Source organism: Delftia sp. (assembly GCF_059499305.1).
The window spans coordinates 167,182-224,132 of sequence record NZ_JCABYI010000036.1 but is presented as its reverse complement, the minus strand read 5'-3'; the positions used below and the strand labels follow the sequence as shown (position 1 = coordinate 224,132).

46 protein-coding genes (2 of these 46 only partly in view) are annotated in these 56,951 nt (G+C 68.1%); 17 read left to right on the top strand and 29 right to left on the bottom strand.

Annotated elements, in window-relative coordinates; genetic code table 11:
- The 3 genes from AC5I49_RS25665 to AC5I49_RS25655 form a co-directional block, all read right to left on the bottom strand.
- On the bottom strand, positions 1-718 hold the 5' portion of the coding sequence (locus AC5I49_RS25665) for an SDR family oxidoreductase (protein WP_495790085.1). It extends 50 nt beyond the left edge of the window; the window shows 718 of its 768 coding nt (coding positions 1-718); it begins with the start codon at positions 716-718; its stop codon lies beyond the left edge, outside the window.
- A complete protein-coding gene (locus AC5I49_RS25660) occupies positions 718-2,445 on the bottom strand; it encodes an acetolactate synthase catalytic subunit (RefSeq protein ID WP_495790084.1) in 1,728 nt (575 codons plus the stop codon). The genes AC5I49_RS25665 and AC5I49_RS25660 overlap by 1 nt, the downstream gene beginning before the upstream one ends.
- 90 nt (positions 2,446-2,535) lie before the next feature.
- Positions 2,536-3,492 (bottom strand): SMP-30/gluconolactonase/LRE family protein, encoded by a 957-nt coding sequence (locus AC5I49_RS25655; protein ID WP_392414275.1) that lies wholly within the window; start codon positions 3,490-3,492, stop codon positions 2,536-2,538.
- Positions 3,493-3,639: 147 nt separating this feature from the next.
- Between AC5I49_RS25655 and AC5I49_RS25650 the strand changes: the two genes are divergently transcribed.
- Positions 3,640-4,353 (top strand): GntR family transcriptional regulator, encoded by a 714-nt coding sequence (locus AC5I49_RS25650; protein WP_495790083.1) that lies wholly within the window; start codon positions 3,640-3,642, stop codon positions 4,351-4,353.
- A 95-nt stretch (positions 4,354-4,448) separates the two neighbouring features.
- Here AC5I49_RS25650 and AC5I49_RS25645 read toward each other — a convergent pair whose 3' ends face one another.
- Both AC5I49_RS25645 and AC5I49_RS25640 read right to left on the bottom strand, forming a co-directional pair.
- Entirely contained in the window at positions 4,449-5,393 is a 945-nt protein-coding gene (locus tag AC5I49_RS25645; RefSeq protein ID WP_016454701.1) for a nucleotidyl transferase AbiEii/AbiGii toxin family protein, read from the bottom strand.
- Complete coding sequence (locus tag AC5I49_RS25640) at positions 5,386-6,012, bottom strand: hypothetical protein (protein WP_227469602.1); 627 nt, start codon at positions 6,010-6,012, stop codon at positions 5,386-5,388. Before AC5I49_RS25640 ends, AC5I49_RS25645 begins: the two co-directional genes overlap by 8 nt.
- A gap of 342 nt (positions 6,013-6,354) precedes the next feature.
- Between AC5I49_RS25640 and mutS the strand changes: the two genes are divergently transcribed.
- Genes mutS through AC5I49_RS25625 form a run of 3 tightly spaced genes read left to right on the top strand, consistent with a single transcriptional unit; the run spans position 6,355 to position 10,959 of the window.
- Entirely contained in the window at positions 6,355-8,943 is a 2,589-nt protein-coding gene (gene mutS, locus AC5I49_RS25635) for a DNA mismatch repair protein MutS (protein WP_126311803.1), read from the top strand.
- Between the two features lie 55 nt (positions 8,944-8,998).
- Positions 8,999-10,075 carry a proteasome-type protease gene (locus AC5I49_RS25630; protein ID WP_016449684.1) on the top strand — a complete coding sequence of 359 codons (1,077 nt, stop codon included), beginning with the start codon at positions 8,999-9,001 and terminating at the stop codon, positions 10,073-10,075.
- Positions 10,072-10,959 (top strand): alpha/beta fold hydrolase, encoded by an 888-nt coding sequence (locus AC5I49_RS25625; RefSeq protein WP_495790082.1) that lies wholly within the window; start codon positions 10,072-10,074, stop codon positions 10,957-10,959. Before AC5I49_RS25630 ends, AC5I49_RS25625 begins: the two co-directional genes overlap by 4 nt.
- A 140-nt stretch (positions 10,960-11,099) precedes the next feature.
- Here the strand turns inward: AC5I49_RS25625 and AC5I49_RS25620 are convergent, their stop codons facing one another.
- The 3 genes from AC5I49_RS25620 to AC5I49_RS25610 form a co-directional block, all read right to left on the bottom strand.
- On the bottom strand, positions 11,100-11,540 hold the full coding sequence (locus tag AC5I49_RS25620; RefSeq protein ID WP_016449686.1) for a MarR family winged helix-turn-helix transcriptional regulator: 441 nt from the start codon (positions 11,538-11,540) through the stop codon (positions 11,100-11,102).
- 128 nt (positions 11,541-11,668) lie between these two features.
- The gene (locus AC5I49_RS25615) at positions 11,669-13,657 is read right to left on the bottom strand and encodes an acetoacetate--CoA ligase (protein WP_495790081.1); all 1,989 of its coding nucleotides are present in this window, start codon (positions 13,655-13,657) and stop codon (positions 11,669-11,671) included.
- A gap of 183 nt (positions 13,658-13,840) precedes the next feature.
- Positions 13,841-14,668, bottom strand: coding sequence for an undecaprenyl-diphosphate phosphatase (locus tag AC5I49_RS25610; RefSeq protein ID WP_016449688.1), 828 nt, complete (start codon positions 14,666-14,668; stop codon positions 13,841-13,843).
- Positions 14,669-14,861: 193 nt separating this feature from the next.
- Between AC5I49_RS25610 and AC5I49_RS25605 the strand changes: the two genes are divergently transcribed.
- Complete coding sequence (locus AC5I49_RS25605) at positions 14,862-15,140, top strand: PsiF family protein (protein ID WP_016454694.1); 279 nt, start codon at positions 14,862-14,864, stop codon at positions 15,138-15,140.
- 349 nt (positions 15,141-15,489) lie between these two features.
- On the opposite strand, the gene AC5I49_RS25600 is transcribed toward AC5I49_RS25605, so the two are convergent.
- Positions 15,490-16,719 carry a PepSY-associated TM helix domain-containing protein gene (locus AC5I49_RS25600; RefSeq protein ID WP_203399813.1) on the bottom strand — a complete coding sequence of 410 codons (1,230 nt, stop codon included), beginning with the start codon at positions 16,717-16,719 and terminating at the stop codon, positions 15,490-15,492.
- A gap of 18 nt (positions 16,720-16,737) precedes the next feature.
- On the bottom strand, positions 16,738-18,903 hold the full coding sequence (locus AC5I49_RS25595) for a TonB-dependent receptor (RefSeq protein ID WP_212646146.1): 2,166 nt from the start codon (positions 18,901-18,903) through the stop codon (positions 16,738-16,740).
- A 336-nt stretch (positions 18,904-19,239) separates the two neighbouring features.
- Here AC5I49_RS25595 and AC5I49_RS25590 point away from each other — a divergent pair, with 336 nt between their 5' ends.
- The 4 genes from AC5I49_RS25590 (at position 19,240) to AC5I49_RS25575 (ending at position 22,101) form a co-directional block, all read left to right on the top strand.
- Complete coding sequence (locus AC5I49_RS25590; RefSeq protein ID WP_047219335.1) at positions 19,240-19,650, top strand: DUF2306 domain-containing protein; 411 nt, start codon at positions 19,240-19,242, stop codon at positions 19,648-19,650.
- Between the two features lie 34 nt (positions 19,651-19,684).
- On the top strand, positions 19,685-20,011 hold the full coding sequence (locus AC5I49_RS25585; RefSeq protein ID WP_016454690.1) for a 2TM domain-containing protein: 327 nt from the start codon (positions 19,685-19,687) through the stop codon (positions 20,009-20,011).
- A 29-nt stretch (positions 20,012-20,040) separates the two neighbouring features.
- Positions 20,041-21,129: a sensor histidine kinase gene (locus tag AC5I49_RS25580; protein ID WP_495790080.1), complete on the top strand. Its 1,089-nt coding sequence runs from the start codon at positions 20,041-20,043 to the stop codon at positions 21,127-21,129.
- A 159-nt stretch (positions 21,130-21,288) separates the two neighbouring features.
- Complete coding sequence (locus AC5I49_RS25575) at positions 21,289-22,101, top strand: LytR/AlgR family response regulator transcription factor (RefSeq protein ID WP_495790079.1); 813 nt, start codon at positions 21,289-21,291, stop codon at positions 22,099-22,101.
- Positions 22,102-22,137: 36 nt separating this feature from the next.
- Here AC5I49_RS25575 and AC5I49_RS25570 read toward each other — a convergent pair whose 3' ends face one another.
- Entirely contained in the window at positions 22,138-22,911 is a 774-nt protein-coding gene (locus tag AC5I49_RS25570) for an ABC transporter ATP-binding protein (RefSeq protein ID WP_495790078.1), read from the bottom strand.
- A 13-nt stretch (positions 22,912-22,924) separates the two neighbouring features.
- On the opposite strand from AC5I49_RS25570, the gene AC5I49_RS25565 reads away from it, so the two are divergent.
- On the top strand, positions 22,925-23,290 hold the full coding sequence (locus AC5I49_RS25565; protein ID WP_495790077.1) for a hypothetical protein: 366 nt from the start codon (positions 22,925-22,927) through the stop codon (positions 23,288-23,290).
- Between the two features lie 3 nt (positions 23,291-23,293).
- Here AC5I49_RS25565 and AC5I49_RS25560 read toward each other — a convergent pair whose 3' ends face one another.
- The 4 genes from AC5I49_RS25560 to AC5I49_RS25545 form a co-directional block, all read right to left on the bottom strand.
- Positions 23,294-24,796, bottom strand: coding sequence for an efflux transporter outer membrane subunit (locus AC5I49_RS25560; RefSeq protein WP_495790091.1), 1,503 nt, complete (start codon positions 24,794-24,796; stop codon positions 23,294-23,296).
- A 23-nt stretch (positions 24,797-24,819) separates the two neighbouring features.
- The gene (locus AC5I49_RS25555; RefSeq protein WP_495790076.1) at positions 24,820-27,981 is read right to left on the bottom strand and encodes a multidrug efflux RND transporter permease subunit; all 3,162 of its coding nucleotides are present in this window, start codon (positions 27,979-27,981) and stop codon (positions 24,820-24,822) included.
- A gap of 345 nt (positions 27,982-28,326) precedes the next feature.
- Complete coding sequence (locus AC5I49_RS25550) at positions 28,327-31,464, bottom strand: MdtB/MuxB family multidrug efflux RND transporter permease subunit (protein WP_070080574.1); 3,138 nt, start codon at positions 31,462-31,464, stop codon at positions 28,327-28,329.
- Between the two features lie 45 nt (positions 31,465-31,509).
- The gene (locus AC5I49_RS25545) at positions 31,510-33,108 is read right to left on the bottom strand and encodes an efflux RND transporter periplasmic adaptor subunit (RefSeq protein ID WP_495790075.1); all 1,599 of its coding nucleotides are present in this window, start codon (positions 33,106-33,108) and stop codon (positions 31,510-31,512) included.
- A 422-nt stretch (positions 33,109-33,530) separates the two neighbouring features.
- Here AC5I49_RS25545 and AC5I49_RS25540 point away from each other — a divergent pair, with 422 nt between their 5' ends.
- Positions 33,531-33,920 carry a nuclear transport factor 2 family protein gene (locus AC5I49_RS25540; protein WP_013803605.1) on the top strand — a complete coding sequence of 130 codons (390 nt, stop codon included), beginning with the start codon at positions 33,531-33,533 and terminating at the stop codon, positions 33,918-33,920.
- A gap of 2 nt (positions 33,921-33,922) precedes the next feature.
- On the opposite strand, the gene AC5I49_RS25535 is transcribed toward AC5I49_RS25540, so the two are convergent.
- The 9 genes from AC5I49_RS25535 to AC5I49_RS25495 form a co-directional block, all read right to left on the bottom strand.
- Positions 33,923-34,261, bottom strand: a complete 339-nt coding sequence (locus AC5I49_RS25535; RefSeq protein ID WP_279493012.1) for an AzlD domain-containing protein — start codon at positions 34,259-34,261, stop codon at positions 33,923-33,925.
- Positions 34,262-34,266: 5 nt separating this feature from the next.
- A complete protein-coding gene (locus AC5I49_RS25530) occupies positions 34,267-34,959 on the bottom strand; it encodes an AzlC family ABC transporter permease (RefSeq protein WP_279493013.1) in 693 nt (230 codons plus the stop codon).
- A gap of 170 nt (positions 34,960-35,129) precedes the next feature.
- The gene (locus tag AC5I49_RS25525) at positions 35,130-36,200 is read right to left on the bottom strand and encodes an XdhC family protein (protein ID WP_495790074.1); all 1,071 of its coding nucleotides are present in this window, start codon (positions 36,198-36,200) and stop codon (positions 35,130-35,132) included.
- Positions 36,201-36,329: 129 nt separating this feature from the next.
- The gene (locus tag AC5I49_RS25520) at positions 36,330-37,061 is read right to left on the bottom strand and encodes an SRPBCC family protein (RefSeq protein ID WP_016448920.1); all 732 of its coding nucleotides are present in this window, start codon (positions 37,059-37,061) and stop codon (positions 36,330-36,332) included.
- A 38-nt stretch (positions 37,062-37,099) separates the two neighbouring features.
- Positions 37,100-38,356: a vWA domain-containing protein gene (locus AC5I49_RS25515; protein WP_495790073.1), complete on the bottom strand. Its 1,257-nt coding sequence runs from the start codon at positions 38,354-38,356 to the stop codon at positions 37,100-37,102.
- Positions 38,353-39,294, bottom strand: coding sequence for an AAA family ATPase (locus AC5I49_RS25510; protein ID WP_043790495.1), 942 nt, complete (start codon positions 39,292-39,294; stop codon positions 38,353-38,355). The genes AC5I49_RS25515 and AC5I49_RS25510 overlap by 4 nt, the downstream gene beginning before the upstream one ends.
- A 157-nt stretch (positions 39,295-39,451) precedes the next feature.
- Positions 39,452-40,243: an FAD binding domain-containing protein gene (locus AC5I49_RS25505; protein WP_017407803.1), complete on the bottom strand. Its 792-nt coding sequence runs from the start codon at positions 40,241-40,243 to the stop codon at positions 39,452-39,454.
- A 10-nt stretch (positions 40,244-40,253) separates the two neighbouring features.
- Positions 40,254-42,644 carry a xanthine dehydrogenase family protein molybdopterin-binding subunit gene (locus tag AC5I49_RS25500; RefSeq protein WP_203399818.1) on the bottom strand — a complete coding sequence of 797 codons (2,391 nt, stop codon included), beginning with the start codon at positions 42,642-42,644 and terminating at the stop codon, positions 40,254-40,256.
- 29 nt (positions 42,645-42,673) lie between these two features.
- On the bottom strand, positions 42,674-43,150 hold the full coding sequence (locus AC5I49_RS25495; protein ID WP_013803615.1) for a (2Fe-2S)-binding protein: 477 nt from the start codon (positions 43,148-43,150) through the stop codon (positions 42,674-42,676).
- A gap of 273 nt (positions 43,151-43,423) precedes the next feature.
- Between AC5I49_RS25495 and AC5I49_RS25490 the strand changes: the two genes are divergently transcribed.
- The 3 genes from AC5I49_RS25490 (at position 43,424) to AC5I49_RS25480 (ending at position 47,249) form a co-directional block, all read left to right on the top strand.
- Positions 43,424-44,614 (top strand): helix-turn-helix domain-containing protein, encoded by a 1,191-nt coding sequence (locus AC5I49_RS25490; protein WP_047217784.1) that lies wholly within the window; start codon positions 43,424-43,426, stop codon positions 44,612-44,614.
- Positions 44,615-44,790: 176 nt separating this feature from the next.
- The gene (locus AC5I49_RS25485) at positions 44,791-45,399 is read left to right on the top strand and encodes a TRAP transporter small permease subunit (protein WP_016448926.1); all 609 of its coding nucleotides are present in this window, start codon (positions 44,791-44,793) and stop codon (positions 45,397-45,399) included.
- Positions 45,400-45,416: 17 nt separating this feature from the next.
- Entirely contained in the window at positions 45,417-47,249 is a 1,833-nt protein-coding gene (locus AC5I49_RS25480) for a TRAP transporter large permease (protein WP_046241392.1), read from the top strand.
- A 146-nt stretch (positions 47,250-47,395) separates the two neighbouring features.
- On the opposite strand, the gene AC5I49_RS25475 is transcribed toward AC5I49_RS25480, so the two are convergent.
- The 5 genes from AC5I49_RS25475 to xseB all read right to left on the bottom strand — a co-directional run bounded on the left by AC5I49_RS25475 (position 47,396) and on the right by xseB (position 53,298).
- Complete coding sequence (locus tag AC5I49_RS25475; protein WP_016448928.1) at positions 47,396-48,475, bottom strand: TRAP transporter substrate-binding protein; 1,080 nt, start codon at positions 48,473-48,475, stop codon at positions 47,396-47,398.
- Positions 48,476-48,671: 196 nt separating this feature from the next.
- A complete protein-coding gene (locus tag AC5I49_RS25470) occupies positions 48,672-49,754 on the bottom strand; it encodes a TRAP transporter substrate-binding protein (protein WP_016452489.1) in 1,083 nt (360 codons plus the stop codon).
- A 264-nt stretch (positions 49,755-50,018) separates the two neighbouring features.
- Positions 50,019-51,899 carry a 1-deoxy-D-xylulose-5-phosphate synthase gene (gene dxs / locus AC5I49_RS25465; RefSeq protein ID WP_017405740.1) on the bottom strand — a complete coding sequence of 627 codons (1,881 nt, stop codon included), beginning with the start codon at positions 51,897-51,899 and terminating at the stop codon, positions 50,019-50,021.
- A gap of 203 nt (positions 51,900-52,102) precedes the next feature.
- Positions 52,103-53,053: a polyprenyl synthetase family protein gene (locus tag AC5I49_RS25460; protein WP_277849581.1), complete on the bottom strand. Its 951-nt coding sequence runs from the start codon at positions 53,051-53,053 to the stop codon at positions 52,103-52,105.
- 8 nt (positions 53,054-53,061) lie between these two features.
- Positions 53,062-53,298, bottom strand: a complete 237-nt coding sequence (gene xseB, locus AC5I49_RS25455; RefSeq protein ID WP_016448932.1) for an exodeoxyribonuclease VII small subunit — start codon at positions 53,296-53,298, stop codon at positions 53,062-53,064.
- Positions 53,299-53,638: 340 nt separating this feature from the next.
- Here xseB and AC5I49_RS25450 point away from each other — a divergent pair, with 340 nt between their 5' ends.
- The 3 genes from AC5I49_RS25450 to AC5I49_RS25440 form a co-directional block, all read left to right on the top strand.
- The gene (locus AC5I49_RS25450; protein ID WP_016448933.1) at positions 53,639-54,778 is read left to right on the top strand and encodes an aromatic ring-hydroxylating oxygenase subunit alpha; all 1,140 of its coding nucleotides are present in this window, start codon (positions 53,639-53,641) and stop codon (positions 54,776-54,778) included.
- A 323-nt stretch (positions 54,779-55,101) separates the two neighbouring features.
- Positions 55,102-56,007, top strand: coding sequence for a DMT family transporter (locus AC5I49_RS25445; RefSeq protein WP_017406382.1), 906 nt, complete (start codon positions 55,102-55,104; stop codon positions 56,005-56,007).
- Positions 56,008-56,100: 93 nt separating this feature from the next.
- A protein-coding gene (locus AC5I49_RS25440) for a sulfurtransferase (RefSeq protein ID WP_017406381.1) crosses the window boundary here: on the top strand, positions 56,101-56,951 show its 5' portion. The gene runs 58 nt beyond the window's last position; the window shows 851 of its 909 coding nt (coding positions 1-851); it begins with the start codon at positions 56,101-56,103; its stop codon lies beyond the right edge, outside the window.

The window sequence follows — 56,951 nt, the reverse complement described above, 5'->3', positions numbered from 1 at the left end:
AGCCTGCGGACTCGCTGCACAGGTAGCGGATGGCAGCACCGACCTCGGCCGCCTCTCCCAGGCGCCGCACCGGGATCTGCTCCGCATAGCGGCGGTTGACTTCGTCGCCGGCCTGCTGCGCCATCGGCGTCAGGATGCGGCCCGGCGCCACGCAGTTGGTGGTGATGCCGTACTGGCCCATCTCCGAGGCGATGGAGCGGCTCAGGCCCAGCACGGCGGACTTGCTCAGCATGTAGGCGGGGCCGGCCACGATGGATTTGCCGCGCCCGGCCAGCGAGGACACGTTGACGATGCGCCCCCAGCCCCGCTGCTTCATGCCCGGCAGCGCCAGCTGGCACAGGCGCAGCATGGACAGCAGGTTGACGTCCAGGATCTGCTGCAGCTCGCCCAGCCCCACTTCGAGGATGCCGTTGGACTGTCCGCTGGCGTTCTTGAGGCTGATGCCGGCGTTGTTGACCAGGATGTCCACGCCGCCGTGGCGCTGCACCATGTCCGCGACCACGCGCTGGCGGGCCGCCTCGTCGCAGACATCGAGCACCACGGCGCTGGCCCGGGCACGCAGTTCCTGCGGAACCAGATCCAGGTCGGGCGCGGCCAGGTCGGCCAGCACCACCTGGCGGCCGTCGCGCAGCAGTTCGATGGCGGTGGCCAGGCCGATGCCGCGTGCGGCGCCGGTCACCAGGGCCGTGCGGAGGGGGAAGTTCTCAGGCGCGCTCATCAGTGGCTCTCCGGCGTGTAGAAGGTGATGGGGGGAAAGGCGTCTTCGGTGCACATGACCTCGATCAGCGTGGCCTCTTCGGCGGCCATGGCGGCGCGCAGCGCGGTGGCGATGGCATCGGCCGATTCCACGCGCACGCCGTGGATGCCGCAGGCCCGTGCGATGGCCGCATGGTCCACGCCGCTGAAGTTCACGGCCGAGGTGTGCTCGCCGAACTTCACATGCTCGGCATGCTTCTGGTAGCCCAGGATGCCGTTGTTGATGAGGACGGTGATGACCTTGATGCCCATGCGCCTGCAGGTCTCCATCTCCGACCACACATGGCCGAAGCCGCCGTCGCCCACCAGGCAGAACACCTGGCCGCCGTCCTGCGCCAGGCGCGCGCCCATGGCCATGGGCATGCCCCAGCCCAGGCCCGCCAGGCCGCGCGGAGTGAGGAAGCGCTGGCCGGCCCGGCGCGCGGTCAGGTAGTTGGTGACCCACAGCGTGGAGTAGCTGGCATCGGCCACCACGGTGTCCTCGGCGGTCAGCAGGGCGTCGAGCTCATGCATGATGCGTTCGGGCCGGATGGGTGCGGCGCTGGACAGGCGCACTTCGGCTGATTCCTGTCGGTGCCTTTCCCTGCCCTTGGCAATGCGTGCGGCCAGTGCAGCGCGCTGGCCGGTACGGGCCGACAGATCCAGCGGCCCGGCGATGTCCAGCATGGCCTGCAGCGCCAGCCGCGCATCGCCCACCAGGCGCATGGCGTCGTAGTTGCGCCCTATCTCCTGGCCGTCGATATCGAGATGGATGAATTGCGCATCGCGCGGGTACAGCGTCCAGCTGTCCGTGCCGTTCTGGTTGGTGCGGTTGCCGATCAGGAACACCACGTCGGCCCCGGACACGAAATCCTTCAGGTAGCGGCCTGAGCCATTGGGCCCCAGGCAGTTGGCGACCACGCCCAGCGACAGCTCATGCGTCTCGGCCACGGCGCCCTTGCCCATGTTGGTGGTGGCCACGGGCAGGCTCAGCGCATCGGCAAACGCGCTCAGTGCCTCGCTGGCGCCCGAGATGTGCACGCCGCCACCGGCAACGATGACCGGCGCGCGGGCCTGGAGCAGCGCGCCTACTGCCTGTTCCAGCAATTGCCGTTCGGGCACGGCGCGGTCCAGCGGAAAGCGGGCCAATGCAGCGGGCCGGGGCACGCTGGAGGGCTGGGCAGGCTCGGTGAGCAGGTCGGCCGGCAGCATCAGCGCCACGGGGCCAGGCCGGCCGCTGCAGGCGGCGATGATGGCCTGCTCCACATAGTCCTCCACGCGCGATGCCTGGTCCACGCGCCGCACCCACTTGGTCACGGGCTTGAACAGGCCCATGTGGTCCAGGTCCTGGAAGGCGTTCCTGTCGGTCTGGTCGCGCGCCACGTCCTGCACGAGCGCGATGATGGGGATGGAGACCTTCAGAGCCTCGGCCAGCGGCGCCACCAGCAACGCTGCGGCCGGACCGTTCTGCGCGGTGATCACGGCCGGCCTGCCGCTCATGCGGGCATGGGCATCGGCCATGTAGCCGCCCGCGTTCTCGGTGCGGTAGGCGATCTGGCGCAGGCCCAGTTCCTCGGCGGCCAGCACGAACATGCTGGGCAGGCTCTGCCCGAAGAACTGCGTGATGCCGTGCCGCTTCAGGACCCGGGCCACCAGGTGGCCTACGGTGTCCTGCTTGTTCAATCCAGGGTTGCTCAGGGGTTTCGACATGGGTTGCGGTTTCCGTTCAACAAAAAAAGGCGTAGCGGCTCCCTCGCCATGGCAATCGCCAGCGATACGGAAAGGGAAGCCAGGGGGAACTTATCTATTCAGGAAATTCAAAGGCAATCCAGGACACGGCCAGTCCAGCGCCACCAGCCGCCCCGTGGAAGACAGGGTGACAAAAGCCGTCTTCAGGTCCTTGCCGCCAAAGCAGATGTTGGTCGTCATGGGGTCGGGCAACTCGACCCGGTGCAGCACCTGCCCGGCCGGCGAGACCACGGTGATGCCGCCCTCGCCCAGCGTGGCAAGGCAGATGTTCCCTTCGGCATCCACGGCCAGGGAGTCGATGTTCTGCATGCCCTGCAGGCGGCAGACCAGCCGCCCGCCATTGGGCGAATCGGGCCAGGGCCGGGCCAGGATGTGCCCGGGCTCGCCGATGTCGAAGGCCCACAGCCGCCCCGTGAAGGTCTCCGCCACATAGAGCGTCTTCTCATCGGGAGAAAGACCGATTCCGTTGGGCGACCACAGCGGGAAGACGGCTTCGCGGATGGCGCTGCCATCGGCCAGCGCGTAGCAGACGCCGCCCCGGTCCACCTCGCGCGGCCGCACCTTGCCGTGGTCGGTGAACCAGAACCCGCCATGCCGGTCGAAGACCAGGTCGTTGGGCCCCTTCAAGGGTCCGCTGCCGCTTTGCGTGTACAGGCATTCGACCTGGCCCGAGGCCAGGTCCACGGCCTCTATGCGCCCGCCTGAATAGTCGTTGGCCTGGCCTATGGGCCGCAGTCCATGCTCCGCACTGCGGTGCCACTGGAAGCCACCGTTGTTGCAGATGAACAGCTTGCCGCCGGGGCCTATGGCGGCACCGTTCGGGCCCGCGCCCAGGTGGACGAGCTGCCGCCTTGTGCCATCGGCCGTCACCCGGGTCAGCCAGCCGTTGGCGATCTCCACCAGCACGACCGATCCATCGCGCATGGCCACCGGGCCTTCGGGAAACTCCAGGCCGTCGGCCAGCTCACGAATCCTTGGTTCTGCTTTTTCCAACGTGTATGTCCGCATGCACCCTCCCTTGGATATGATGCATGGTACTTGATGTATCAAACACCAATTACAGGGTTAGCCCTTGGCACAGCCACACACCGTGGCCATGGGCAAACCGTCCTTCCCCGGGAGGTACCATTGCGCCCAAGCAGTTGCGGAGGCCCGATGTCCAGCGTTTTTTCACAGATCCGAACCAATCAGACCCTTGCCGAAAAAACCTACCTGCAGATCCGTGACGCCATCGTTAGAGGCCAGCTGCAACCCGCGCAGCGCCTCGTCTACCGCAGCCTGGCCGAAGAGTTCGGCATCAGCCCCACGCCCGTGCGTGATGCCATACAGCGCCTGGCCTCCGAAGGCGCCCTGGACCTGGACGACCGCGGCGTGGCCACCGTGCCCGTGCTCAGCGTGGAGCAGTACGTGGAAATCATCGCCCTGCGCATCGAACTGGAAGGCCGCGCCGCCGCAGCCGCCGCCAGCCGCCATCCGGGCCAGGGCTTCATCGACACCCTCACCCGGCTGCACCAGGACCTGGAAAAATCCATCGCCGTGGATGACGACGCCACGCTGATCGCCAATGAGCGCTTCCACTTCTCCATCATCGAAGCCGCGCAGCAGCCCGTGCTGGCCAGCCTCATCGGCCTGCTATGGCTCAAGTGCGGCCCCTCCGTGCGCTACCTCTACCGAGGCACCTACGCCCGCGCGGCCGAGCATCCGCACATCCGCCTGATCCACGCGCTGGAGCAAAGGGACGGCCCCGCTGCCCGGCAGGCCGTGGTGCAGGACCTGCAAAGCGCCTGCCTGCATATCCTCAGGAAGATTGCCAAGGATGATGGGATGGAGTTTCCGCAGGAGTGGGTGGTGGCGGGGGGGCGGGGTTAGAGAACACAGAGGCTTGCCAGTCAGGCAGGCGGGCCATCCCTATGCAAGACCATGAGGACTATTGAGTCCTTTTTCATCAAGGATTCCTGTGCCCATCACAGCACATGGATGTGCTCGCGGATGCGGGCCAGAAGAAGGTCGAAATCCGGCTGTCCTTGGTAGTACAAGGCCCGTGTCTTGCGGTACTCCTGCGCAAAACGGTCGCATTGAGCAGCATCGGCCAGCACAAATGCCGGGTTGAGGGAGATAGCCAGCTCATCTCCGGAACGGAACCGCTCGATCTTGCGTTGCTGATAGGCCGGTGTTCCGATGAAGCCCTGCACTTCCTCCATGCCCAGGAGGCAATACACATCGTAGTAATGCCGCAGGAAGTTGGCAGGAAATGCCCGGCTTGCATCCAGCCTGCGGTACTTGGTGGAGATGGTCTGCAATTTTTCGACGAAAGTGTGCGTCGGTGCATAGCAAGGCACATTCACCGCACGGTTGTCCCGCAGCGGGATATCGCGCCCCATGGCAGCCTCCAAGGCCCACGAAGAGATGGTCACTGCGCGATTGGGTGCCGTGTCATCGAATCCCAATTCCAACAGGATGCCGTCCTTGATCCCCGCAAGCGCCGCCGTTCTTGGCGTGTAGAACAACCGGATCCCGGCGCTGCGCATCTTGTCATCGTCAAACAGGCGATCCCGCTGAACTTCGACCACACCGGGAATGCAGATGGTTTGCGCGAGCGCGTCGTAATAGGCTCGCCGTGATTCGACGTGAGCGGGCTTGTCGTGATTGCGGCCTGTCTTGACGTCCATTCCTTGCGGCGGGTCGATGCGGATATCGATGTCTTCGGAAAAACGATGGATGACACCGAAGCCCTTGGACAGCGATGTGCCGCCCTTCAGCTCGAACCGCAGCCCCTGGGCCTGAAGACCCCAGAGGCAATGCATGATCCAGTAGTCTTTTTCCACCAGCACAGGAGCCAAACCACGCTCGTCGGCCACCAACGCGAGGAGTTGGTCGAAATCCCTGCGCTCGTGAAGAAAATCAGCCACCGCTCCACTCCCTCAAGATTTTTCGCGTAGCCGCGTTGGCATAGCGCTCAATCGCCCGGCGCAGGCGCTCGGCATCAAAGGACGGCATCTTTTTGCGCGCCTGCCCAAGAACCAGTTCCCCATCTTCAGCCAGCTCATCCAGGTTGTTGAGCAAGTCCACGAACAGGAACTCGGGGCTGAGTTTCTTTGGAAAACGGGGCTTTACCCGAAAGTCGAAATCACGATTGCCTAACCGAAAGATGCCGTGCCGCTTGCGGTTGTAGACCCAGGTGCTGTTGTACAGCTGCGTGGTACCGACACCCACCGCATTGAAGGCGGAAGGCGAAAACAACAGGAAATCGCTGTCCCGCAGAAAGCTCTGGACCACTTGATCGTCAGCAGGTGGCAGCGGCCCGAAATCGGACTGCTTGGGTGCGTGATACAGCCCTTGCGCCAACTTCTTCAATCTTCCGCCAGCCACCAGCTCACTCAGATGCCGGTCTACCGCCGTGGAAAGCGGTGCCAGGTCTTCGCGTCGGTACACGCCACCAGGGCGCAGCTCTTCCGCCAGGAGTGCAGCACCTCCCCGCAAGGGTTCAGCAGAAGAACGGCCGACACGCATGATGGCTGGATTTTTCATTGAAGTTTCATGCATCCTATCACCGGCAGGAGATTGAAAGCATTCGCAATTCCACCCGTTGCTCTGCAGTGGCACGGCCACGAACACCATCCCCAAGCCCCGCTCAACACCCCGTGGAATAATGTCCCCCTTCACCGGCATCGCGCCCACCTCTGACTGAGGTGGCCGAAGGCGGCAAGTACCCTACAAGAACATTCGCGCCTTCCTGCGGCCCCGCGCCATCCAGGCAGGCCTTGCCCGGCACCTTCGCGCCGCTGCAACCTGTTGATTCCCAAGCCAATGAGCGACCTCTCGCAAAGCACAAAGCCCTCTCCGGCCCCTGATCTGTCGGCGCACACGCCCATGATGCAGCAGTACCTGGGCATCAAGATCAACTACCCCGACACGCTGGTTTTCTACCGCATGGGGGATTTCTACGAGCTGTTCTTCGGGGATGCGGAGAAGGTGGCGCGGCTGCTGGACATTACGCTGACCACGCGCGGGCAGACGGCGGGGCAGCCGATTCCCATGGCGGGCGTGCCCTTCCATGCGCTGGAGAACTACCTGGGCCGGCTGATCAAGCTGGGCGAGTCGGTGGCGATCTGCGAGCAGGTGGGCGAGGTGGGCGCCGCCAAGGGCCCGGTGGAGCGCAAGGTGGTGCGCGTGGTGACGCCGGGCACGCTGACCGACAGTGAGCTGCTGTCGGACAAGAGCGAGGCGATCTTGCTGTCCCTGCACACGGCCGGGCGCCAGCGCTGCGGCCTGGCCTGGATGGCGGTGACGCAGGGGCGCATCCATCTGGCCGAGTGTTCCCACGACGAGCTGGGCGCCTGGATTTCGCGCATTGCGCCCAGCGAGCTGATCTACAGCGCGGGCGTGACCGAGCGTTTCGAGCAAAGCCTGTTCGCGCTGCGCCATGGCGGCTCCATTGCCTGCCCGTTGTCGCCGCGCCCCGACTGGCAGTTCGACGGCGGCCTGGGCGAGCGCAAGCTGCTGGAGCTGCTGGGCGCCGCCAGCCTCAAGGCCTGGGAGGCCGAGGACCTGCCGCTGGCCCATGGCGCCAGCGCCGCCCTGTTGTCGTATGCGGAGCACACGCAGGGCCGCAGCCTGTCGCACATCCACGCTCTGCAGGTGCAGCGCGACGATGAGCTGATTGCGCTGCCGCTGGCCACGCGCCGCAACCTGGAGCTGGTCAAGACGCTGCGCGGCGAGGATTCGCCCACATTGTTCTCCCTGCTGGACACCTGCATGACGGGCATGGGCAGCCGCCTGCTCAAGGCCTGGCTGCTGGAGCCGCGCCGCGACCGCACGCAGGCCATGGCGCGGCTGGAGGCCACGCGGGCGCTGCAGGGCGCCAGCGCAGGCGGCATGGCCGCGCCCTGGCAGCAGTTGCGCGAGCAGCTCAAGGGCGTGAGCGATGTGGAGCGCATCACGGCGCGCACCGCACTGCGCCAGGTGCGCCCGCGCGAGCTGGTGGGACTGGGCCGCACACTGCACAAGGCGGCCGTGCTGGCCCAGACCGGGGAGACACCCTCGGCCCACCTGACCCAGCTGTTTGCCGACCTGCAGCCGCCCGAGGGCTGCGCCGAGCTGCTGGTGCGCGCCATCATGGAAGAGCCGGCCGCCCTGGTGCGCGACGGCGGCGTGTTTGCCACGGGCTACGACGCCGAGCTGGACGAGCTGCGCGCCATCCAGAACAACTGCGATGACTTCCTGCTGGAGCTGGAGGCCAAGGAAAAGCTGCTGACCGGCATTCCCAACCTGCGCGTGCAGTTCAACAAGGTGCACGGCTTCTATATAGAGATCACCAACAGCTACAAGGACGCGGTGCCCGAGCGCTACCGCCGCCGCCAGACGCTGAAGAACGCCGAGCGCTACATCACGCCCGAGCTCAAGGCCTTCGAGGACAAGGCCCTGTCGGCGCAGGAGCGCGCGCTGCAGCGCGAGAAATTCCTCTACGAGCAGCTGCTGGACCAGCTGCAGCCCCATGTGCCGGCGCTCACGCGCGTGGCCGGCGCCATTGCCGCCATCGACGTGCTGTGCACGCTGGCCGAGCGCTCGCTGACGCTGAACTGGTGCGCGCCCGAGTTCGTGAACCATCCCTGCATCGAGATCGAGGCCGGCCGCCACCCCGTGGTGGAGGCCCGCATGGCCGAGACCTCCAGCGGCAGCTTCATCGCCAACCACACGCGCATGAACGCCAACACGCGCATGCAGATCATCACCGGCCCCAACATGGGCGGCAAATCGACCTATATGCGCCAGGTGGCGCTGATCGTGCTGCTGGCCAGCATGGGCTCGCATGTGCCGGCGTCCAGCTGCCGGCTGGGGCCCATCGACGCCATCCACACGCGCATCGGCGCGGCCGACGACCTGGCCAATGCCCAGTCCACCTTCATGATGGAGATGACCGAGGCCGCGCAGATCCTTCACTCGGCCACGCCGCACAGCCTGGTGCTGATGGACGAGATCGGCCGGGGCACCAGCACTTTCGACGGCCTGGCGCTGGCCAGCGGCATCGCCACCCAGCTGCACGACAGGACGCGCGCCTTCACGCTGTTTGCCACGCACTACTTCGAGCTGACCGAGCTGCCGGCCAAGGCACGCGCGGCCGTGAACATGCATGTGAGCGCCGCCGAATCGGGCCAGGACATCGTCTTCCTGCACGAGATCCAGCCCGGACCGGCCAGCCGCAGCTACGGTATCCAGGTGGCCAAGCTGGCGGGCATGCCGGCCGGCGTGCTGCACCACGCGCGCCATGCGCTGGAGGCACTGGAGGCCCACGCCGACGAGGGCCGCCTGCAGGTGGACCTGTTCGATGCGCCCGACATGCCCGAGCCCGAAAGCCGCCACGACCCGCTGGCCCAGGCGCTGGCCGCCATCAATCCCGACGCACTGAGCCCGCGCGAGGCGCTGGAGGCCCTCTACCAGCTCAAGAAGATCGCCGCCTGAACGCGGTCAATCGCCTCGCACTAAACTTGCCATTTCCGCAGATTCGGACGCTTCCATGACTTATTGCGTTGCCATCAAGCTCAACGCCGGCCTGGTTTTCCTGGCCGACTCGCGCACCAATGCCGGCCTGGACCAGATCAGCTCGTTCCGCAAGCTCATGGTCTACGAGAACCCCGGCGACCGTTTCATGGTGCTGCTGTCGGCCGGCAACCTGTCCATCACCCAATCGGTGCGCGAGCTGCTGGAGAGCCAGCAGCTGCGCGACGAGGCCACGGGCGACATGCTGACCATCTGGAACGTGCGCAGCATGTTCGACGCGGCCCGCGTGCTGGGCGCGGCCGTGCGCCATGTGTACGAGCGCGACGGCGTGGCGCTGTCCCGGTCGGGCGTGGATTTCAATATCTCGCTGGTGCTGGGCGGCCAGATCCAGGGCGAGACCATGCGGCTGTTCCAGGTCTACTCGGCAGGCAACTTCATCGAGGCCACGAGCGAGACGCCCTACTTCCAGATCGGCGAGTCCAAGTACGGCAAGCCCGTGCTGGACCGCGTGATCACGCCGCGCACGCCGCTGGACGAGGCCGCCAAGTGCGCCCTGGTGTCCATGGACAGCACGCTCAAGTCCAACCTGTCGGTGGGCCTGCCGCTGGACCTGATCGTGTACGAGAAGGACCGCTTCGCCTCCGACAAGATCGTCAGCATCGACGAGAGCAATCCGTATTTCCGCATGCTGCACGACAGCTGGGGCGAGCGCCTGCGCCATGTCTTCGACAGCATCGAGGACCCGGCCTGGGATGGCGGCGCCTCCGAGGTGCCCATCCGCGTGCACAGCCGCCAGGCCCAGCCGCTGACAAAGGTCAACGCGCCGGCAGGCGCCCTGCGCTCGTCGGCGCGCAGCATGGGCCGGCTGCCGCCTGCGGCGCTGCGCCAGCCCTATCACAGCGGCACGGGCGCGGGCCTGGGCACCTCCACGGCAGACGGTCTTGCGACCTCCCCCATGACGCCCATGACACCCATGACGCCCCAGCAGCCGGGCCCGGCATCGCCCGTGCGGCCCGATGCAGGCCAGCCCTCGGGCCACCAGCAAGGCGTGCCCGATGGCGCCGCACAGGCCGGCCAGGAGCCTCGGCCGTGAACGCGACCCGGTCCGCACAGCGGGCCGAGAGCGATGCGGCGGTTGCCGGCACGGGTACGGGCGCGGGCACTGCATCGGCGCCGCTGCCCGTGGTGTTCTCGCATGCCAACAGTTTTCCGCTGCCCACCTACCGGCTGCTGCTCTCGCTGCTGGCCGAGCGCGGCATCGCGGCGCAGGGCGTGGAGCGCTTCGGCCATGACCCGCGCTTTCCCGTCACCAACAACTGGCCGCACCTGGTCGAGCAACTGGCCGAGTTCACGCGCGCCGAGGTCGAGCGCGTGGGCGGTCCGGTCTTCCTGGTCGGGCATTCGCTGGGCGGTTTCCTGAGCGTGATGACGGCCGCGCGCCATCCCGAGCTGGCGCGCGGCGTGCTGCTGATCGACTCGCCATTGCTCAGCGGCTGGCGTGCCAACGCCGTGGGGGTGGCCAAGCGCACGCAGCTGGTGGGCTCGGTCTCGCCAGGCAAGATCAGCGCGCGCCGCCGCAATGCCTGGGACAGCGATGACGAGGCGCTGGCCTATTTCCGCGCCAAGAAGGTGTTTGCGCAATGGCATCCGCAGGTGCTCCAGGACTATGTGCAGGGCGGCCTGGCCGACCTGGACGGCCGGCGCACGCTGCACTTCACGCGCGAGGTGGAGACCGCCATCTACAACACCTTGCCGCACAACCTGGCCTCGCTGCTGCACCACCATCCGCTGCGCTGCCCGGCGGCCTTCATCGGCGGGCGTGCCTCGGTGGAGATGCGCCAGGTGGGCATGGACCTGACGCGCCGCATCACGCGCGGGCGCGTGATGATGCTGGACGGCAGCCACCTGTTCCCCATGGAGCGGCCCCACGCCACGGCCGCCGCCATCGAGGCCGCGCTGCTGAACATGCAAACCTGAGCGGCGTCCGGCTCAGGCCGAGATCCGGATGGCAACCCTGGACCATGGGATGGAGCGTGAACCCCTTGGCGCCTTCCTCAAGGATCGGGCCCCATCGGCGTTCACGGCAGCGGGCGAGGGTCTTGGCGATGGCGGGCCGGCTACCCGGCGCAATCGATCATCTTGTGAAGCAGGCGCAGCAGCTGCTGCTTGTCCTCAGCGCTCAGCATGCGGCTGGCCTCTTGCTCCAGAATTTCCACCTGCGCCGCCGCCTTTTCGTGCAGGCGTTCGCCCTCGGCCGTCAGATACAGCAGCGACAGGCGCCTGTCCGCAGGATCGGCCTCGCGCCTGAGCAGGCCGCGCACCTGCAGTCTTTCCATCAGCGCCGCCATGTTGGGCTGGGAAATCATCACGGTCTCGGCGATCTGGCGCTGGGACGCGCCGGGATTGGCCGAGATCAGCGACAGCACGGCAAACTCCGACGGCTTGAGATCCAGCGCCAGCATGTGCTTCGCATAGTGAGGCCTTACGGTGGCATGGGCCAGGCGCGTGCAGTGGCCCAACTGCTGCATCAGAAAATTCTGCTGGAGTGCTGACTTCATGGGCGATGGGGTGGCTCGGTCCAAGGTGGGGCCAGGCGCATCGAACGGGGCCTGGCGGACCTTTCGATAGAGACGGTCATGGGTTTGTCTCCTGCGTCATGGATGCAATCGGCCAGGGTCGCCGCACCTCAGGCCAGCGGGACCCGTGCCCGGTATTGCACGAAGAAATCGATGCTGCCCGGATTGGCCATGGCGTCGGGGCTGGCCACCTTGGCGGGCTCTGCACCCAGCAGCAGCTTGCGCACGGGCAGTTCCATCTTCTTGCCCGTGAGAGTGCGCGGAATCTCGGCGACCTGGATGACCGCATCGGGCACGTGGCGCGCAGAGGCCTGGGCCCTGATGGCATCCTTGATCCGGGCTACCAGCGCATCCGTCAGCACCAGGCCCGGGGCCAGCACCACGAACAAGGGCATGAAAGAGGGGCGCCCCAGGAACTCCAGGTCCACGACGAGGCTGTCCAAGACCTCGTCAACTTCCTCGACGACACGGTAGATCTCGGCCGTTCCCATGCGGATGCCGAAACGGTTGATCGTGGTGTCCGAGCGGCCGTAGATCACTGCCGACCCATGCTCGCTGAACGAGATCCAGTCGCCATGGCGCCAGTAGCCGGGAAAGACGTCGAAGTAGCTTTCACGGTAGCGCAGGCCATCGGCGTCGTTCCAGAAATACAAGGGCATGGAAGGCATGGGTTCGGTGATCACCAGTTCGCCCACCTCGCCGGTCATGCTGCGCCCTTGCTCGTCAAAGGCGTGCGCGGCGACGCCCAGCTCACGGCACTGGATCTCGCCCGCACGCACGGGCAGCAGGGGCGCGCAGGCCACGAAGCCCGAGGCGATATCCGTTCCACCGCTGACCGAGGCCAGCCACAGATCGCGCTTGATGTTCTCGTAGACCCAGCCGTAGGCCTCCAGCGGCAGCGCCGACCCCGTGGAATTGATGGCGCGCAGTTTCTCGAAGCGGCGGCCCCGGGCCGGCACCACGCCATCCTTCATGGTCTTGGCCAGAAAGGCCGCGCCGCAACCGAACAGCGTGACCTGCTGGCGATCGATGAAGTCCCACAATGCGCCATCGTCGGGCGAGGTCGGGTTGCCATCGGACAGCACCACGGTGGCGCCAGCCAGCAGGCTGCCCACCATGAGGTTCCAGACGATCCAGCCCGTGCTGCCCAGGAACATGAAGCGGTCGCCGGGCCGCACGTCGTGCTGCAGCCCATGGGTCTTGAGGTGGGTGAGCACGATGCCGCCATGGCTGTGCACCATGGCTTTGGGCAGTCCCGTGGTGCCCGAGGAATAGACCACCCACAGCGGGTGCGAGAACGGCAAGCGCTCGAAGACCGGCTCTGCGGGCCTGGCCAGAGCGTCGGCCCAGGCCATGACATCGCGCCAGGGCAGCTCGCATGCGGGGTCCCCGGGCCTGAACAGGGGGCCGGGCACATGGATCACATGGCCTATCTCGGGCAATCCCCGCAGCACCTCGCCGAGTACGGCGCGGCGATCGAAACACCGTCCCCCGTAGACATAGCTATCGGTGGCGAAAATCAGCTTGGGGCCGATCTGCTGGAAGCGGTCCAGCACCACGGAAACACCCATCTCGGGCGCGCAGCTGGACCAGATGGCGCCTATGCTGGCGCAGGCCAGGAAGGCCACGACCGCCTGGGGCACATTGGGCAGGTAGGCCACGACGCGATCGCCGCGGCCCAGGCCGAGTTCGCGCATCCGGGCCGCGAGCGCCGCCACGTCACGCTCCAGCTGCCGCCATGACAGCTCCACCGGCTCGGCGCCTTCGCAGCGCGCGATGATGGCCGGGTGCTCGGCGCTGGCGCTGCGGAACACATGCTCGGCATAGTTCAGGTGCGTGTCGGGAAACCACTGCGCGCCCGGCATGCCGCGCTCACCGAGCACGCGCGTCGGGTCACCGTCGGCCATGACCTGGAAGTAGTCCCAGATCGAGCGCCAGAAGCCATCGAGATCCGTGACCGACCACTGCCACAGCGCCTGGTAGCCATCGAAGCGCCTATCCCTTGCCGCAGCCAGCCAATCCATGTAGCGCGCCAGGCCGCTTTGCGCGACCTGCTGCGGGCTGGGACGCCACATCAACTGCCCTTGTTCGATGGCCATGGCAACCCTCGGAAAAAGTTATAAAAAAAACATATTTTTTATAACCATAGAACATCATCATTCTCAGAAGTACAGGGGTTTTCAGGGGGCAACCACGCGCTCGTCATGCGGTTGCTCCCCCGGGTACATGACGCAAAAAAGCCACCCGAAGGTGGCTTGTCCCCATCGATGGCCCGGCCCTGGTCAGCCGCCGCTCCAGTTGACCAGGCCCGTGAAGGCCGTGACCAGCACGATGATGCCGAAGGCGATGCGGTACCAGGCAAACGGCACGAAGCTGTTGGTGGAGATGTAGCGCAGCAGCCAGCGCACGCACAGCCAGGCGCTGATGAAGGAGAACACCAGGCCCACGGCGAACATGGGGATGTCGTCCACCGACAGCAGGGCGCGCTCCTTGTAGAGGCTGTAGACGCCGGCGCCGATCAGCGTGGGAATGGCCAGGAAGAACGAAAAGTCGGTCGCCGCCTTGCGCGACAGGCCCATGAGCATGCCGCCGATGATGGTGGCGCCGCTGCGGCTGGTGCCGGGGATCATGGCCAGGCACTGCACCAGGCCGACCTTGAGGGCATCGAGCGGCGTCATCTCGTCCACGGTCTGCACGCGCATGGCCGAGGCGGGCCGGCGCTCGGCCCACAGGATGACGAAGCCGCCCAGGATGAAGGTGGTGGCCACCACGGTGGGCGTGAACAGGTGCGCCTTGATGAACTTGCCGAAGATCAGTGCCAGCACCACGGCCGGCAGGAAGCCGATGATGACGTTCAGCGTGAGCCGCTGCGCCTGGCCGCTGGTGGGCAGGTCGACCACGGTGGAGCGGATCTTCTGCCAGTACACCAGCACCACGGCGAAGATGGCACCGGTCTGGATGGCGATGTCGAAGACCTTGGCCTTGGCATCGTCGAAGCCCAGCAGCGAACCGGCCAGGATGAGGTGGCCGGTGGAGGAGATGGGAAGGAACTCCGTCAGCCCTTCCACGATGCCCATGATGGCGGCCTTGACCAGCAAAAGAATGTCCACGGCAAGCGTCCTGTCGCAATGCAAAAGTGCGCCATTATCTGCGCTGGCCATGGCCTGCCGATGGACGCCTGCCGGCCCGCCGGCGGCAATCGCAAACTTTTACAACGGCCGGCGCGCGACGTTGCTGTGCGCCCGGCGCTGTGCTGCAATGTGGGGGCGCTGGATTTCGGCGCGCCTTCAAAACCATTCCATCATGAAAAAAATCGTTGTTCTGGCAGTTGTCTCCCTGGCCTGCAGCATCGGCATGGCCGCCGGAGACAAGGCCCCTACGGCCCAGCAAAAGCTGATGGGCACCTGCAACACCGAAGCCGCCGGCAAGAAGGGCGACGAGCGCAAGGAGTTCATGAAGTCCTGCCTGTCCGACGGCAAGAAGCGCCAGCAGGAACGCATGAAGACCTGCAATGCCGACGCCACCGGCAAGAAGGGCGACGAGCGCAAGGCGTTCATGAGTGAATGCTTGAAGAAGGACTGAAGCTCCCCCTGAGCGGCTGACGCCGCTTCCCCCTCTCTACCCGCTTCGCGGGGGAGGGGGACGACGCCCTCGCCGCGAGGCGGCTCTTGCTCGGCGTCTCTGGTGTCGGGCCGCGCCAGATTTGGAGGCTGCGCCCTATTTCTGCAGCAAGCCTTCATTGAAGCCACCGTTTTCGGTGGCTTTGCTGTTTGGGCGGATAGTTTTCTGATTCGGCTATCAATGGAGCCGTGTACTACCGACAGCCGTTCAAACTCGCAGGGCTCAAGCGCGGGCAGCCGAGCAAGGGCTGCCCCGCAGTGAGGGCTGCGTCCCCCTCCGCGAAGCGGGAAGGGGGAAGCGGCGCAGCCGCTCAGGGGGTCATCTTCCTGGCCCTTCGCTTGCGCCACCAGATGATGACGCCGGTGATCGACAGGACGGCGACGAGCACGCCGACGAAGGACATGAGCACGCGGCCGGGGGTGCCGAGGATGCGGCCGCTGTGCAGGGGCAGCTGCAGCTGGACGAAGACGTCGGCAGCCGTGCCGTGCCAGGGGCGGTAGGTGCCCAGGACTTCGCCGTTGTCCGAGCTGACATAGATGTTGGACAGGCCCATGCCCATGGCGCCGGTTTCGTCGTGCGGGTCGAAGAAGGAGATGTTGTAGAACGGGAAGTCGCCGCCCCACCAGATGCCGCCTGCGGGCTGGGCGAAGCCCAGGCGCTTGGCCTCGCTCTGGGCGATGGCGATGGCCTGAGCGAACGAGACCTTGGGCACGAGGAGCGTGCCCTGGGGCGCAGGCTTGAGGGTTTCGTAGGGGCCGGGCGTGGTGGTGGAGACGGTGCTCATCACCGGGTAGAAGACTTCGCGGTACAGGTTCAGCGAGAACGAGGTGAAGGCCACGATGACGATGACGGCCCAGACCCACAGGCCGCCCGCACGGTGCAGGTCAAAGTTGAGCTTGTAGGCGCCGCCGCCCCAGCGCACGCGCCATGAGGGCAGCCAGCGCCGCCACCACGATCCCATGGCCGCCGTCAGGCGCGGGGCGCTTTTCCTGAGCTTGACGGGAAAGGTCAGCAGCAGCGCGACAAAGCTGTCGGCCACCCACAGCAGGGCCAGGCTGCCCATGAACCAGTAGCCCCAGCGGTCCGTGCCCCAAAAGCGCGGGGCCAGCAGGCTTTCGTGCAGGTGGCGCAGCCAGGGCATGAGGTTGCGCTGGCTGAGCGCGAAGCTGCGCCCGTTGCGCTGGCCCGTGATGTGGCCGCTGACCGGGTCGACGAAGACCGTGTCATATCCCAGCGCAGGCGCCTGGCCCGTGGCCGGGTCGGGCCGGGGGCGCACCATGAACATGGCGGCTTCGCCCTCGACCAGGCCCAGGGTCATGTAGCTGATCTCGGCGCGCGGCTCGCTGGCCTGCACCACGGCGGCCAGCTCCAGCGGGGTCTTCAGCGGGCCGCGTGCCGGGGTCTCCAGCATGTCGGCGTTGAGCCATTCGTCGATTTCATGGTCCCAGGACAGCACGGCCCCCGTGAGGCCGGCCATGGTGAGGAAGCCGGCCAGCAGCAGGCCGATCCAGCGGTGCACCACCGTCCACAACGCGCGCATGCTTCAGATCGCTCCGGCTCAGAAGTCCACCGATGCGCTCAGCGAGAAGGTGCGCGGCATGGACTGCACCAGGTAGTTGGCGCCCGGGTAGCCGCCCACGGACGACCAGTAGCCCTTGTCGAACAGGTTGTCGATGCGCGCGCGCAGGGTCAGCAGGCGGTTGTTGCCGATGTCCATGAGATAACGCGCGCCGATGTCGGTGCGCGTCCACGAGGCCACTTTCAGCGTGTTGGCGCCGTTGGCGTACTGGCTGGAGGTGTGCATCACGCGCGCATTGAGGGCCAGGCCCGAGACGCCGGGCACATCCCAGTCCACGCCCAGGTTGAGCAGGCGCTTGGGCACGCCGATGGCGTAGTTGCCGATGGTGGCGGCATCGGCGGCCTCGCGGATCTTGGCCTCGCTGAAGGTCACGCCGCCCAGCACGCGCAGGCCCTTGACGGGTTCGCCGAAGACCGTGGCCTCCAGGCCGCTGTTGCGCTGCTTGCCGTACTGGCCGAAGACCTGGTTGGCCACATAGGCCGAAGGCATGTCCGTGGTGTACAGCGCCACCGTGGCGCCCAGTTGCCGGCCCTGCCACTTGAAGCCGATTTCCTTCTGGCGCGACTTGTAGGGCGCGAACACCTGGCCACCGTTGGACACCGGCAGGTCGTTGGCCGTCTGCGGCGCCACGGCGCCCTTGGTCAGGCCTTCGATGTAGTTGGCGTAGACCGAGGTGTTCTCGCTGGTCTTGAACACCAGGCCCAGCATGGGCGTGGTGGCCGACTTCTTGTAGTTGTCGGTCTGCGCGCCCGTGTTGTAGTCGTAGCTGCTTTGCTCGATGCTCTGGCGGCGCACGCCCACGGTCAGGCGCAGGCGCTCGTCCAGCATCGTCAGCGTGTCGCCGATGGCAAAGCTGTTGAGCCGGGTTTCACCCACGCGCGTGGGATCGGCCAGGTTGCCGCCGAACAGCGTCATCGCCGGGCGCGCGCTGCTCCAGGGGTTGTAGATGTTGTTGACCACGCCAAAGCCCATGCCCCAGGCATTGCGCTCGGTGGCCGAGTAGGTGCTGGCCGTGGCCACCAGCTCATGGCCCACGCTGCCCGTGGCCAGGCGCGTGCGGATGCCGACCTCGCCCGTGCCCACGCTGTCCTTGCGCTTGTTGTCGAAGCGCGTGCCCGTGGTGTCGCCGGCCGCATTGCTCACGGTCACGCCGCTCAGGGAGTTGTCCTCCTTGCCGCGGCGCAGGCCGCCCGCAGCCCAGGCCGTGGTGGTGTCGTTGATGTCCCATTCGGCGCGCAGCGTGGCGAACAGGTCGCGCTCGGTGGAGTACGACCAGTTCTGGCCGTAGTTGGTCTTGTTGTCGGGCACGGCCGGGATGAAGTTGCCGGGCGTCACGCTGGGGCGGCCGCCGTTGTAGCTGTTGCGCTGGTAGCCCACGTCGCCCGACAGGCGCACGTTGCGGCTGCGCCAGTCCAGGCCCAGGCCCAGGGCGGTGAGCGAGCGGTCTTCGCCATCCACGCCCGTGCCGCCGTCGCGGCGCACGGCGTTCAGGCGGATGCCGGTGCTCCGGTCAGGGCCGAAGCGGCGCGAGATGTCGGTGGAGACAAAGGCCTGGCCGCCCGTCTGTATGCCGGCGCCCACGCGCGTCAGTGCATCGTTGCCGGCGCGCTTGGGCAGCAGGCTGATGGTGCCGCCAATGCCGCTGCCGCCGGGTGCTGCGCCATTGAGGAAGGCATTGGCGCCGCGCAGCACCTCCACACGCTCGAAGAACTCCGAGGCGATGTACTGGCGCGGCAGCAGGCCGTACAGGCCGTTGTAGGCGATGTCGTCCGAATAGACCGGGAAGCCGCGCAGCACATACAGCTCCTGGAAGTTGCCGAAGCCGCGCGCCTGGCGCACGCCCGGGTCGTTGAGCAGCACGTCGCCCACGCTCTTGGACTGGGTGTCCTCGATCAGTTGCTGGGTGTAGCTGGTGGTGGAGAACGAGGAGTTCTTCCAGTCCAGCGTGCCCAGCACGCCGTTGCGCGCCCCCGTGGCCACCTGGCCGCCTGCGAAGGGCTTGGACAGGCCCTGGGCCGATGCGTCGGCGCTGGCCTCCACCGTCACGGCCTCCAGCACGGTATCACCGCCCCGGGTCTGGGCAATCAGCGCCTGATGGCTGCACAGGCAAAGAACGGCCAGGGATATGGGGCGAATGGAAGGCATGAGGATGGGATTGAGAATGATTTGCAGAACCCGTTAGCTTACCAACCACCTGGGCACGCAACTATGAGTTTTCTCAATCTGTTGCATCGAAGCAATCCTGGGGGTGATTGGTTTCAAAGGCCCTGATCGATAGTCCGTGCGCACTCACCCCGGCCTCCACCCTGCGGACTGCATCCTCCAGATGCCGTGGACGTGCCTGCCGTTCGCGGCGCCAGGATGCAGCTGGCACCCTGCCCTCGTCCGTCCGTCGCATGGCGCTGGCCCCGGCGGCGCCCGGCAGCGACAGTCCTGTCCCATACAGGCCCGCCAACCCGGGCCGCACGCCAGGACACCGCCATGCAAATGACACCGCTGATCGCCATCCACATGAGCGCCGCCCTCGCCGCCACGGCCACGGGCGCCATCGCCCTGCTGGCACGCCGCCAGGCCGCCGCCCATCCCCGCCTGCACCGCGCGGCCGGCCATGCCTTCGTCACGCTCATGGTCTGCGCGGCGGTGTCCGCCTGCTTCATCCGCGACTACCGCCTGCCCAACTGGGGCGGCTACACGCCCGTCCACCTGCTGGTGCCGCTGACCTTTGCCGGCCTGGGCCGGTCGTTCTGGCACCTGTACCACGGCAACATCGCCGGCCACCGCAAGATCATGCGCAGCGTCTACATCGGCGCCTGCGTCGTGGCGGGCCTGTTCACCCTGCTGCCCGGCCGCTACCTGGGCGACCTGCTGTGGCAGCAGCTGGGCCTGGCCTGAAGCCGCTTTCCTTCCCCCTGACGGAGAACTCCCCATGCGCACCCTTGATCCCCTTGATCCCCTCGATCCCTCTGCCCGCCACGACGACGATGCCCTGGAGCGCATGGCGCGCCGCCGCGCAGGCGCCAAGCTGGGCTGGATGATCCACGCCAGCGTCTATGTGCTGGTCAACCTCGGGCTGGCGGCGCTGTCGCTGTCCCAGGGCAGGCACTGGGCCATCTTCCCGGCCCTGGGCTGGGGCCTGGGACTGGCCATCCACGGGGCCGTGGTCTGGCTGGCACTGCCGGGCAACGGCTGGCACGGGCGCATGGTGGAGCGCGAGCGGCAGGCGCTGCAGTCACGCCAGGGCCGCGCCCGCTGAAACACGCCATGGGACTACCATTGCCCTCCATGCCCGACCTCGTATCCAACGCCACACGCCAGCCGGCCGCCCCTGGCCACATCGTGGAACGGACCACGCTGCTGCGCCACGGCATCGCGACGACCTCGGCCTGCGCCCTGATTGCCGCCGCATTCAGCCTGAGCAACCACGGCCGCTGGGACGTGAACCTCATCTACTCGCTGTCGATCGGCCTGACCAGCTGGCTCACCATCGAACTGGGCCGCTGGCGCCTGACGCGGGGCCAGGACATTCCCTGGCCCGGCGGCTGGCGCGGCGCCGCGCTGGTGGTGGCCGGCATCGTGACGGGGTTCGTGATCGGGTCGCTGATCGGCACGGCCTACAGGCAGTGGGCCGATCCCGACGCCAGCACGGCCCTGATGCACCGGCTGTGGATACCGCTGGCCGTCACCATCGTCGCCAGCACGGTGATGTCGCTGGCCTTCTTCCTGCTGGGCTACTCGCGCCACCTGCAGATGCAGGCCGAGCAGGCCCGCCGCCAGGCGGCCGAGGCGCGACTGACCCTGCTGCAGGCCCAGCTGGAGCCGCACATGCTGTTCAACACCCTGGCCAACCTGCGCGTGCTGGTGGCCAGCGACCCGCAGCGCGCCCAGGCCATGCTGGACCATCTGATCGCCTACCTGCGCGCCACGCTGGGCGGCTCGCGCAGCACCGAGCATGCGCTGGCCGAGGAATTCGCGCGCCTGCGCGACTATCTGGCGTTGATGTCCATCCGCATGGGCCCGCGCCTGCAGTACACGCTGGACCTGCCCGAGGACCTGGCCCAGGTGCCCGTGCCGCCGTTGCTGCTGCAGCCCCTGGTGGAAAACTGCATACGCCACGGACTGGAGCCCAAGCTGGAAGGCGGGCATATCGCCGTGCGTGCGCGCCGCATGGACGGCGGCCCGTTGGAGCTGACCGTGGCCGACAACGGCATGGGCCTGGACACCGGTGCGCCCGCCCTGCCCGGCAGCCGCTTCGGCACGGCCCAGCTGCGCGAGCGCCTGGCCAGCCGCTATGGCGACGCCGCGCACTTCGAACTGGCCGCCCTGCCCGAAGGCGGCACTCTGGCCAGAATCACCCTCAAATGCACCCCCTGAGTCGCTTCGCGCCTTCCCCCGTGTGCACGGCGCCCTCTCTCGCTTCGCGGGAGGGGAACGACACCCTCGGTGCGGGGCGGCCCTTCCTCGGTGCCCCTGAGTTGGGCCGCGCCAGTTTCATACGCTGTCGGCCATGCGCAAGTGAAATAGAAGACTGAAATGACCCACTCCCCCCGCGCCCTGATCGCCGAAGACGAACCCCTGCTGGCCGAGGACCTGCGCCAGGCCCTGGCCCGCGCCTGGCCCGAGCTGCAGATTGCCGCCATGGTGGGCGACGGCCTGAGTGCCGCCCGGCAGGCGCTGGCGCTGCAGCCCGATGTGCTGTTCTTCGACATCCGCATGCCGGGCCAGAGCGGCCTGGAGGCCGCTGCCGAACTGGCCGACGCCTGGCCCGAGGCGCAGCCGTTTCCCATCCTGGTCTTCGTGACCGCCTATGACCAGTACGCCATGGACGCCTTCGAGGCCCAGGCCGTGGACTACCTGCTCAAGCCCGTGCAGCCCGAGCGGCTGGCGCGCAGCGTGCAGCGCCTGCGCGAGCTGCTGGCCCAGCGCACGGCGGCCCCGGCCGGCGCTGCGCTGGCGCAGGCGCTGGAGCAATTGCGGCACCTGGCCGGTGCCACGGCCCCCGCCGCCACCGCTACCGAGCCGCCGCTGCAGATGATCCAGGCCGGCGTGGGCACGCAGATCCAGATGGTGCCCGTGCACGACGTCGTCTACTTCGAGGCCGCCGACAAGTACGTGCGCGTGCTCACGGCCTCGCATGAGTACCTGGTGCGCACGCCGCTCAAGGAACTGCTGCCCCGGCTGGACGCCGAGGATTTCTGGCAGGTGCACCGTGGCACCGTGGTGCGCGCAGCCGCCATTGCCAGCGCCCAGCGCGACGAGGCCGGCCGGCTGTGGCTGCAGCTGCGCGAGCGAGCGGAGAAACTGGCCGTCAGCCGCCTCTACGCGCAGCGGTTCAAGGCGATGTAGGCGGCGATGTAGGTGGCGATGTAGACGCCGGCTCCGTCAGCGCAGCGGCGGCTGATCGGGCAGGTCCAGCACGTCGTCCCAGGCCACGCCCTGCATCTCGTCCCAGTGCGCGACGATCACGCAGCGCGGCCCGTGCCCGGCCACGGGCGCAGATTGCTGGCCGGCCCGGTTCAGCCCCGCCAGCGTGCGCTGCACATGGTCCATCGATCCCCGGTCCAGCGCGGCCAGCGGCTCGTCGATCAGCAGCAGCGGCACGCCGCTGGACCAGCCCGCCGCCATCCACAGCTTGCGCAGGCTGCCCGTGGACAGGGCCAGCAGGGGCTTGTGCAGATGGGGCTCCAGGCCCAGGCCGTCGGCATGGGCCTGCCATGCCGCCTCGCTCCAGGCCGGGTGCAACCGCCGCTGGTCTTGCACCCATTCCTGCGCGGGCCGGGCGCGCTCGGCATTGGACAGCTCGGCGCGCGGGTCGCGCCAGAACAATGCAGGGCGCTGCGACGGGTCCGGCTGCTGCGGATATACCAGGCGCCCGCCCTGCAAGGGCAAATGGCCGGCCAGCGCCTGCAGCAGGCTGGTCTTGCCGCAGCCCTCGCCGCCGCGCACCAGGCACAGGCCCACGGGCCAGTCGTGCGAGGCGCCATCCCACAGCAGAAGACCCGGCTGCCCGAAGCGCAGGGCCTGCGCGCTCACCATCGGCGGCGCCATCGATTGCTGTGCGGTGTCCATCTGAATGTCTTTCCGGTTCTGCGATGCGGGCGATTGTGCACGCGGCACAATGCCGGGCTTTCCCTTTTCCAACCACGCACTACGCATGCGGACCGCCACCATGACCCTCGACTACCTGGATTTCGACTACAGCGAAGACGACGAAGGCACGGGCTGCTGGGACGCCATGGCCAGCGTGCCCGCCGCGCGCGTGCCGGCCCTGGCGGCCGAGGTGGAGCAATTGCTGGCCTGGGCGCACCGCCGCTTCAAGGGCCGGCGCGGCCCCATCGAGGAAGGCGGCGACTGGGACTACGAGCTGCAGGCCCAGGACGACGGCGGCCAGCCGTTGGCCTGGCGCTTTGACGCAGCCACGGCGCGCCTGCAATCCGTGGCGGCCGGAGATGGCCGCACCACGGTGAACCTGTCGATCAGCGGCTGCGCGGCCTTCGGCGAAGCATTGCGCCAAGCCTTCGAGCTGCAGGACTGAACATCAGCGCGCGACAGCCTGCGGCCCCTGCACGGAGGCCGGCCCCAGCGGCTCCCAGCGCCCGGCCACGTTCTTGAGCAAGGTGTTGACGGCGGCCAGCCGCCGGTTGCGCACATCGATCAGGCTGCGCCGCGCCGACAGCACCGTGGTCTGGGCGCTGAGCACATTCAGATAGGCCACCGTACCCGCGCGGTACTGGTTGTTGACGACATCCAGCGCCTTCTGCGCGGCGGCCACGGCCTCGATCTGCACCTGCTGCTCGCGCGCCAGGGCGGATGCGGTGACCAGGTTGTCCTCCACCTCCTGCAACGCCGTCAGCACGGTCTGGCGGTAGGTGGCGGCGGCCAGGTCCAGCGAGGCACGCGCCGACTCCACGGCCGCCGTGCGCGCGCCGCCGTCGAACAGCGCCAGCGCCAGCGACGGGCCCAGCGACCAGAACAGGTTGGGCGCACTCACCAGGTTGGACAGCGATGCACCCCGGTAGCCGGCCGTGGCCGACAGCGTGAGCGCCGGGAAGAAGGCCGCGCGCGCCACGCCCACCTGGGCATTGGCGGCGGCCACGCGGCGTTCGGCCGCCGCAATGTCGGGGCGCTGCTCCAGCAGTTGGGACGAGAGCATGGCCGGCACCTCGGGCGGCGGCGGCAGCTCGGCGCCGGCCTCCAGGCTGAAGGCGGCCGGCGGCAGGCCCAGCAGCGCGGCCAGGGCGTGCTCCAGCTGGGCGCGGCTGGTCTGTGCCTCGATGAGCTGGGCCTGGGTGCTTTTGTACTGCGCCTCGGCCTGGGCCACGTCGGCCGACGAGGCCACGCCCGCGCGGTAGCGGTTGTTGGTGAGCTTCAGGCTTTGCTCGTAGCCCTGCAGTGTTTCCTGCAGCAGCCGCACGCTGGCATCGGCCGCGCGCAGCGAGAAATAGGTCTGCGTGATCGATGCCTGGGCCGACAGGCGCGCGGCGGCCAGGTCGTCGCTGCTGGCCTGGGCGCTGGCCTGGCTGGCGCTGACCGTGCCCGACACGCGGCCCCACAGGTCCAGTTCCCAGCTGGCGTTCAGGCCCAGCGAGTAGTTGGTCGAGATGTTGCCGCTACTGCCGGTGTTGCCGGTGTTGCCGCCCGTGCCTGATGCACCGGAGGCCCCGCCGCTGCGCGAGCGCGTGGCGCCGGCCGTGCTGCCCAGCGTGGGGAACAGCCCGGCCTGGCTGCTGGCCACGGCCGCCTGCGCGGCACGCAGGCGCGCGGCGGCCTGGGCAATGCTCTGGTTGCCGGTGGCGGCCTGCTGCTGCAGGCGGTTGAGCTGCTCGTCGCCGAACAGCTCCCACCAGTTGTCGGGCAGCACTTGCGCGCGCGACGGATCTGCGGGCCGCCAGATGCCGGCCTCGGCCGCCTCGGGCGTGGCTTCCTTGAACTGGGCCGGCACCTCGAGTGCGGGGCGCTGGTAGGCGCTCTGCGTGGAGCAGCCGGCCAGCAGCGCGGCGGCCAGCCAGATCGCCGGGGAGTGAAGTGTCTTGAACTGCATCAGCTTGGGCTTTCGGATTCGGTTCACTGGGGTGATGCGGCTGGCACAGGGGTGCCGCGGTCCTTGCCCTGCACGCGGCCACGCAGGCCCATGACACGCTGGCGCAGCCTGTCCAGCAGCACATAGACCACGGGCGTGGTGTAGAGCGTGAGCAGCTGGCTCAGCATCAGGCCGCCCACGATGGCAATGCCCAGCGGCTGGCGCAGCTCGGCGCCATCGCCCCGGCCCAGGGCCAGCGGCAGCGCGCCGCAGATGGCCGCCAGGCTGGTCATGAGGATGGGGCGCAGCCGCAGCTCGCAGGCGCGGTAGATGGCCTGGGCGGCCGTGGCGTGGCCGGCGCGCTGCCGCTCCAGCGCGAAGTCGATCATCATGATGGCGTTCTTTTTGACGATGCCGATCAGCAATATCACCCCGATCAGCGCGATCAGCGAGAACTCCGTCTTGAACAGCATCAGCGCCATCAGCGCGCCCACGCCCGCCGAGGGCAGCGTGGACAGGATGGTCAGCGGATGCACCAGGCTCTCATAGAGCACGCCCAGCACCAGGTAGATGGTGATGATGGCCGCCAGGATCAGCAGCGGCTGCCCCGACAGCGCCTGCTGGAAGGCCCCGGCCGTGCCGCTGAAGCTGCCGCGCACCGACACGGGCACGCCCAGCTCGGCCACGGCCGCGCGGATGGCGTCGCTGGCATCCGACAGCGCCACGCCCTCGGCCAGGCTGAAGCTGATGGTGCTGGCCGGCGTGCCCCGGTCGTGGTTCACGGACAGCGGCGTGTTGGTGGTGGTGATGCGCGCAAACGAGGTCAGCGGCACCTGCTCGCCCTGGTTGTTCACGAAGAAGAAGCCGCGCAGCGTCTCGGGGCTTTGCAGGTAGCGGGGCGCGGCCTCCATCACCACGCGGTACTGGTTGAGCGGGTTGTAGATCACGCCCACCTGGCGCTGGCCGAAGGCGTTGTTGAGCGTGCCGTCGATCTGCGACACCGTCAGCCCCAGGCGCGTGGCCGCGTCGCGGTCGATCACCAGCGAGGTCTGCAGGCCGAAGTCGGAGACATCGCTGTTCACGTCCGTGAGCTGGGGCAGTTGCGACAGCACCTGGCGGATGCGCGGCTCCCAGGTGCGCAGGTCCTGGATGTCGTCGGCCTGCAGCGTGTAGTCATACGAGCCCGAGCTTTGCCGCCCGCCGATGCGGATATCGCTTTGCGTGACCATGAACAGCCGCGCGCCGGGCTCGTTCTTGAGCTTGTCGCGCAGGCGGTTGATCACCTCGTCGGACGATACCTTGCGCTCGGCCAGCGGCTTGAGCGACATGAACATGTTGGCCGCATTGCGCTGGCCACCGCCCGTGAAGCCTGTCACGTACTCCACGGCCGGGTCTTCCTGCACGATGGACAGGAAGCGCTTGAGCCGCTGCTCCATGGCCTGGTAGGAGGTGGACTGGTCGGCGCGGATGAAGCCCATCACGCGGCCCGTGTCCTGGCTGGGCATGAAGCCCTTGTCGATGGCCATGTACAGGTGCACGTTCAGCGCCACCACGCCGGCCAGCACCAGCAGCACCAGCGGCTGGTGGCGCAGGCACCAGGCCAGGCTTGCGCGATAGCCGGACATGGCACGCCGCTCGACCCGGCCCACCCAGGCGCCGAAGCGGTCCCAGGCGCGCTGCAGGCCGTTGCGCGGCCGGCCCGGCTGAGCGACACGCTGCGGGCGCAGCAGCGCCGCGCACATCATGGGCGTGGTGGTCAGTGACACCACCATCGAGATCAGAATGGCCGCCGACATCACCACCGCGAACTCGCGGAAGAACCGCCCCACGATGCCGCCCATGAACAGAATGGGCACGAACACCGCGATCAGCGACAGGCTCATGGACACCACGGTGAACCCGATCTCGCGCGCCCCGTCCAGCGCCGCGCGCAGCGCGGTCTTGCCGCGCTCCATGTGGCGCATCACGTTCTCCAGCACCACGATGGCATCGTCCACCACAAAGCCCGTGGCCACGGTCAGCGCCATCAGCGACAGGTTGTCCAGCGTATAGCCGGCCAGGTACATCACGCCGAACGTGCCCGCCAGCGACACCGGCACGGCCACGGCCGGAATCAGCGTGGCCCGGCCATTGCGCAGGAACAGGAACACCACCAGGATCACCAGCGCCACGGCGATCAGCAGCGCCCGCTCCACCTCCACCACCGAGGCACGCAGCGTGGGCGTGCGGTCGGACACGATGGTCAGATCGATGGCCTCGGGGATGGACGCCTTGAGCTGCGGCAGCAAAGAGCGCACGCGTGCCACGGCCTCCAGGATATTGGCATCGGGCTGCTTGAAGATCTGCAGCAGGATGGCGGGCTTGCCATTGGCCACGCCGTAGTTGCGCACGTCCTGCACCGAATCCGTGACATCGGCCACGTCCTGCAGCCGGATCGCATTGCCATTGCTCCAGCGCAGCACCAGCGGCGCATAGTCGGCCGCCACGCGCGCCTGGTCATTGGCGGTCACCTGCCAGTAATGGTCCTCGCGCTCCACCGCGCCCAGCGGCCGGTTGGCATTCGTGGCCGAAATGGCGGTACGCACCTGGTCCAGCGACACGCCATTGGCCGCCAGCTTCACCGGGTCCAGCTCCACGCGCACGGCAGGCAGCGCCCCGCCGCTGATGGACGCCTGGCCCACGCCCTCCACCTGCGAGAGCTTCTGCGCCAGCACGGTGGACGCCGCGTCATACATCTGCCCGCGCGTCAGCGCGCTGGACGTGAGTGCCAGGATCATGATCGGCGCATCGGCCGGATTCACCTTGCGATACGTAGGATTGCCCGGCATGCCCGAAGGCAGCAGCGTGCGCGCTGCATTGATGGCGGCCTGCACATCGCGCGCCGCGCTGTCCACCGTGCGCGACAGATCGAACTGCAGCGTGATGCGTGTACTGCCCAGGCTGGAGCTGGACGTGATCTCATTGACCCCCGCAATCGCCCCCAGCGCCCGCTCCAGCGGCGTCGCCACCGTCGCCGCCATCGTGTCGGGGCTTGCACCCGGCAGGCTGGCCGACACCGAAATCGTCGGATAGTCCACCTGCGGCAGCGGCGCCACCGGCAGCAGGAAATACGACACCGCCCCCGCCAGCGCCAGGCCGAGGGTCATCAGCATGGTGGCAATGGGCCGGAAGATGAACGGCGCCGAGAGATTGGAAAGCTGGCTCATGACCAAGCCCCAAAAACCCCAGGCCGAGCGAAGCGATGGCCCGAGCAAACTCCCCTTGTGCCCGCGCCTGCGTCGTGGTGCTTGCGGGGTTGCAGTCCTGCCGAAGGACAGGACTGCTTCGTCATCTGGCTCGCCGTGATTGTCTGAACGCAGCGCGCCAGCGCGAAGTGAGTTTCACGGCGAACCCCGCAAGCGCCACGACGCAGGTGGCCCCGCAGCGAAGCGAAGGGGTCGCGGGCAGTGGGGCGCGCTTCTTTGCCTACTTTCTTGTCGCGCGACAAGAAAGTAGGTCGGCCGCCGGGCCGAACCCCGGCCAGCGGCGCCAGCCAAAAGCGCAGATCAAGCTCAAGCATGGGCCTGCTCCGAAGAAGCACCCCGACGATCCCGCCACCTCTGCGCCCACCCTTCAAAAGTCAGATAAATCACAGGCGTAGTGAACAGAGTCAACAACTGACTCACCAGCAAGCCCCCCACCAACGTCACCCCCAACGGATGCCGCAACTCACTGCCCACCCCCGTCCCCAGCATCAACGGCAAGGCCCCCAGCAAAGCAGCCAAGGTCGTCATCAGGATAGGCCGGAACCGCAGCAGGCAGGCCTGGTAGATGGCCTCGCGCGGCGTGTGCCCCTCCTCGCGCTGCGCCTCCAGCGCGAAGTCGATCATCATGATCGCGTTCTTCTTGACGATGCCGATCAGCAGCACGATGCCGATGATGGCGATGATGTCCAGGTCCAGCCCCGCCAGCAGCAGGGCCAGCAGCGCGCCCACGCCGGCCGAGGGCAGCGTGGACAGGATGGTCACCGGGTGGATGGTGCTCTCATAGAGCACGCCCAGCACGATGTACATGGTGATCACCGCCGCCAGCACCAGCAGCAGCGTGTTGGACAGCGAGGCCTGGAAGGCCAGGGCCGCGCCCTGGAAGGCAGCGTCCACCGACAGCGGCATATGGCCCTCCGTGCGCAGCTGGGCCATCAGGTCCTGCACGGCCTTGACGGCATGGCCCAGCGACACGCCGGGCGCAGTGTTGAACGAGATGGTGGCGGCGGGCAGCTGGCCCACATGGTTCACGGCCAGGGCCATGGGCCGCTCGCTGACCGTGGCCACCGAGGACAGCGGCACGGGCGCGCCCGCGCTGGAGGCCACGTAGATGGACTGCAGCGCCTCGGGCCCGACCTTGAACTGCGGCGCCACCTCCAGCACCACGCGGTACTGGTTGGACTGCGTGAAGATGGTGGAGATCAGCCGCTGGCCGAAGGCGTTGTACAGCGCCGTGTCGATGGCCGAGACCGTCACGCCCAGCCGGCTGGCCTGGGCCCGGTCGATCTGCACGAAGGCCTGCAGGCCCTGGTCCTGCAGGTCGCTGCCCACGTCCACCAGCTCGGGCAGGTCGTGCATGCGCTCGACCAGGGCCTGGGTGCTCTTGGCCAGCTGCGCCATGTCGGGCGAGGACATCAGCAGCTGGTACTGGGTGCGCGCCACGCGGTCCTCGATGGTCAGGTCCTGCACGGGCTGGGCGTACAGGCGAATGCCCGGGATCTGCAGCGCATCGTCGGACAGGCGGCGCAGCACGGCGGGCACGCCATCGCGCTGGCCATGGGGCTTGAGGTCGATCAGCAGCCGGCCCGTGTTCAGCGTGGTGTTGCTGCCATCGACGCCGATGAAGGACGAGATGCTCTGCACGGCCGGGTCCTTGAGCAGCAGCTCGGCCAGGGCCTGCTGGCGCTCGGCCATGGCGGCAAAGGAGATGGACTGGTCGGCCTCGGTCGTGGCCTGGATGGTGCCCGTGTCCTGGTCCGGGAAGAAGCCCTTGGGCACGGCAAAGTACAGCAGCACGGTCACGGCCAGCGTGGCCAGGAAGACGATCCATGTCAGGCCCCGGCGGTCCAGCACCCAGGTGAGGATGCGGCCGTAGCCGGCGATGGTGCGGTCGAAGAAACGGCCCGTGGCGTGGTACAGGCGGCCATGCTTTTCCTCCTCGGCCCCTTCGGGCTGGTGGCGCAGCAGCCGCGCGCACAGCATGGGCGTGAGCGTCAGCGAGACCACGGCCGAGATCAGGATGGCCACCGCCATGGTGATGGCGAACTCGTGGAACAGCCGCCCCACCACGTCGCCCATGAACAGCAGCGGGATCAGCACGGCGATCAGCGAAATCGTCAGCGAGATGATGGTGAAGCCGATCTGCCTGGCGCCCTTGAGCGCGGCCTGCATGGGCGGCTCGCCCTTTTCCACGAAGCGCGCGATGTTCTCGATCATCACGATGGCATCGTCCACCACGAAGCCGGTGGAGATCGTCAGCGCCATCAGCGTGAGGTTGTTGATGGAAAAACCGGCCAGGTACATCACGCCGAAGGTGCCGATCAGCGACAGCGGCACGGCAAAGCTCGGTATCAGCGTGGCCGAGGCGCTGCGCAGGAAGACGAAGATCACCGCCACCACCAGGGCGATGGCCAGCATCAGCTCCAGCTGCATGTCGTTGACCGAGGCGCGGATGGTCACCGTGCGGTCGGTCAGCACCTGCACGTCCAGCGAGGCCGGCAGTGTCTCCTTGAGCTGGGGCAGCAGCGCCTTGATGCGATCCACCGTCTCGATCACGTTGGCGCCGGGCTGGCGCCGGATGTTGAGGATCACGCCCGCGCGCGAGCCACCCTCGGGCGTGCCGGCCCAGGCGGCCAGGCGCGTGTTCTCGGCATCGTCCACGGTCTGGGCGATGTCGGACAGGCGCACGGGCAGGCCGTTCTTGAAGGCGATGATGAGGTTGCGGTACTCGGCCGCCGACTGCAGCTGGTCGTTGGCATCGATGGTGGAGGCGCGCGCCGGCCCGTCGAAGCCGCCCTTGGCCTGCTTGACGTTGGCGGCGGCGATGGCGGTGCGCACATCGTCCAGCGTCATGCCCAGGCCGGCCAGCGCCGTCGGGTTGGCCTGGATGCGCACGGCAGGCCGGCGCCCGCCCGCAATCGCCACCAGCCCCACGCCGTTGACCTGCGAGAGCTTGGGCGCCAGGCGGTTTTCCACCAGGTCATTGACGCGGATTACCGGCAGCGAGGGCGAGGTGATGGCCAGCGTGAGGATGGGCGCATCCGCCGGATTGACCTTGCTGTACAGCGGGGGCATGGGCAGGTCGCTGGGCAGCAGGTTGGCACCCGCGTTGATGGCGGCCTGCACCTGCTGCTCGGCCACGTCCATGGCCATGTCCAGCGCAAAGCGCAGCGTGATCACCGAGGCGCCGCCCGAACTGGTGGACGACATCTGCGACAACCCCGGCATCTGGCCGAGCTGGCGCTCCAGCGGCGCGGTGACGTTGGACGTCATCACGTCGGGGCTGGCGCCCGGGTACAGCGTGGTGACCTGGATGGTGGGGTAGTCCACCTCGGGCAGGGCCGAAATCGGCAGCAGCCGGTAGGCCAGCAGGCCGGCGATCAGCACCGCCACCATCAGCAGCGAGGTGGCGACGGGTCGCAGGATGAAGATGCGGGAAAGATTCATGGGGCCGCCTGGAAGGGCTTGCGGTCTTCAGGTGCCGGGCGCTGCTCAGCGCCCGGCAGGAGCGGGAGCCGCTGGAGCCGCCGGAGCGGCAGGCGCCGGGCCGGGCGATGGCTGGGGCGAGCCCGGTGACGGCGCAGGTGCCTGGGATGCAGGCGCGGAACCTTCGGCGGCCGGTGCGCCGCTGCCGGCGCCATTGCTGCCGCCACTGTTGCCACCGCCATTGCCTCCATTGCGCTGCCCACCGCGCTCGGCGCGCAGCTTCTGCAGGTAGGCCTTGCGCTCATCGGGGTTCATGGTCGCCAGCTTGGCGCGCACATCGGGCGGCAGATTGCGCATGCCGCGCGGCTGGCTGGAGGCGTCCTGCACGGCCTGGTCCACCTTCTGCACCTTGTCGGGCTCGATCACCGTGACCTTGGCGCCTTCGCGCAGGCGGTCAATGCCATCGACCACCACCTGCTCGCCAGGCTTGAGTTCGCCCTTCACGCTCACCCGGTCGCCATCGGTCACGCCCACGGTGATGCGCCGCTGCGTCACCGTGCCATCCTCCTGGACCAGATAGACGTAGTTGTTCTGCACGGCCGTGGTCGGCACGGTCAGCGCCTGCTCCAGCCGGTCCACTTCCAGCCTGACGTTGACGAACTGGTTGGCGAACAGCCGGCCCTCGGCATTGTCGAAGGCGGCCTTGGCCTTGATGGTGCCGGTGGCGATGTCGATGCTGTTGTCCACCGCATTCAGCCGGCCGCGCCCCAGCTGCTGCTTGAGGTCCCGGTCCCACAGCTCCACGGGCAGCTCGCGGCCCTCGGCCAGGCGCCGTGCCAGCGTGCCCACATGCGCCTCGGGCACGGAGAACACCGCATCGATGGGCTTGACCTGCGTGATGGTGACGATGCCGTTGGCATCCGAAGGGTTGACCACATTGCCCCGGTCGGCCTGGCGCAGGCCCAGCCGGCCCGCAATGGGCGCCGTGATGCGCGTGTAGCTCAGTTGCAGCCTGGCCGCATCGGCCTGGGCCTGGTCGGCGGCCACCGTGCCCTGGTACTGGCGCACCAGCGCAGCCTGGGTATCGACCTGCTGGCCGGCAATGGAATCCTGGGCCTGCAGCTCCTTGTAGCGCTGCAGGTCCAGCTGGGCGTTCTTGAGCAGCGCCTGGTCGCGCTGCAGCGTGCCCTGGATCTGGTTGAAGCTGGCCTGGAAGCTGCGCGGATCGATCTCGGCCAGCAGCTGGCCGGCCTTGACCTCGTCGCCTTCCTTGAAATGCAGGCGCAGCAACTCGCCCGACACCTTGGCGCGCACCACGGCCGTGGCGCGCGGGTTCATGGTGCCGATGGCGCTGATCAGCACGCGCATGTCGCGCCGCTCCACCACGCCCACGGACACCGGCTGCGCCTGGGCACCCATGGCGCCAGGTCCACCCGGGCCGCCGGGGCCGCGCCGGCCGCCTCCCGCACGCCCGCCACCCGGGCCGGGCGCACCGGCCGAGGCCTGCTCGCCCTGCGCCGGCGCCCGCTTGTTCCACCACCACAGCCCGCCCCCCGCGACCAGGGCCAATGCCACCACGCCCCACATCAGGGCAGGCCGTATCCGGCCACATTGGCGTACGCCGTGGGCATCTGCAACAAGGGGGCTGCTGGACAGGCGTTTCATGGTCACTGCGGGAAATCGTGGGAGGAAGCCGTGGGCCCGGCCCCGGAACGGGGCACGGCGGCGGATGCGGCTATGGTAGCCAGTCCCATGCTCTCCAAAACGAGGCAGATCGCCGTTTTACGCAGGCATTACCCCCGCTTTACCCCGGCTTTACCCGCCCTGGCCAGAGCGTTTTCGGAAACAGGTCGGCCACCCGTCGGCAGGGCCTCAGACAGGGCACGGCGCTCACAACACTGTTGACCCAGGCACGGCCAATGCAGGGCGCATCAGCACGAAAGTCCATTGAAAACAAGGCATTGCACTCCAACCCGGCGCAGGTCGCGCCTGGCACCCCGTTGGACTGCACCCCGCGCTTGTGGCTACGATGCGCGGCCGCCGGCCTGCAGGCGCAGGCCGCCATCCATCCGTCCCAGGAGAACACCATGACGACTGCCAACCCACGCCTGACCGACCACCCCGAAGAAGCCGCCGTGCGCGTGCCGCTGGAGCTGTACATGCGCGGCCATGCCGAGGACAACAGCGCCCACATGCGCGCCGCCTTCATGCCCACCGCCCGCATCGAAAGCGTGCGCGAAGGCCCGCTGACCTCCTGGGACATCGACACCTACTGCGCCCGCTTCAAGGGCCAGCCCGCCGCCGACGAGGCCACGCGCCGCCGCAGCATCGACGCCATCGACATCGGCGGCACGGCGGCCAGCGCCAAGATCACCCTGGTGCACGGCGCCATCACCTTCATCGACTACTTCGTGCTGCTCAAGACGGAAGCGGGCTGGAAGATTGCCAACAAGGCCTTCCATGCCCAGCCGCACTGACATCACCAGGGCTTGACATGGGCCAGCAGGCCGTAGGTCAGCGCACCAGCCAAGGTCGGCATGGCAATGCCTCCACGCACCAGGCGTGCGAGGCAGATGGCCAGCAAAGCCACGGAGATCACGGCCACCCGCCCCCAGCGGACATCGCTGACCAACAGCCCCCAGGTTGACACCACGAACAGGGCAGCGATGGCGGCGGGCCCGACACCCGCCAGCCACCTCTGCACCTGCGGGGACGCCCGTGAAGAGTGCCCTCTGCGGCGTGCCTGCCACAACGGCAACCAGCGCAGGCCAAAGGTGCCGGCACCGCACAACAGCAAGATCCAGAATGTGTACGACATGGTGATCAGCCCCTATCGGCCGTGGCCGCATGCGCCAGCGCACCGCACAGGATCGCCAGCGCCAGGGCGTGGTAGCCCGGGATGAAGCACACCAGCACCGCAGCGACCACGGCGGCCGTGAGCACCGCACGCCACCAGCGCAGCACACCCGCCTCCAGCAGCAGCGCAAAGAACAATGCGGGCAGAACAAAGGCCAGCGCCTCGCGGACGGCTGCCGGCCACCGATCCACCTCGCCCACCAGCGTCACCCCCATCACCGTGCCGCCCACCCAGGCAGCGTAGGCGCCAAGTTGCAGGCCCAGAAACCAGTGCTCGCGCTCGGCCTCTGGCACGCCCTGCATCTTGCTCATGGCGGTGGCAAACACCTCGTCGGTCAGGCCAAAGGCCAACCAGGGCGTGGCCAGGCGCTGCCGCGGCCCCAGCACCACCTGCAGGGCCGGGCCATACAGCACATGCCGCGCATTCATCAACAGCACCGTGGGCAAAGCGGTCCACAGCCCGGCTCCCGAAGCCAGCAACGAAATCAGCAGGAACTGGCTGGCTCCGGCATAGACCAGCACGGAAGCCATCACGGCAATGGATGGAGCAAGACCCGCCTGAACGGCCGCCACGCCAAAGGAAAAAGCAATCGGCAGATAGCCTGTTGCCACGGAGAGGCTGGCGGTCAGGCCGGCAGCCAGCGGACGAGCGCCGCTCACGCCGCGCCTCCGAACCATTTCCCCACAGGATTGCCGACAATCATGCCGGGCAAGCCGGCCTCATTTCCAGCCAAACACATGATCGCCTCCCTCTATGAAAGAAGATCGATCAATATAGCGTCTCAACTCCCGTCACTGCAGCCCCATGCCACCCGCCTGCGGCGCCCCGTCTACCCCACCCCGCACACCAGGGGCGTGATGCCCTCGGGCCCGTCATCCTCCAGCGGCTGCGGGGGCTGGGCGGCGGCGAGCTTGCCTTCTTCCACGGTCATGCCGCGCGGCAGGGCCACGCCGTTCTTGGCGGCCAGGACCTCGGCCATGATGCTGACGGCGATTTCGGGGGGCGTCTTGCTGCCTATGTACAGGCCGATGGGGCCGCGCAGGCGCGCGAGCTGTGCGTCGCCCAGGCCGAAGTGCTCGCTCAGGCGCTGCAGGCGCAGCGCGGTGTTGCGGCGCGAGCCGATGGCGCCGACGTAGAAGGCCGGGGATTCCAGGGCTTCCATGAGGGCCAGGTCGTCGAGCTTGGGGTCGTGCGTGAGGCCGATGATGCAGGTGCGCGCATCGGCGCGCATGGTGCGCACGAGGTCATCGGGCATCTCGCGCGACAGCTGCACGCCGGCCACGCTCCAGTGGCGGCTGTATTCCTCGCGCGGGTCGCAGACGGTGACCGCAAAACCGTTGAACAGCGCCATGGTGGCCAGGTATTCGGACAGCTGGCCTGCGCCGATGAGCAGCATGCGGTACTCGGGGCCGAAGCTGTTGGCGACCTGCTGCCCGTCATGCACCAGCGGCTCGGGCGCGTCGCTGACCTGCTGGACGACCTGGCCGGTGGCCTTGTCCGCGGTGCGCCGCACCATGCGGCCTTCGTCCAGCCATTGCACAAGTTGCTGCAGCGCAGCAGCGTCGGGATTGAATTCGAGCAGCAGCTCCAGCGTGCCGCCGCAGGGCAGGCCGAAGCGGTGGGCCTCGTCGGCGCTGACGCCGTAGCGCAGCAGCCGGGGCGCGCCGTCGCGCAGGGCGTCGGCGTCCGAGGCGTGGCTGTAGCGGGCGATCAGGTCATCCTCGATGCAGCCGCCGGACACGGAGCCGACCACGGCGCCCGAGGCCCCCAGCGCCATGATGGAGCCGATGGGCCGGGGCGACGAGCCCCAGGTACGCACTACCGTGGCCAGCAGCGCGCGCTCGCCCTGAGCGCGCCATTGCGCGAGGTGGCGCAGAACATGAACATCCAGGTTTTCCATTGCAAATCTCCACGCCGGCACCTGGCTTGCCTGTGCAGCTGGGCGCCTGGCGCTTTTCGGCGGCTATTGTGCTGCGCCAGCGCGCATCGTTCAGGGTAGGTGGAAAAAGCCGTGGGTCGGCGCAAGGACTCAGTACCGCGAAAGCAGCCAGCCGGCGCCCAGGACGACGACGATGGCCAGCCCCCAGCACCACAGCGGGATGGCGCGGCGCGAGCGTTCCTCGGCCTCGGTGGCCGGTGCGGCATCCAGCGGCGTGGCCACGCCGGCTGCGGCGTCGTGCTCCCAGGCCTGGGCGTCCACGGTGGGCTCGATGTGGCCGGTTTCATCGGCCAGGCCGGCAGGCAGGTGGGACAGGTCGGCGGTGTCGCCTGCATCGGCAGGCGCTGCCGGCGCGCGCGGGTGGCGCTGCTGCATCAGCGTATCGAATCGTGCGAAGAAGTCGTCGGCCATGTTGCGCGCGGCGCCGTCGATCAGCCGCTGGCCCAACTGGGCGATCTTGCCGCCGACCTGGGCCTGCACGCTGTAGCTGAGCAGGCAGCGCGGCTGGCCTGCGGCGTCAGCGGGCTCGGGAGTGAGGGTGACGTCGGCCTCGCCCTTGCCGAAGCCGGCCACGCCGCCCTGGCCTTCAAAGGCGATGCGGTAGCGCTCGGGCGGCGTGATGTCGGACAGGGTGACCTTGCCGCTGAACTTGGCCGATACCGGCCCCACCTTGACCGCCATGCCCACGGCGTACTGGTCATCGCCCTGGGGTTCGAAGCGGTCGCAGCCGGCCAGGCAGGCCTTGAGCGTTTCGGGATCGTTGAGCGCCTCCCAGGCCTGCTGCTGGCTGACGGCGAGGGAACGGCTGGCTTGCATTTCCATGGCAATTCCTTTCTGCGATGGGGGTGGCCGCAAGCGGCTCAGCGGCCTGGCGCCGCCAGCAGCCGCGCCAGGTGACCGGCCAGTTGCTGCAGCGATTCCAGGTTGTGTACCGCAAGCATGGCATGGGCATGACGATGCAGCACGGCCGCCCCCTGGGCCAGTGGGGCATACCCGTCAAAGCGCAGCAGCGGGTTGAGCCACAGCAGCCGCGCGCTGTGGCGGCGCAGCCAGGCCAGTTCGCGGTCCAGCTCGGCGGCATCGCCGGTGTCCAGGCCGTCGCTGATGATGAGCACCAGGGTGCGCCGGCCCACCAGGCCTGAAACCTGGTGGCGCGCATGCAGGCGGCGCAGTTCGCCCAGGCTGCTGCCCAGGCGCGTGCCGCCGCCAAAGTCGGCAATGGCGGCGTTGGCGCGCTCGAGCATGGCGTCTGTATCGGCCTGGGCAAAGGCCGGGCCCAGGTCGCGCAGCTCGGTACCGAAGCTGAAGACCTGGCGGCACAGGCCCGCATGGCGCTGCGTGCTGGTGGCCGCGTGCAGGAAGGCCAGCAACAGCCGCGCATAGCGCTCCATGGAGCCCGAGACATCGACCAGAGCCAGCCAGGGCAGCGGCAGGCGCCGCCGTTCGCGCCGCAGCAGCTGCAGCATTTCGCCGCCGTGGCGCGATGCCGCACGCAGGCTGGCAGCCCAGTCGGGCACCGCGCCGCGCTGGCCGGTGCGCGTGCGGCGGCTGCGGTAGCGGGGCAAGGGAAGGGCAATGTCCCTGGCCAGGCGCTGCACCAGCAGGTATTCGCTGGCGCTGAGCTGGTTGAAGTCGGCATGGCGCAGGCGGTGGCGCTCGCTGGCCGTCATGGCAGCGTCCAGCTTCAGCTCTTCATCGACGGCGGCCCTGCCCTCGCTTGCCTGGCGAGGCGACAGCGCTTCCTGTACGCGCGGGCGGTGGCGCGGCGCGGACGGCCGGGGCGCCTGCGGCAGCAACTGGGCCAGCAGTTGCCGGGCCACATCGGGATTGCGGAAGTAGGCGTCGAACAGTTCGCGGAACACGGCGCGGTCCTGGGCGTTGCTCACCAGGACCGCCTCCAGCGCTGCGGCCATGTCCTCGCGCGCCAGGCCGACCAAAGACAGGGCCTGCTGGGCCAGCGCCATGCGCCCGCCATCCACGGGCACGCCCGCGCGGCGCAGCGCACGCGCAAAGCCGACCAGGTTGCCAGCCAGCTTGCCGCTGCGCGCATCGCCCAGCCAGCTGGTGCGCCCGCCCCCATCGGCGGCACCGGCCGCACCGGCTGCCCCAGCCGTCACGGCGCGGGCTCCGGCGCCAGCAGTTGCTGCAGCCGCTCGGGCGTGAGCGCGGCCACGTCCTCGCGCTGCTTGAAGAGGATGCCGGCCGTGTCGTGCACGACTTCGGGATCGACCACCAGGGTGTCCAGCGCCACCAGGGCCTTGGCCCATTCCACGCTTTCGGCAATGCCGGGCACGCGCTGGAAGGCGTCGGAAAAGGGCTGGCTGCGCAGCCGCCCCACGAAGCTCGCCACCTGGGCCGTCAGGGCCTGCCCGGCCCCGGGCACCAGGGCGCGCACGATGGCCAGCTCGCGCTCGCGCCCGGGATAGTCCAGCCAGTGGTAGAGGCAGCGGCGCTTGACGGCGTCGTGCAGGTCGCGCGTGCGGTTGCTGGTGAGCACGGTCACGGGCGGCACGCGTGCCGCCACCGTGCCCAGCTCGGGGATGCTGACCTGGTACTCGCCCAGGTATTCGAGCAGGAAGGCCTCGAAGGGCTCGTCGGCGCGGTCGATCTCGTCGATCAGCAGCACGGCGCCGGGCTCGGGCTGCTGCAGGGCCTGCAGCAGCGGGCGGCTTACCAGGTAGCGCTCCTGGTAGACCTCCTGCTCGGCGCGCTGCAGTCGGTCCTGCTGCGGTGCGGCCGCGGGCTGCGCCGAGGCCAGCTCGGCCGCGCGCAGGTGCAGCAGCTGGGCCGCGTAGTTCCATTCATACAGCGCCTCGCGCTGCTCCATGCCGTCATAGCACTGCAGCCGGATCAGGCGGCGCTCCAGCACGCGTGCCAGCGCCTGGGCCAGCGCGGTCTTGCCCACGCCGGGCTCGCCCTCCAGCAGCAGCGGCCGCTGCAGCCGCAGGGCCAGGAAGACGGCCGTGGCCAGGCGCCGGTCGGCGAAATAGCCTTCGGCCTGCAGCGCGGCGACCAGGGCGTCTATGGAGGCAATGGCTTGCTCGGGAACCTTCATTCAGTCCTTATCCAATCGTCATGGAACTGCGCTTCGTCTGCGCTGCGCAAAACTGGCGCAATCCAACTCAGGGACACCGAGGAAGGGCCGCCCCGCACCGAGGGTGTCGTCCCCCTTCAAGGGGGAAGGCGCGAAGCGACTCAGGGGGTCACCATAGTCACCCCAGCATCTGCGATACCGCACGCTGCGTCTGCACGCTGATCAACTGCGCCCGGTAGCGCGCGCTGGCATGCAGGTCGCTGTTGAGGTCGGCATGGTCGATCAGCACCTGGGCGGCCGCGTCGGGCGTGAAGCTCTGGTTGAGCGCGGCCTCCAGCCCCGCATGGCGGAACACGCTGAGCCCGGCGCCCGTGATGGCCACGCGCACGCCGCTGTCGGTCTGGGCGACGAAGACGCCCACCAGGGCGAAGCGCGAGGCGGGCTGCTTGAACTTGAGGTAGGCGGCCTTCCTCGGGACCGGAAAGCGCACGGCCGTGATCAGCTCGCCGCTGCCCAGCGCCGTGGTGTACATGCCCTGGAAGAAGTCGTCGGCCGCGATCTCGCGCCGGTCGGTGACGACGGTGGCACCCAGGCCCAGCACGGCGCTGGGGTAGCAGGCAGCGGGGTCGTTGTTGGCCAGCGAGCCGCCGATGGTGCCGCGCGCACGCACCTGGCGGTCGCCGATGCCGCCGGCCAGCTCGGCCAGGGCCGGGATGGCGGCCTGGACCTGCGGGTTGGCGGCCACGTCGGCGTGGCGTGTCATGGCGCGGATTTCCACGGTCTGGCCGTTGACGGCGATGCCGGCCAGGCCCTGGACGCGGTTCAGGTCCACGATCTGTTCGGGCCGCGCCAGGCGCAAGCGCATCGATGGCAGCAGGCTTTGCCCGCCGGCCAGGTACTGGCCGCCCTGGGCGGCCAGGGCAGCGGCGTCGGCCGTGGTGCCAGGGGCTTCATAGGTGAATGCGTACATGGCGCTCTCCTCAGGAGGTGGCTGCGGCGTCGATGGCCGACCAGACACGGTGCGGGCTGGCCGGCATGTCCAGGTCCCTGACACCCAGGGGATGCAGTGCGTCAAGCACGGCATTGATGACGGCGGGCGGCGAGCCTATGGCCCCCGCCTCGCCGCAGCCCTTGGTGCCCAGCGGGTTGTGCGTGCAGGGCGTGCAGACGGTGCCGAGCTTGAATTCGGGGAAATCGTCGGCGCGCGGCATGGCGTAGTCCATGAAGCTGCCGGTGAGCAGCTGGCCGGTCTCGCGGTCGTAGACGCAGTTTTCCAGCAGCGCCTGGCCTATGCCCTGGGCCACGCCGCCGTGCACCTGGCCCTCGACGATCATGGGATTGATGATGGTGCCGAAGTCGTCAACGGCGCTGAAGCGGTCCACGCGCACCACGCCCGTGGCCGGGTCCACCTCGACCTCGCAGATGTACGTGCCTGCGGGGAAGGTGAAGTTGGTGGGGTCGTAGAAGGCGGTTTCGTTGAGGCCGGGCTCCAGCTTGTCCAGCGGGTAGTTGTGCGGCACATAGGCGGTGAGCGCGATCTGGGCGAAGGGGACTTTCTTGTCGGTGCCACGCACCGTGAACTCGCCGCCTGCGAAGTCGATGTCGGCGTCGCTGGCCTCCATCAGGTGGGCCGCGATCTTCTTGGCCTTGGCCTCGATCTTGTCCAGCGCCTTCATGATGGCCGCGCCGCCCACGCTGATGGAGCGTGATCCGTAAGTGCCCATGCCGAACGGCACACGGCCCGTGTCGCCGTGGACGATGTCCACGTTCTCCACGGGTATCCCCAGGCGCGCGGCCACCACCTGGGCGAAGGTGGTCTCGTGCCCCTGGCCGTGGCTGTGCGAGCCCGTGAACACGGTGACGCTGCCCGTGGGGTGCACGCGCACCTCGCCGCATTCGAACAGGCCGGCCCGCGCGCCCAGGGCGCCCGCGATGTTGCTGGGCGCCAGGCCGCAGGCCTCGATGTAGCTGCTGTAGCCCAGGCCGCGCCTGAGGCCCCGCGCCTCGCTGTCGGCACGGCGCGCGGCAAAGCCCGCCACGTCGGCCAGGGCCTCGGCCTTGTCCATGCAGGCGCCGTAGTCGCCCACGTCGTACTGCAGGGCCACGGGCGTCTGGTAGGGGAAGCTGGTGACGAAGTTGCGCCGCCGTATCTCGGCCTGGGACAGGTTCAGCTGCCAGGCGCAGCGGCTGACCAGGCGCTCCAGCAGATAGGTGGCCTCGGGCCGGCCCGCGCCCCGGTAGGCATCGACGGGCGCGGTGTGGGTGAACCAGGCATCGACTTCCACATAGACCTGGGGCGTGGCGTACTGGCCGGCCAGCAAGGTGGCATAGAGGATGGTGGGCACGGCGCTGGCGAAGGTGCTCAGGTAGGCGCCCAGGTTGGCATCCGTGTGCACGCGCATGGCCAGGAACTTGCCGCTGGCGTCCATGGCCATCTCGGCATGGCTGACGTGGTCGCGGCCATGGGCGTCGGTGAGGAAGGACTCGCTGCGGTCGGCCGTCCACTTGATGTTGCGGTTGAGCTTTCGCGCACCCCAGGTCAGGCAGACATCCTCGGCATACAGGAAGATCTTGGAGCCGAAGCCGCCGCCCACGTCGGGCGCGATCACGCGCACCTTGTGCTCGGGCAGGCCCATGACGAAGGCCGTCATCAGCAGCCGCTCGACGTGCGGGTTCTGGTTGGCCACGTACAGCGTGTACTCGTCATTGGCGCGGCTGTAGCTGCCGATGGCCGCGCGCGGCTCCATGGCGTTGGGAACCAGGCGGTTGTTGACCAGGTCCAGCTGGGCGATGTGGGCGGCACCGGCGAACACGGCATCCACGGCGGCCTTGTCGCCGATGGCCCATTTGTAGCAGTGGTTGTCGGGGGCGATGTCGTGCACCACCGCGCCGGGCACGCTGCCGGCCGCCGCGTCGGCCACCAGCACCACGGCGGGCAGCGGGTCGTAGTCCACCTCCACCAGCTCGGCCGCGTCGCGCGCCTGCTCCAGCGTCTCGGCCACGACCATGGCGACTTGGTCGCCCACGTAGCGCACGGTGTCCAGCGCCAGGATGGGATGCGGCGGCTCCTTCATGGGCTCGCCGTTGGTGCTGGTGATCAGCCAGCCGCAGGGCAGGCCGTTGATCTTGTCGGCCGCCACGTCGGCGCCCGTGAGCACGCCGATGACGCCGGGCGCGGCCCTGGCCGCGTCGGTGGACACGGAGCGCACACGCGCATGCGCGTGCGGCGAGCGCACGAACACCGCATGGGCCTGGGCGGCCAGCGCGATGTCGTCGGTGTACTGGCCCGCGCCCGTGAGGAAGCGGTAGTCCTCCTTGCGCTTGACGGGCTCGCCGATGTGGGGGAGCTTGGAAAAGTCGGATGCACCCATGGCTGTCTCCTTGTGGTGACCTGCGGCGCTCAGGCCGCAGGCCCTGCCATGGCCTGGCTGCCCTTTTTCACGGCGGCCACGATGTTCTGGTAGCCCGTGCAGCGGCACAGGTTGCCCTCCAGCGCCTCGCGGATCTCGCGATCGCCCGCGCACGGCTGGCGCTGGCACAGGTCCACGGCGCTCATGACCATGCCCGGCGTGCAAAAGCCGCATTGCAGGCCGTGGCACTCCTTGAAGGCCGCCTGCATGGGGTGCAGGCCGCCGTCGATATCCGCCAGCCCTTCGATGGTGCGCACCTCGCAGCCCTCGGCCTGCACGGCCAGCATGGCGCAGGACTTGACGGCGTGGCCGTCGACGATGACGGTGCAGGCCCCGCACTGGCTGGTGTCGCAGCCCACATGCGTGCCGGTCAGGCGCAGGTGCTCGCGCAGCGCATGCACGAGCAAGGTGTTGGGTGGAACGTCGATGCGCTGCGCGCGCCCGTTGACGGTGAGCTGGACATTCATCGTGCTGTCTCCTGCCTGTGTTCGGCGGTGATCTGGAACGTGGGGGAACGCCGGAAACCTCGCCTGCCATGGTCGCCCTGCCCGCAGGCGCCCGTTCTAGGGTTGACCCGCAAGCCCGGGCCGGGCGGCGCGGATATTCTCAAAATGACACAGTCGTCACCGCAGCCGCAGCCGCAGCCCGCACCGCTTGCGCCTGCGCCCCCGGCTTCGACCGTGCCCGCCTGCCAGCCCGTTCGCAATCCCTTGCCAGCCAGCCACAGGAGTCCCCGCCCCATGTTCGCCCTGAGCCCCGACGCCGCGCAGCCCTGCCCCGCCGATCCGCGCCACGCGCAGATCGCCCGGGCCCGCAGCCTGGCCTTCGGCGAGCAGGCGCTGGCCGGCATGCCGCCTGCCACTCTGCCCGCCACCCCTGCCGGCATCGCGCCCTGGCTGTGGCGCTCCTGGCAGCGCTGCCTGGCGGCAGGCCGCCGCCCGGGCGAGCGCGTGGTCTACGAAGCGCTGGGGCCGCATGCGCTGCGCCAGGCACGTGACGGCCACGAGGCGCTGCTGCAGGCGGCGCACCCCGTGATGACCCAGCTGGTGGGCGCCGTGGGCGCCATGCGCTACTTCAGCCTGCTGACCGATGCGCACGGCACCGTGCTGGACGTGCAGGGGCCGCTGGACCGCAGCGACATCCGCGTGCAGGCCATCGCCCGTGTGGGCGTGGACCTGTCCGAGCAGGGCGTGGGCACCACCGCCATCGGTGCGGCCCTGGCCGAGCACGGCCCCGTCTGGCTGCACCGGGCCGAGCATTTCTTCGAGGCCAACCGCCACTACAGCTGCGCGGGCGCACCGCTGTACGCCCCGGACGGCCGCTGCCTGGGCATGCTGGACATCACGGGCGTGGACGTGCCCGAGCGGCCCGAGCTGATGCACCTGGCGCTGCGCTGCGCCCGCGCCATCGAGGACCGGCTGCTGCGCGCCCTGCCCCACGCGCTGCTGCTGCACCTGAACTGGCCCGGCGGGCCTCTGGGTCAGGAGGGCGAAGGCCTGCTGGCCGTGGACGCCGAAGGGCATGTGGCGGGCAGCAATACCCTGGCGCGCCAGCTGGTGCCCCAGCCGCTGGCGCAGCCGGGCCAGCCGCTGCACTGCAGCGAACTGCTGGCCATGCCCTGGACGGCGCTGGTGGAGCATGCGCGCCAGCGCCCCAACGAACCGCTGCGCCTGCCGCTGTGGTCGGGCCTGCGGCTGCAGGCACTGGTGCAGCCCGGGCCCCAGCTGCGCCAGCTGCTGCCTGCGCTGGGCACGGCGGCACTCGCTGCCGCCGCCCAGGCCAGCCCGCTGCGCGCCAGCGAGGGCGTGCTGATCGAGCAGGCCCTGCAGGATGCCCAGGGCAATGTGACCCGGGCCGCCCGCGCGCTGGGCATCAGCCGGGCCACGATGTACCGAAAACTGGGAGCCCGCAGGCCCCGCGCGACAACCTGAACGGGACGTTTCCTCGGGTTCACACGGATTTCTTTTAGGGGGAGCAGGCCGCCTGCGGCGTTCGGGTCTCCGTAGAATCGACGGCTTTGGTCCATGCGCCGACAAGAGCGCTGCGCGCCGGCCTACAGGCCGGCGTACGGCGACGGACCCAATACAGCCTACTTTTTGGAGACACCATGCAGGCTTTGCTCAAATTCTCAAGAGGGGTCGACTGGCTCAACAGCCTGGTCGGGCGATGCCTTATCTGGCTGATCCTGGCCTCGACGGTCATCAGCGGCATCAATGCCATCGTGCGCAAGGTGTTGCACACCAGCTCGAACGCCTACCTCGAAGTGCAGTGGTACCTGTTCGCCGCCTCCTTCCTGCTGGCCGCCGGATATACGCTGCTGCAGGGCGAGCACGTGAAGGTGGATGTGATCGCCAGCCGCCTGTCCAAGCGCACGCAGATCTGGATCGACATCTTCGGCTTCGTCTTTTTCCTGACCCCCATGGCGCTGGCCATCCTGTGGTTCGGCACGCCGTTCGTGATCCAGGCCATCCAGACCGGCGAGATGTCGGGCAATGCAGGCGGCCTGGTGCGCTGGCCCGTCTACCTGATGATTCCCCTGGGCTTCGGGCTGCTGCTGCTGCAGGGCATGTCGGAGCTGATCAAGCGCATCGCCTTCCTGAAGGGCCTGATCGACGATCCCACGGCCAAGAAGGGCGAGAAGACCGCAGAGCAAGACCTGGCCGAAGCCCTGCGCGGGCTGGCAGGAGCCAAGGACAAAAGCGGGCAAGGCGCCTGATCGGGGAAACAGACATCATGGAATTCGTGATCCACAACCTGGCCCCGATCATGTTCGCGGGGCTGATACTTTTCCTGCTCGTGGGTTTTCCCGTGGCATTCAGCCTGGGCGCCTGCGGACTGTTCTTCGCCTTTGTCGGCATCGAACTGGGCGTGCTGCCCGAAGCCCTGCTGCAGGCCCTTCCGCTGCGCATCTTCGGCATCATGCAGAACGAGACGATGCTGGCCATACCGTTCTTCACCCTCATGGGGTTGATACTGGAGCGAAGCGGCATGGCCGAGGACCTGCTGGAGACCGTGGGCCAGCTCTTCGGCCCCGTGCGCGGCGGCGTGGCCTTTGCGGTGATCTTCGTGGGCGCGCTGCTGGCGGCGACCACGGGCGTGGTCGCGGCATCGGTGATCTCCATGGGCCTGATCTCCCTGCCCATCATGATGCGCTACGGCTATGACCGCCGGGTGGCCTCGGGCGTGATCGCGGCCTCGGGCACGCTGGCGCAGATCATTCCGCCGTCCCTGGTGCTGATCGTGCTGGCCGACCAGCTGGGCCGCAGCGTGGGAGACATGTACAAGGGCGCCTTCCTGCCGGGCCTGATGCTGACGGGCTTCTATGCGCTGTTCATCGTCGTGCTGGCCATCTTCAAGCCCGCCATGGTGCCCGCCCTGCCGCCCGAGGCGCGCACGCTGCGCGAGCCCAATGGCAACTCCGGCCTGCCCTCCACCCTGGTGCTGACCGTGCTGTGCGTGGCCGCCTCGATGGTGGTCGCCCAGTACATGCCCCAGCTGCACACCTGGTGGTCCGGCGATGTGGTGGAGAAGGTCGCTCTGGACGAGACCATCGTGGTGTCCATGTGCTTCGGCGTGGCGCTGGCCTTCATCGCCGCCATGTTCAACAAGCTCACGGGCCTGCACCTGCTCAGCCGCATGGCCGAGCGCGTGACCTTCGTGCTGATCCCGCCGCTGCTGCTGATCTTCCTGGTGCTGGGCACCATCTTCCTGGGCGTGGCAACCCCCACCGAAGGCGGCGCCATGGGCGCGCTGGGCGCGGCCGTCATGGCCTTCGTGCGCGGCCGCCTGAGCATGGACCTGCTCAAGCAGGCGCTGATGTCCACCACCAAGCTGTCGTGCTTCGTGATGTTCATCCTGATCGGCGCGACCATGTTCGGCCTGACCTTCCAGGGCGTGGACGGCCCCAAGTGGGTGGAGGAGCTGCTGGTGTCCCTGCCCGGCGGCGAGATCGGCTTCCTGATCGTGGTCAACATCATGATCTTCGTGCTGGCCTTCTTCCTGGACTTCTTCGAGCTGTCCTTCATCGTCGTGCCGCTGCTGGCCCCCGTGGCCGACAAGCTGGGCATCGACCTGGTCTGGTTCGGCGTGCTGCTGGCCGTGAACATGCAGACCTCGTTCATGCACCCGCCCTTCGGCTTCGCGCTGTTCTTCCTGCGCAGCGTGGCCCCGGCCAAGGCCTACGTGGACAAGGTCACCAAGAAGATGACCGAGCCCGTGACCACCATGCAGATCTATGCGGGCGCCATCCCCTTCCTGCTGATCCAGCTGGTCATGGTGGCCCTGATCATCATCTTCCCCGGCATCGTCTCCAGCGGGCTGGACAAGAAGGTGGAGTACGACCTGGACAAGGTGCGCCAGGAGATGGAGGCATCCATGCCCGAGGCCATCGACTTCAACGACCCCATGTTCAACGGCGACGGCGCGAACCAGCCCCCCGCACCCGAGGGCCCCCCTGGCGAGCCCTCGGCCCCGGCGGGCGGTGAGGACGATGCGCTCAAGGCGCTGCAGGACCAGCTGCAGCGCGAGCAGCCGGCCACGCCGGGCGAGAGCAAGTCCGGCAGCTGATCGCAGGCTCCCTCAAGGACAGCAAAGGCCCCGCAACCGCGGGGCCTTTTTTCGTTCGGACCCCGGCGTGCGCCGGTCCCCTGCGCGCATGAAAAAAGCCGGGCAGTGCCCGGCTTTCGCGCATGACGCCCGAGGGCGCCGCGACTTCACAGCTTCTGCGCCGACATGAAGGCGTCGTAGCGCGCCTCGGCGAAGCGGAACCACAGCACCTCGTCGCGCTGGAAGTTGCGGTAGTCGCTGTAGATCTTCTTCCATGCAGGGTTTTTCTCGGCCAGCTCCGCGTAGACCGCCATGGTGGTCTTGTAGGAGGCATCGAGCACGGTCTGCGGGAAGGCCAGCACCTTGGCCTTGCTGGCCACCAGTTGCTTGAGCGCGCCTGGATTGCGCGCGTCGTAGCGGGCCTGGGTGACCACATGGGCCTCGTGCGAGGCGGCCTGCACCATGGCGCGCTGCTCGGGCGTCAGCGCGGCCAGCGCCTTCTGGTTCACGTAGAACTCGAGGTTCAGGCTGCCTTCCCACCAGCCGGGGTAGTAGTAGAACGGCGCGACCTTGTTGAAGCCCAGCTTGAGGTCGTCATAGGGGCCGATCCATTCGGCCGCATCGATGGTGCCCTTTTCCAGCGCCTGGTAGATTTCGCCACCCGGGATGTTCTGGGGCACGCCGCCCATGCGCTCGATGATCCGGCCCGCGAAGCCGCCGATGCGGAACTTCAGGCCCTTGATGTCCTCGGTCGTCTTGACCTCCTTGCGGAACCAGCCCCCCATCTGGGCGCCGGTGTTGCCGCCCAGGAAGTTGACGATGCCGTATTCGGCATAGAACTCGCGCATCAGCTTGCCGCCGTTGCCGTCCACGTTCCAGGCCGTGAGTTGACGCGAGTTCATGCCGAACGGAATGGCGCCGCCGATGGCAAAGGCCTCGTTCTTGCCGAAGAAGTAGTAGGGCGCCGTGTGCGCGATCTCCACCGTGCCGTTTTGCACGCCATCGACCACGCCGAAGGCGGGCATCAGCTCGCCGGCCGCATGCACCGACACCTCGAACTTGCCGCCCGACATTTCCTTGATCGCCTTGGAAAACACCTCGGCAGAGCCGTAGATGGTGTCCAGCGAACGCGGAAAGCTGGACGCCAGGCGCCAGCGCACCGCCGCCTGCGCATGAACGGCTGGCGCCGCTGCGGCAGTCAATACGCCGGCCAGACCGGCGTGCTTGAGTGCTTTTCTTCTGTCCATCTCTGTCTCCTCCTGATTCGCTCTGCTTGAGAGCATTCAAAAAAGGCCGGACTGCTCTTGGCAGCTCGGCCCACATACATCATCGGAACAAAAAAGCCCGCCGTCCCCGCTGCATTTCGCAGAGGGGACGCGGGCTTGGCCTGCAGGCGTGGAAGGCATGGACCGTCCTTGTGCGTGCTGCTGGCTGCAGACCTGCTTACAGCTTGGCCGTGGTCATGTAGCTGTTGTAGCGGAACTCCGAGAAGCGCTCCCACAGCAGCTGGTCGCGCTGGAAGGTGCGCAGGCTCTGGTTGATCTTCTTGAACATGGGCGACTTGGCGTCATGCTCGGCCATGATCTCCATGACGGCCTTGTAGCCGGCATCCATGAAGTCCTTGGGGAAGGCCTTGAGCTGGGTCTTGTCGGCCACCAGCTTCTTGAGCGCCACGGGGTTGTTGGCGTCGTATTTGGCCGTCATGTCGCGCGCTGCCACGTTGCAGGCCGCATCGACCATGGCCTTGTACTCGGGCGACAGGGCCGCATACGCCTTGGTGTTGATGAAGAACTCCAGCTCGGCGCCGCCTTCCCACCAGCCGGGGTAGTAGTAGTAGGGAGCGACCTTGTTGAAGCCCAGCTTCTGGTCGTCGTACGGACCCACGAACTCCACGGCATCCAGCGTGCCCTTTTCAAGCGCCTGGTAGACCTCGCCCACGGGCATGTTCTGCGCGACCACGCCGAGCTTGAGCATGGCGTCGCCGAACAGGCCGCCGCCCAGGCGCATCTTCAGGCCCTTGAGATCGGCCACCGACTTGATCTCCTTGCGGAACCAGCCGCCCATCTGGGTGCCCGTGTTGCCTGCGCTCTGGCTCTTGATGTTGTACTGGGCATAGAACTCGTCCATGAGCTTGCGGCCGCCGCCGTGCTCCATCCATGCATCCATCTGGCGCGCCGTCAGGCCGAAGGGCACGGCGCAGCCGAAGGCGAAGATGTAGTCCTTGCCGGTGAAGTAGTAGGGCGCCGTCAGCGCCATCTCGATGGTGCCGTTCTGGATGCCGTCGACCACGCCGAAGGCGGGCATCAACTCACCGGCCGCATGCACCGAGACTTCGAACTTGCCGCCCGACATCGCCTTGAGCGTCTTGGAGAACATTTCGGCCGAGCCGAAGATGGTGTCCAGCGACTTGGGAAAGCTCGCGGCCAGACGCCAGCGGACCGCCTCCTGGGCGTGGACTGCGGGTGCGGCTCCCACAGCCAGCACGCCGGCGATTCCCGCATGTTTGATGATCGAACGACGGTCCATGAATGTCTCTCCGCGATGTGTTGTCAGTCAGAAAAAGCCACCACCACCCCTTGCTGCGCAAGGTCCGCTGCCCCTCCGAGGGGCCGCTTCTGCCTTGGGGGCCCGGCGGCAAAAAAAACGCACGTTCGCACGTGCATTCACACTGTATCAGGTGGTATCGATTCTAAAAACGCCGCAAAGCAAGCGCGGACGGGGTTTTCCCCCGCGTAGTCCTGCTCGGCATGCGCGATGCGCCCCATCGCGGGGCACAGGCCCGTCCCATCTTCAGGCCACGGCGCGCTCGGGCGCCAGGTGGGCGCGCACCGACGCCTCGATGCCGGCCGCGTCCAGCCCCTGCAGGGCCAGCAGCCTGGCGGGATCGCCGTGCTCGATGAACTCGTCGGGCAGGCCCAGCTGCAGCAGCTGTCGCGTGATGCCGGCAGCCTGCAGCGACTCGGCCACGGCGCTGCCTGCGCCACCCATGATGCAGCCCTCTTCCACGGTGACGATGAGCTCGTGCGTGGAGGCCACCTGGCGCAGCAGTTCCTCGTCCAGCGGCTTGGCCCAGCGCATGTTGACCACGGTGGCGTCCAGCGCCTCGGCTGCGGTCAGCGCGGGATACAGCAAGGTGCCGAAGGCCAGGATGGCGACCTTCTTCGCCGCCGATTCGCGGCGCACCTCGCCCTTGCCGAAGGGCAGGCCCTGCAGGCTCTCCAGCGGGGCCACGCCCACGCCCGCCCCACGCGGGTAGCGCACGGCCACCGGATGGTCCTGCTCGTAGGCCGTGGTGAGCAGTTGGCGGCATTCGCGCTCGTCGGCCGGGCAGGCCATGCTCATGTGCGGGACGCAGCGCACGAAGGCGATGTCGTAGGCACCGGCATGCGTGGCGCCGTCGGCGCCGACCAGGCCCGCACGGTCCAGCGCAAAGACCACGGGCAGTTTTTGCAGCGCCACGTCATGGATCAGCTGGTCGTAGGCGCGCTGCAGGAAGGTCGAGTAGATGGCGACCACGGGCTTGAGCCCCTCGCAGGCCATGCCGGCCGCGAAGGTGACGGCATGCTGCTCGGCAATGCCCACGTCGTAGTAGCGGCCCGGAAAGCGCTTGTGGAATTCCACCATGCCCGAGCCCTCGCGCATGGCCGGCGTGATGCCCACCAGGCGCTGGTCCTTGTCCGCCATGTCGCACAGCCACTGGCCGAAGACCTGGGTGAAGGTCTGCTTCGGGGGCGTGGCCGGCTTGACCAGGCCCACGCTGGGGTCGAACTTGCCGGGGCCGTGGTAGGCCACGGGGTCGGCCTCGGCTAGCTTGTAGCCCTGGCCCTTCTTCGTGACCACATGCAGGAACTGCGGGCCCTTGAGGCTCTTGATGTTCTCCAGCGTGGGGATCAGCGAGTCCAGGTCATGCCCGTCGATGGGGCCGATGTAGTTGAAGCCGAAGTTCTCGAACAGCGTGGCCGGCACGACCATGCCCTTGGCCTGTTGCTCCAGCCGCTTGGCCAGCTCCAGCAGCGGCGGCACCTGCTTGAGCACGCTCTTGCCCATGTCGCGCGCCTTGGCATAGAACTGCCCGCTCATGAGCTGGGCCAGGTAGCGGTTGAGCGCGCCCACGGGCGGGCTGATGCTCATGTCGTTGTCGTTGAGGATGACCAGCAGGTTGGCATCGGTCACGCCGGCGTTGTTCAGCGCCTCGAAGGCCATGCCAGCCGTCATGGCGCCGTCGCCGATGACGGCGATGGCGCGGCGGTCCTCGCCCTTTTGCTTGGCGGCCAGGGCCATGCCCAGGGCGGCCGAGATGCTGGTGGAGGAGTGGGCCGTGCCGAAGGTGTCGTACTCGCTCTCGGCGCGCTGCGGAAAGCCCGACAGGCCGCCGAACTGGCGCAGCGACGCCATGCGCTCGCGCCGGCCCGTGAGGATCTTGTGCGGATAGGTCTGGTGGCCCACGTCCCAGACCACGCGGTCGTAGGGCGTGTCGAACACCGCATGCAGCGCCACCGTCAGCTCCACCGTGCCCAGGTTGGAACTCAGATGCCCGCCGGTCTTGGAGACGCTGTCGAGCACATAGGCACGCAGCTGCTGGGCCAGGGTCTTGAGTTCGGCACGCGACAGACGCCTCAGATCCGCGGGATCGTCGATGGTCTGCAGCAGGGAGTAGGTGTTCGTGGTCATGCTAGGTATCTTGATGGCCGCAAGACCATCGCCCATATTTTCGTATCAGTTGCCTGTGGCATCGAACGCCACCCTTGCAAGTAGCGCGCCCCCACCAAGGGACACCGAGCAAGGGCCGCCCCGCAGCGAGGGTGTCGTCCCCCTCCCCCGCGAAGCGGGTAGAGAGGGGGAAGGCGCGAAGCGACTCAGGGGGTGCTTCATTGTCAGTGAGTGCGGCTCACGACCATGTCGGCCAGTGCCGCCAGGGCCCGCGTGTCCGGCAGGCCGCTGCGCGCCAGCGCCGCGTGCGCCAGGGCGCACAGCTCGTCGGCATGGGCGCGGGCCTGGTCCAGGCCCAGCAGCGAGACATAGGTCGGCTTGTCGTTGGCCGCGTCCTTGCCGGCCGTCTTGCCCAGGGTGGCCGAGTCGGCCACCACGTCGAGGATGTCATCCACCACCTGGAAGGCCACGCCCAGCGCCTGCCCGTAGTCGGACAGCGCCTGCCAGGCCTGGGCATCCACGCCCTCCTTGCAGGCTGCGCCCATGAGCACGCTGGCATGCAGCAGGGCGCCGGTCTTGAGGCGGTGCATCTCGCGCAGTTGGGCCTCGCTCAGTTGCAGGCCCACGCTGGCCAGGTCGATGGCCTGGCCACCGGCCATGCCCTGCGCGCCTGCGGCACGGCCCAGCAGCCGGCACAGCCGTGCCTGCAGCGCATCGGGCATGCCGTCAGCCTCGTCGGGCGCGGGCACGAGCAGCTCGAAGGCCAGCGCCTGCAGCGCATCGCCGGCCAGCAGGGCCGAGGCCTCGCCGAACTGCACATGGACCGTGGGCTTGCCACGGCGCAGCACGTCGTTGTCCATGCAGGGCATGTCGTCGTGCACCAGCGAATAGGCATGGATCAGTTCCACGGCGCAGCCGGCACGCACGGCGGCCGACGGCAGGCCGGCCACGGCCTCGGCCGCAGCCCAGACCAGCAGCGGGCGCAGGCGCTTGCCGCCATCGAGCACGGCGTATCGCATGGCTTCGCCCAGGCCGGCCGGCGTATCCACGCCCACCCATTGGGACAGCGCGCTTTCGGTGCGCGCCAGGCGGTCGTTCATCCAGCAGGGAAAATCCAGCGCGCCAAGGCCCGGCGCCTGGGAAACATCGGAAGCGGAAGTCATCAGGGCACTCATGGCAATCTTCAATCCTGGCTCCAAGGGGCCAGGGTCCCCTCGTCAAGCACCTTGACCTGCTCCTGCACCGCGTCGAGCTGGCCACGGCAGTAGCCGAGCAGCTGCGCCGCGCGCTGGTAGCCGGCCAGCATCTGCTCCAGAGGCAGCTGGCCCGACTCGATCTGCGCGATGAGCTGCTCCAGCTCCTGCAGCGCGGATTCGTAACTGGTGGGCTCGGCGGGAGCCTTGGGGGCAGCCTTGGGCATGTGGCGTTGGCAGTGCGTTGTGGGGAACCGACGATTCTAGGCGTCCCTCCGCGACCGCGCCGCCAATAACCGGACAGCCCTTGACAGGCGCCATCGGCCGCTTGCAATACACGTACCGGGCATCCGGAAATAACCCCACGGGCTATAATCCCATTCCCCGCCAAACCGGCCCCTTGCCTAGGCATGCGGTCGGGCTCACCGACAAGACAGGACGCCTCGAGCGCCGCTTGTTTTCAAGTCGTGAAGCCTGTCTCCATGTTCAGGAACGGCCGGTTTTGCTTTTTCCAATCCCGTGCGCACGCGCACCCTCCCTGTGGGGAGTCTTTAGGTCAGGTCACCCATGTCTGATTTAAGTCTTCAACTGCAGCAGGCCGCAAGCCAACTACCAGTTTCCAGCTACTTCGACCCTGCGCTGTTCCAGCGTGAGTTGGAGACCATCTTTCAACGCGGCCCGCGCTACGTGGGCCATCAACTGGCCGTTCCCGAGATAGGCGACTACTACGCCCTGCCCCAGGAAAAGGAAGGCCGTGCGCTGGTGCGCAACGCCAGGGGGCAGGTGGAGCTGATCTCCAACGTCTGTCGCCACCGCCAGGCCGTGATGCTCAAGGGCAGGGGCAACCTGATGACCGAAGGCAAGGGCCATGCGGGGGGCAACATCGTCTGCCCGCTGCACCGCTGGACCTACAGCACCAGCGGCGAGCTGCTGGGCGCACCGCACTTCAGCCACGATCCCTGCCTGAACCTGAACAACTACCGGCTGCGCGAGTGGAACGGCCTGCTGTTCGAGGACAACGGCCGCGACATCGAGGCCGACCTCGCCGGCATGAAGCTGCGCGAGCAGCTGAGCTTCGAGGGCTTCGTGCTCGACCATGTCGAGATGCACGAGTGCAACTACAACTGGAAGACCTTCATCGAGGTCTACCTCGAGGACTACCACGTGGGCCCGTTCCATCCGGGCCTGGGCAACTTCGTGACCTGCGATGACCTGCAGTGGGAGTTTTCCAGGGAGTACTCGGTGCAGACCGTGGGCGTGGCGCCCGGCTTTGCCCGGCCCGGCTCGGACACCTACAGGAAGTGGCACGACGTGCTGCTGGCCTACCGCAACGGCGAGCTGCCCGAACGCGGAGCGATCTGGCTGACCTACTACCCGCACATCATGGTGGAGTGGTATCCGCACGTGCTCACGGTCTCGACCCTGCACCCGCTGGCCGTGGACCGGACACTGAACGTGGTCGAGTTCTACTACCCCGAAGAGATCGCCGCCTTCGAGCCCGAATTCGTGCAGGCGCAAAAGGCCGCCTACATGGAGACCTGCATCGAGGACGACGAGATCGGCGAGCGCATGGACGCCGGCCGCAGGGCGCTGTACGAGCGCGGCGACAACGAGGTCGGCCCCTACCAGAGCCCCATGGAAGACGGCATGCAGCACTTCCATGAGTGGTATCGCGGCGTGATGGGCGACGCAGTCCCCGCACGCTGATCGGCTCCGGCTCTTCCGACGGCCCGCATTCGTGCGGGCCGTCTGCATTGGGCCTCCTGCATCGGGCCGCCTTCATCGAGCGGCAGGCCCGCCGCACAGCTCTTCTGAATGCAAGCGCCCTGGTGTGCCCAATGGGCAGGGCTGGCGACTGCAATGCATCCCGAGGCAGACCCAATGTCTTGGCTTATGCAATACAGTGCCTTGCGCGTGCCCCTGCCGCGGCCCCGGGCCGTAGACAGCCAGGCGGCATGCGCCAAAAACAAAACCCAACCCTTTTCTCGTCCAGCGCCGCGGTCCTTGTGCGGCTCTATCCGGTCATTAATATGCAAGCCCTGTGGATGGTGGCGGCCGCATTCATCTTTGCGGTCATGAGTGTGTGTGTGAAGTTCGCCTCCCAGGATTTCAACGCGGCGGAGATCGTCTTCTACCGCGGGCTGGTCAGCATGGTGGCGCTGTGGTGGCTGGCGCGCCACCAGGGCATTTCGCTGGCCACGCGCTACCCGCGCGAGCATGCCTGGCGCAGCTTCGTGGGCGTGACTTCCATGGGCGCCTGGTTCTACTCCATCGGCCACCTGCCGCTGGCCACGGCGGCCACGTTCAACTCCATGAGCAGCATCTGGATGGCGGTGTTTCTGATCGGCCAGGGCCTGCTGCTGCGCCACCAGCTTCGCCGCCAGCCCGAATCGCATGCGCTGCGCGCACTGCCGCCGTTTCCCTGGAGCCTGGTCGCCACCGTGGCCCTGGGCTTCGTGGGCGTGATCCTGGTGCTGCGCCCCAGCGCGGCGCCGCAGGAATTCGTGGCCAGCGCGGGCGGCCTGATCGGCGGGGTGTTCGCCGCCATGGCCTATATGCAGGTGGCCACGCTGTCGCGCATGGGCGAGCCCGAGGCGCGCGTGGTCTTCTACTTCGCACTGGGCTCGGCCGTGGCCGGCGCCCTGGCCATGTGCTTCACGGGCGTGTCCGCCTGGCCGGGCTGGCGCGCGCTGTGGCTGCTGCCCGTGGGCGTGCTGGCTGCCGTGGCCCAGGTCTGCATGACGGCGGCCTACGCTTCGGCCGGCAACAGCCGCAATACCCTGGTGGTGGCCAATCTGCAGTACTCGGGCATCGTCTTTGCCGCCCTGCTGAGCTTGGCGCTGTTCGGCGAAAGCGTGCCGCTGATCGGCTGGGCCGGCATCGTGCTGATCGTGGCCAGCGGCGCACTGGCCACGGCCCTGCGTTCACGCGGCTGACGGCGACGGCCCGCCTGGGGCCGTCGCATAATGGATCGGACCTTTTGCCGCAGGCGCACCGCCGCCTGCGCTGGCTTTCGGAGTTCCGCATCCATGACATCCAACACCTCCTCCTACCAGACCCTGATCTCCGTCCAGGAACTGGCCGCGCTGCAGTCCGGCGGCCGTCCGCTGATGGTCTTTGACTGCAGCTTCGACCTGGCCCAACCCACGGCCGGCAAGGCGCAGTACCTGCAGGCGCATATTCCCGGCGCCGTCTTCGCCGACCTGGACCATGACCTCAGCGCAAAACACGGCGTGCCCGGCGCACATGGCAGCGTGGCGGCCAGCGAGCAGGCCGCCTCGGGCGGCCGCCACCCGCTGCCCAGCCGCGAGCTGTTTGCCATGTGGCTGTCGGAGATCGGTTTTTCCAACGACATGCAGGCCGTGGTCTATGACCGCAACGGCGCCAACTACTGCGGGCGCCTGTGGTGGATGCTGCAGTGGGCCGGACATGGCGATGTGGCCGTGCTCGACGGAGGTCTCCAGGCCTGGCAGGCCGCAGGCCAGCCTGTGGCATCGGGCGAGGAAAGCGCGCGCTTTCAGTCCAACTTCGAGCTGCACGAGCCGCTGCAGCAGCTGGTGACGGCACAGCAGGTGCTCGATGCACTGGGCAGCGCAGGCCAGACCGTGGTCGATGCACGCGCCCCGGCCCGCTACCGCGGGGAGGTCGAGCCGCTGGACCCTGTGGCCGGCCATATCCCGGGCGCACTGAACAGGCCCTTCACCGAAAACATTGCGGCCGACGGCCGCTTCAAGCCCGCCGCCCTGCTGCGCGCCGAGTTCGACCGGCTGCTGGCCGGCCGCGATCCGGCCAGCGTGGTCCACCAGTGCGGCAGCGGCGTGAGCGCCCTGCCCAACCTGCTGGCCATGCGCATTGCAGGACTGCCGCCGGCACGGCTTTT

Excerpts from the sequence above, each read along its gene's own strand:
- AC5I49_RS25660 (WP_495790084.1), bottom strand. The coding sequence starts at position 2,445 with ATGTCGAAACCCCTGAGCAACCCTGGATTGAACAAGCAGGACACCGTA.
- AC5I49_RS25655 (WP_392414275.1), bottom strand. The coding sequence starts at position 3,492 with ATGCGGACATACACGTTGGAAAAAGCAGAACCAAGGATTCGTGAGCTG.
- AC5I49_RS25650 (WP_495790083.1), top strand. The coding sequence starts at position 3,640 with ATGTCCAGCGTTTTTTCACAGATCCGAACCAATCAGACCCTTGCCGAA.
- AC5I49_RS25640 (WP_227469602.1), bottom strand. The coding sequence starts at position 6,012 with ATGAAAAATCCAGCCATCATGCGTGTCGGCCGTTCTTCTGCTGAACCC.
- mutS (WP_126311803.1), top strand. The coding sequence starts at position 6,355 with ATGATGCAGCAGTACCTGGGCATCAAGATCAACTACCCCGACACGCTG.
- AC5I49_RS25630 (WP_016449684.1), top strand. The coding sequence starts at position 8,999 with ATGACTTATTGCGTTGCCATCAAGCTCAACGCCGGCCTGGTTTTCCTG.
- AC5I49_RS25620 (WP_016449686.1), bottom strand. The coding sequence starts at position 11,540 with ATGAAGTCAGCACTCCAGCAGAATTTTCTGATGCAGCAGTTGGGCCAC.
- AC5I49_RS25615 (WP_495790081.1), bottom strand. The coding sequence starts at position 13,657 with ATGGCCATCGAACAAGGGCAGTTGATGTGGCGTCCCAGCCCGCAGCAG.
- AC5I49_RS25605 (WP_016454694.1), top strand. The coding sequence starts at position 14,862 with ATGAAAAAAATCGTTGTTCTGGCAGTTGTCTCCCTGGCCTGCAGCATC.
- AC5I49_RS25600 (WP_203399813.1), bottom strand. The coding sequence starts at position 16,719 with ATGCGCGCGTTGTGGACGGTGGTGCACCGCTGGATCGGCCTGCTGCTG.
- AC5I49_RS25595 (WP_212646146.1), bottom strand. The coding sequence starts at position 18,903 with ATGCCTTCCATTCGCCCCATATCCCTGGCCGTTCTTTGCCTGTGCAGC.
- AC5I49_RS25590 (WP_047219335.1), top strand. The coding sequence starts at position 19,240 with ATGCAAATGACACCGCTGATCGCCATCCACATGAGCGCCGCCCTCGCC.
- AC5I49_RS25585 (WP_016454690.1), top strand. The coding sequence starts at position 19,685 with ATGCGCACCCTTGATCCCCTTGATCCCCTCGATCCCTCTGCCCGCCAC.
- AC5I49_RS25580 (WP_495790080.1), top strand. The coding sequence starts at position 20,041 with ATGCCCGACCTCGTATCCAACGCCACACGCCAGCCGGCCGCCCCTGGC.
- AC5I49_RS25575 (WP_495790079.1), top strand. The coding sequence starts at position 21,289 with ATGACCCACTCCCCCCGCGCCCTGATCGCCGAAGACGAACCCCTGCTG.
- AC5I49_RS25570 (WP_495790078.1), bottom strand. The coding sequence starts at position 22,911 with ATGCGTAGTGCGTGGTTGGAAAAGGGAAAGCCCGGCATTGTGCCGCGT.
- AC5I49_RS25565 (WP_495790077.1), top strand. The coding sequence starts at position 22,925 with ATGACCCTCGACTACCTGGATTTCGACTACAGCGAAGACGACGAAGGC.
- AC5I49_RS25560 (WP_495790091.1), bottom strand. The coding sequence starts at position 24,796 with ATGCAGTTCAAGACACTTCACTCCCCGGCGATCTGGCTGGCCGCCGCG.
- AC5I49_RS25555 (WP_495790076.1), bottom strand. The coding sequence starts at position 27,981 with ATGAGCCAGCTTTCCAATCTCTCGGCGCCGTTCATCTTCCGGCCCATT.
- AC5I49_RS25550 (WP_070080574.1), bottom strand. The coding sequence starts at position 31,464 with ATGAATCTTTCCCGCATCTTCATCCTGCGACCCGTCGCCACCTCGCTG.
- AC5I49_RS25545 (WP_495790075.1), bottom strand. The coding sequence starts at position 33,108 with ATGAAACGCCTGTCCAGCAGCCCCCTTGTTGCAGATGCCCACGGCGTA.
- AC5I49_RS25540 (WP_013803605.1), top strand. The coding sequence starts at position 33,531 with ATGACGACTGCCAACCCACGCCTGACCGACCACCCCGAAGAAGCCGCC.
- AC5I49_RS25535 (WP_279493012.1), bottom strand. The coding sequence starts at position 34,261 with ATGTCGTACACATTCTGGATCTTGCTGTTGTGCGGTGCCGGCACCTTT.
- AC5I49_RS25525 (WP_495790074.1), bottom strand. The coding sequence starts at position 36,200 with ATGGAAAACCTGGATGTTCATGTTCTGCGCCACCTCGCGCAATGGCGC.
- AC5I49_RS25520 (WP_016448920.1), bottom strand. The coding sequence starts at position 37,061 with ATGGAAATGCAAGCCAGCCGTTCCCTCGCCGTCAGCCAGCAGCAGGCC.
- AC5I49_RS25510 (WP_043790495.1), bottom strand. The coding sequence starts at position 39,294 with ATGAAGGTTCCCGAGCAAGCCATTGCCTCCATAGACGCCCTGGTCGCC.
- AC5I49_RS25505 (WP_017407803.1), bottom strand. The coding sequence starts at position 40,243 with ATGTACGCATTCACCTATGAAGCCCCTGGCACCACGGCCGACGCCGCT.
- AC5I49_RS25500 (WP_203399818.1), bottom strand. The coding sequence starts at position 42,644 with ATGGGTGCATCCGACTTTTCCAAGCTCCCCCACATCGGCGAGCCCGTC.
- AC5I49_RS25495 (WP_013803615.1), bottom strand. The coding sequence starts at position 43,150 with ATGAATGTCCAGCTCACCGTCAACGGGCGCGCGCAGCGCATCGACGTT.
- AC5I49_RS25490 (WP_047217784.1), top strand. The coding sequence starts at position 43,424 with ATGTTCGCCCTGAGCCCCGACGCCGCGCAGCCCTGCCCCGCCGATCCG.
- AC5I49_RS25485 (WP_016448926.1), top strand. The coding sequence starts at position 44,791 with ATGCAGGCTTTGCTCAAATTCTCAAGAGGGGTCGACTGGCTCAACAGC.
- AC5I49_RS25480 (WP_046241392.1), top strand. The coding sequence starts at position 45,417 with ATGGAATTCGTGATCCACAACCTGGCCCCGATCATGTTCGCGGGGCTG.
- AC5I49_RS25475 (WP_016448928.1), bottom strand. The coding sequence starts at position 48,475 with ATGGACAGAAGAAAAGCACTCAAGCACGCCGGTCTGGCCGGCGTATTG.
- AC5I49_RS25470 (WP_016452489.1), bottom strand. The coding sequence starts at position 49,754 with ATGGACCGTCGTTCGATCATCAAACATGCGGGAATCGCCGGCGTGCTG.
- dxs (WP_017405740.1), bottom strand. The coding sequence starts at position 51,899 with ATGACCACGAACACCTACTCCCTGCTGCAGACCATCGACGATCCCGCG.
- AC5I49_RS25460 (WP_277849581.1), bottom strand. The coding sequence starts at position 53,053 with ATGAGTGCCCTGATGACTTCCGCTTCCGATGTTTCCCAGGCGCCGGGC.
- xseB (WP_016448932.1), bottom strand. The coding sequence starts at position 53,298 with ATGCCCAAGGCTGCCCCCAAGGCTCCCGCCGAGCCCACCAGTTACGAA.
- AC5I49_RS25450 (WP_016448933.1), top strand. The coding sequence starts at position 53,639 with ATGTCTGATTTAAGTCTTCAACTGCAGCAGGCCGCAAGCCAACTACCA.
- AC5I49_RS25445 (WP_017406382.1), top strand. The coding sequence starts at position 55,102 with ATGCAAGCCCTGTGGATGGTGGCGGCCGCATTCATCTTTGCGGTCATG.